This window comes from Streptomyces africanus, assembly GCF_030816955.1.
GTDB lineage: Bacteria > Actinomycetota > Actinomycetes > Streptomycetales > Streptomycetaceae > Streptomyces > Streptomyces africanus.
The window spans coordinates 6418391-6475166 of the sequence record NZ_JAUSYP010000001.1 but is presented as its reverse complement, the minus strand read 5'-3'; the positions used below and the strand labels follow the sequence as shown (position 1 = coordinate 6475166).

Annotated in this window: 50 protein-coding genes and 1 pseudogene (1 of these 51 only partly in view); 19 read left to right on the top strand and 32 right to left on the bottom strand. The window is 71.6% G+C overall.

The genetic code is table 11. The features are described 5' to 3' along the window. Positions 1–43: 43 nt before the first annotated feature. Positions 44–604: a transcriptional regulator NrdR gene (nrdR, locus tag QF034_RS30055; RefSeq protein ID WP_029180822.1), complete on the bottom strand. Its 561-nt coding sequence runs from the start codon at positions 602–604 to the stop codon at positions 44–46. A gap of 620 nt (positions 605–1224) precedes the next feature. Between nrdR and lexA the strand changes: the two genes are divergently transcribed. Next, complete coding sequence (lexA, locus tag QF034_RS30050; RefSeq protein WP_030845416.1) at positions 1225–2004, top strand: transcriptional repressor LexA; 780 nt, start codon at positions 1225–1227, stop codon at positions 2002–2004. A 217-nt stretch (positions 2005–2221) separates the two neighbouring features. Here lexA and QF034_RS30045 read toward each other — a convergent pair whose 3' ends face one another. The 4 genes from QF034_RS30045 to QF034_RS30030 form a co-directional block, all read right to left on the bottom strand. Next, on the bottom strand, positions 2222–4198 hold the full coding sequence (locus QF034_RS30045; protein WP_307177833.1) for an ATP-dependent DNA helicase: 1977 nt from the start codon (positions 4196–4198) through the stop codon (positions 2222–2224). A gap of 425 nt (positions 4199–4623) precedes the next feature. Continuing rightward, on the bottom strand, positions 4624–5487 hold the full coding sequence (locus QF034_RS30040) for a GNAT family N-acetyltransferase (protein WP_307177832.1): 864 nt from the start codon (positions 5485–5487) through the stop codon (positions 4624–4626). 81 nt (positions 5488–5568) lie between these two features. Next, on the bottom strand, positions 5569–7647 hold the full coding sequence (locus QF034_RS30035) for an IucA/IucC family protein (RefSeq protein ID WP_370880865.1): 2079 nt from the start codon (positions 7645–7647) through the stop codon (positions 5569–5571). 75 nt (positions 7648–7722) lie between these two features. Continuing rightward, on the bottom strand, positions 7723–9138 hold the full coding sequence (locus QF034_RS30030; protein WP_307177831.1) for a diaminobutyrate--2-oxoglutarate transaminase family protein: 1416 nt from the start codon (positions 9136–9138) through the stop codon (positions 7723–7725). A gap of 340 nt (positions 9139–9478) precedes the next feature. On the opposite strand from QF034_RS30030, the gene QF034_RS30025 reads away from it, so the two are divergent. After that, positions 9479–10702 carry a trypsin-like serine peptidase gene (locus QF034_RS30025; RefSeq protein WP_307177830.1) on the top strand — a complete coding sequence of 408 codons (1224 nt, stop codon included), beginning with the start codon at positions 9479–9481 and terminating at the stop codon, positions 10700–10702. Positions 10703–10925: 223 nt separating this feature from the next. Next, positions 10926–12128, top strand: coding sequence for a trypsin-like serine peptidase (locus QF034_RS30020; protein WP_307177829.1), 1203 nt, complete (start codon positions 10926–10928; stop codon positions 12126–12128). A gap of 69 nt (positions 12129–12197) precedes the next feature. On the opposite strand, the gene hflX is transcribed toward QF034_RS30020, so the two are convergent. From hflX to miaA, 6 genes are all read right to left on the bottom strand, one after another. Further along, positions 12198–13691 carry a GTPase HflX gene (hflX, locus tag QF034_RS30015; protein WP_307177828.1) on the bottom strand — a complete coding sequence of 498 codons (1494 nt, stop codon included), beginning with the start codon at positions 13689–13691 and terminating at the stop codon, positions 12198–12200. Positions 13692–13846: 155 nt separating this feature from the next. After that, positions 13847–15343 (bottom strand): M1 family metallopeptidase, encoded by a 1497-nt coding sequence (locus QF034_RS30010; protein ID WP_307177827.1) that lies wholly within the window; start codon positions 15341–15343, stop codon positions 13847–13849. Positions 15344–15792: 449 nt separating this feature from the next. Continuing rightward, a complete protein-coding gene (locus QF034_RS30005; protein ID WP_307177826.1) occupies positions 15793–17988 on the bottom strand; it encodes a RelA/SpoT family protein in 2196 nt (731 codons plus the stop codon). Between the two features lie 300 nt (positions 17989–18288). Beyond that, positions 18289–19161, bottom strand: coding sequence for a diaminopimelate epimerase (gene dapF, locus QF034_RS30000; RefSeq protein ID WP_307177825.1), 873 nt, complete (start codon positions 19159–19161; stop codon positions 18289–18291). Between the two features lie 128 nt (positions 19162–19289). Next, the gene (locus QF034_RS29995) at positions 19290–19820 is read right to left on the bottom strand and encodes a hypothetical protein (protein WP_307180007.1); all 531 of its coding nucleotides are present in this window, start codon (positions 19818–19820) and stop codon (positions 19290–19292) included. 108 nt (positions 19821–19928) lie between these two features. Then, on the bottom strand, positions 19929–20867 hold the full coding sequence (gene miaA, locus QF034_RS29990) for a tRNA (adenosine(37)-N6)-dimethylallyltransferase MiaA (protein ID WP_307177824.1): 939 nt from the start codon (positions 20865–20867) through the stop codon (positions 19929–19931). 182 nt (positions 20868–21049) lie between these two features. Between miaA and QF034_RS29985 the strand changes: the two genes are divergently transcribed. Further along, on the top strand, positions 21050–21325 hold the full coding sequence (locus tag QF034_RS29985) for a hypothetical protein (RefSeq protein ID WP_307177823.1): 276 nt from the start codon (positions 21050–21052) through the stop codon (positions 21323–21325). A gap of 26 nt (positions 21326–21351) precedes the next feature. Beyond that, a complete protein-coding gene (locus QF034_RS29980) occupies positions 21352–21699 on the top strand; it encodes an antitoxin (RefSeq protein WP_307177822.1) in 348 nt (115 codons plus the stop codon). Positions 21700–21841: 142 nt separating this feature from the next. Here QF034_RS29980 and QF034_RS29975 read toward each other — a convergent pair whose 3' ends face one another. The 4 genes from QF034_RS29975 to QF034_RS29960 form a co-directional block, all read right to left on the bottom strand. Then, complete coding sequence (locus QF034_RS29975; protein ID WP_307177821.1) at positions 21842–22555, bottom strand: class III extradiol dioxygenase subunit B-like domain-containing protein; 714 nt, start codon at positions 22553–22555, stop codon at positions 21842–21844. 349 nt (positions 22556–22904) lie between these two features. Further along, positions 22905–24428 carry a tRNA (N6-isopentenyl adenosine(37)-C2)-methylthiotransferase MiaB gene (gene miaB, locus QF034_RS29970; protein WP_307177820.1) on the bottom strand — a complete coding sequence of 508 codons (1524 nt, stop codon included), beginning with the start codon at positions 24426–24428 and terminating at the stop codon, positions 22905–22907. A 64-nt stretch (positions 24429–24492) separates the two neighbouring features. Beyond that, entirely contained in the window at positions 24493–25146 is a 654-nt protein-coding gene (locus tag QF034_RS29965; RefSeq protein WP_086563357.1) for a response regulator, read from the bottom strand. Continuing rightward, on the bottom strand, positions 25146–26093 hold the full coding sequence (locus QF034_RS29960; protein ID WP_307177819.1) for a sensor histidine kinase: 948 nt from the start codon (positions 26091–26093) through the stop codon (positions 25146–25148). Before QF034_RS29960 ends, QF034_RS29965 begins: the two co-directional genes overlap by 1 nt. A gap of 251 nt (positions 26094–26344) precedes the next feature. Here QF034_RS29960 and QF034_RS29955 point away from each other — a divergent pair, with 251 nt between their 5' ends. After that, a complete protein-coding gene (locus QF034_RS29955) occupies positions 26345–26830 on the top strand; it encodes a cation:proton antiporter regulatory subunit (RefSeq protein WP_086563361.1) in 486 nt (161 codons plus the stop codon). 4 nt (positions 26831–26834) lie between these two features. Further along, positions 26835–28058, top strand: a complete 1224-nt coding sequence (locus tag QF034_RS29950; protein ID WP_307177818.1) for a cation:proton antiporter — start codon at positions 26835–26837, stop codon at positions 28056–28058. 50 nt (positions 28059–28108) lie between these two features. On the opposite strand, the gene QF034_RS29945 is transcribed toward QF034_RS29950, so the two are convergent. Then, positions 28109–28516 (bottom strand): pyrophosphohydrolase domain-containing protein, encoded by a 408-nt coding sequence (locus QF034_RS29945; protein ID WP_307177817.1) that lies wholly within the window; start codon positions 28514–28516, stop codon positions 28109–28111. Positions 28517–28613: 97 nt separating this feature from the next. Between QF034_RS29945 and QF034_RS29940 the strand changes: the two genes are divergently transcribed. Further along, positions 28614–29615 carry a TAXI family TRAP transporter solute-binding subunit gene (locus QF034_RS29940; protein WP_307177816.1) on the top strand — a complete coding sequence of 334 codons (1002 nt, stop codon included), beginning with the start codon at positions 28614–28616 and terminating at the stop codon, positions 29613–29615. Positions 29616–29648: 33 nt separating this feature from the next. Here the strand turns inward: QF034_RS29940 and QF034_RS29935 are convergent, their stop codons facing one another. Both QF034_RS29935 and QF034_RS29930 read right to left on the bottom strand, forming a co-directional pair. Beyond that, entirely contained in the window at positions 29649–31052 is a 1404-nt protein-coding gene (locus QF034_RS29935; protein WP_307177815.1) for a sensor histidine kinase, read from the bottom strand. Between the two features lie 9 nt (positions 31053–31061). Beyond that, positions 31062–31748 carry a response regulator transcription factor gene (locus QF034_RS29930; RefSeq protein WP_307177814.1) on the bottom strand — a complete coding sequence of 229 codons (687 nt, stop codon included), beginning with the start codon at positions 31746–31748 and terminating at the stop codon, positions 31062–31064. A 288-nt stretch (positions 31749–32036) separates the two neighbouring features. On the opposite strand from QF034_RS29930, the gene QF034_RS29925 reads away from it, so the two are divergent. From QF034_RS29925 to QF034_RS29895, 7 genes are all read left to right on the top strand, one after another. Further along, on the top strand, positions 32037–32813 hold the full coding sequence (locus QF034_RS29925; RefSeq protein ID WP_307177813.1) for an amino acid ABC transporter ATP-binding protein: 777 nt from the start codon (positions 32037–32039) through the stop codon (positions 32811–32813). 80 nt (positions 32814–32893) lie between these two features. Beyond that, positions 32894–33730, top strand: coding sequence for a glutamate ABC transporter substrate-binding protein (locus QF034_RS29920; RefSeq protein ID WP_307177812.1), 837 nt, complete (start codon positions 32894–32896; stop codon positions 33728–33730). A gap of 87 nt (positions 33731–33817) precedes the next feature. Beyond that, positions 33818–34483, top strand: a complete 666-nt coding sequence (locus QF034_RS29915) for an amino acid ABC transporter permease (RefSeq protein ID WP_307177811.1) — start codon at positions 33818–33820, stop codon at positions 34481–34483. Continuing rightward, entirely contained in the window at positions 34480–35373 is an 894-nt protein-coding gene (locus tag QF034_RS29910; protein WP_307177810.1) for an amino acid ABC transporter permease, read from the top strand. The genes QF034_RS29915 and QF034_RS29910 overlap by 4 nt, the downstream gene beginning before the upstream one ends. Positions 35374–35549: 176 nt before the next feature. Beyond that, positions 35550–37157 (top strand): FAD-dependent monooxygenase, encoded by a 1608-nt coding sequence (locus QF034_RS29905; RefSeq protein WP_307177809.1) that lies wholly within the window; start codon positions 35550–35552, stop codon positions 37155–37157. Positions 37158–37438: 281 nt separating this feature from the next. Then, positions 37439–38026, top strand: coding sequence for a cupin domain-containing protein (locus QF034_RS29900; RefSeq protein ID WP_307177808.1), 588 nt, complete (start codon positions 37439–37441; stop codon positions 38024–38026). Positions 38027–38043: 17 nt separating this feature from the next. After that, entirely contained in the window at positions 38044–38478 is a 435-nt protein-coding gene (locus QF034_RS29895; RefSeq protein ID WP_307180006.1) for a rhodanese-like domain-containing protein, read from the top strand. A gap of 49 nt (positions 38479–38527) precedes the next feature. On the opposite strand, the gene recX is transcribed toward QF034_RS29895, so the two are convergent. The 4 genes from recX to QF034_RS29875 all read right to left on the bottom strand — a co-directional run bounded on the left by recX (position 38528) and on the right by QF034_RS29875 (position 42395). Then, positions 38528–39397, bottom strand: a complete 870-nt coding sequence (recX, locus tag QF034_RS29890; protein WP_307177807.1) for a recombination regulator RecX — start codon at positions 39395–39397, stop codon at positions 38528–38530. A 3-nt stretch (positions 39398–39400) separates the two neighbouring features. Next, positions 39401–40525 carry a recombinase RecA gene (recA, locus tag QF034_RS29885; RefSeq protein WP_307177806.1) on the bottom strand — a complete coding sequence of 375 codons (1125 nt, stop codon included), beginning with the start codon at positions 40523–40525 and terminating at the stop codon, positions 39401–39403. A gap of 229 nt (positions 40526–40754) precedes the next feature. Continuing rightward, complete coding sequence (locus tag QF034_RS29880; RefSeq protein WP_307177805.1) at positions 40755–42116, bottom strand: AI-2E family transporter; 1362 nt, start codon at positions 42114–42116, stop codon at positions 40755–40757. Positions 42117–42200: 84 nt separating this feature from the next. Further along, the gene (locus tag QF034_RS29875) at positions 42201–42395 is read right to left on the bottom strand and encodes a DUF3046 domain-containing protein (RefSeq protein WP_307177804.1); all 195 of its coding nucleotides are present in this window, start codon (positions 42393–42395) and stop codon (positions 42201–42203) included. 80 nt (positions 42396–42475) lie between these two features. Between QF034_RS29875 and QF034_RS29870 the strand changes: the two genes are divergently transcribed. After that, positions 42476–43420 carry a hypothetical protein gene (locus tag QF034_RS29870; protein ID WP_307177803.1) on the top strand — a complete coding sequence of 315 codons (945 nt, stop codon included), beginning with the start codon at positions 42476–42478 and terminating at the stop codon, positions 43418–43420. Here the strand turns inward: QF034_RS29870 and QF034_RS29865 are convergent, their stop codons facing one another. From QF034_RS29865 to QF034_RS29855, 3 genes and pseudogenes are all read right to left on the bottom strand, one after another. Further along, positions 43421–43729: an AzlD domain-containing protein gene (locus tag QF034_RS29865; protein ID WP_307177802.1), complete on the bottom strand. Its 309-nt coding sequence runs from the start codon at positions 43727–43729 to the stop codon at positions 43421–43423. After that, positions 43726–44388, bottom strand: coding sequence for an AzlC family ABC transporter permease (locus QF034_RS29860; protein WP_307177801.1), 663 nt, complete (start codon positions 44386–44388; stop codon positions 43726–43728). The genes QF034_RS29865 and QF034_RS29860 overlap by 4 nt, the downstream gene beginning before the upstream one ends. Next, a pseudogene (locus QF034_RS29855) lies at positions 44334–45302 on the bottom strand (AraC family transcriptional regulator); the annotation flags it as partial. The pseudogene QF034_RS29855 and the gene QF034_RS29860, both read right to left, overlap by 55 nt. 92 nt (positions 45303–45394) lie before the next feature. Between QF034_RS29855 and QF034_RS29850 the strand changes: the two are divergent. From QF034_RS29850 to QF034_RS29840, 3 genes are read left to right on the top strand one after another with little or no spacing between them, the layout of a single operon-like run. Then, a complete protein-coding gene (locus QF034_RS29850; protein WP_307177799.1) occupies positions 45395–50347 on the top strand; it encodes an ATP-dependent helicase in 4953 nt (1650 codons plus the stop codon). Between the two features lie 29 nt (positions 50348–50376). Then, the gene (locus QF034_RS29845; RefSeq protein ID WP_307177798.1) at positions 50377–51204 is read left to right on the top strand and encodes an Fpg/Nei family DNA glycosylase; all 828 of its coding nucleotides are present in this window, start codon (positions 50377–50379) and stop codon (positions 51202–51204) included. Positions 51205–51236: 32 nt separating this feature from the next. Next, positions 51237–52001: an SDR family NAD(P)-dependent oxidoreductase gene (locus QF034_RS29840; protein WP_307177797.1), complete on the top strand. Its 765-nt coding sequence runs from the start codon at positions 51237–51239 to the stop codon at positions 51999–52001. Positions 52002–52069: 68 nt separating this feature from the next. On the opposite strand, the gene QF034_RS29835 is transcribed toward QF034_RS29840, so the two are convergent. The 7 genes from QF034_RS29835 to QF034_RS29805 form a co-directional block, all read right to left on the bottom strand. Beyond that, positions 52070–52327: a hypothetical protein gene (locus QF034_RS29835; RefSeq protein ID WP_307177796.1), complete on the bottom strand. Its 258-nt coding sequence runs from the start codon at positions 52325–52327 to the stop codon at positions 52070–52072. 190 nt (positions 52328–52517) lie between these two features. Further along, positions 52518–52988: a Dps family protein gene (locus QF034_RS29830; RefSeq protein WP_243379206.1), complete on the bottom strand. Its 471-nt coding sequence runs from the start codon at positions 52986–52988 to the stop codon at positions 52518–52520. A 223-nt stretch (positions 52989–53211) separates the two neighbouring features. Then, a complete protein-coding gene (locus tag QF034_RS29825; protein ID WP_003993396.1) occupies positions 53212–53592 on the bottom strand; it encodes a helix-turn-helix domain-containing protein in 381 nt (126 codons plus the stop codon). 109 nt (positions 53593–53701) lie between these two features. After that, positions 53702–54247, bottom strand: a complete 546-nt coding sequence (locus QF034_RS29820) for a CinA family protein (RefSeq protein ID WP_307177795.1) — start codon at positions 54245–54247, stop codon at positions 53702–53704. After that, positions 54244–55116 carry a CDP-diacylglycerol--glycerol-3-phosphate 3-phosphatidyltransferase gene (gene pgsA / locus QF034_RS29815; RefSeq protein ID WP_307177794.1) on the bottom strand — a complete coding sequence of 291 codons (873 nt, stop codon included), beginning with the start codon at positions 55114–55116 and terminating at the stop codon, positions 54244–54246. Before pgsA ends, QF034_RS29820 begins: the two co-directional genes overlap by 4 nt. Further along, the gene (rimO, locus tag QF034_RS29810) at positions 55113–56594 is read right to left on the bottom strand and encodes a 30S ribosomal protein S12 methylthiotransferase RimO (protein WP_307177793.1); all 1482 of its coding nucleotides are present in this window, start codon (positions 56592–56594) and stop codon (positions 55113–55115) included. Before rimO ends, pgsA begins: the two co-directional genes overlap by 4 nt. 93 nt (positions 56595–56687) lie before the next feature. Continuing rightward, a protein-coding gene (locus QF034_RS29805) for a helix-turn-helix domain-containing protein (protein ID WP_307177792.1) crosses the window boundary here: on the bottom strand, positions 56688–56776 show its 3' portion. The gene runs 766 nt beyond the window's last position; the window shows 89 of its 855 coding nt (coding positions 767–855); its start codon lies off the right edge, out of view; its stop codon occupies positions 56688–56690.

Genomic DNA, 56776 nt, shown 5'->3' with positions numbered 1-56776 from the left:
GCCCGGCCGGGCCCGGAGCTGCCGTCCGGGTCCGGCCCGCCGGTCAGTCGGCGGCGCCTGCGGGCTCGGGGACGTGTCCCGTCCCTCCGGGCCCGCGGTCGTCTTCCTGGCTCCCCGCCCCCGCGTCCTCGCGGTCTCCGTCGTCCGCGTCGGGGCGTCCCGTCTCTTCCCTGAGCTCCGCGATGGCCGCCTCGAAGTCCTCGAGCGAGTCGAACGCCCGGTAGACGGAGGCGAAGCGCAGATACGCGACGAGATCGAGCTCCTGCAACGGGCCGAGTATGGCCAGTCCCACGTCATGGGTGGTCAGCTCGGCGCTTCCGGTGGCCCGCACCGCCTCCTCGACCCGCTGGCCGAGCTGGGCGAGCGCGTCCTCGGTGACGGGCCGTCCCTGACACGCCTTGCGCACGCCATTGATGATCTTGGTACGGCTGAATGGCTCGGTGACTCCGGACCGCTTGACCACCATGAGCGAGCACGTCTCCACAGTCGTGAAACGACGGGAGCAGTCAGGGCACTGGCGGCGCCTGCGGATGGACGTGCCGTCGTCGGTCGTACGGCTGTCGACGACACGGCTGTCGGGGTGCCTGCAGAAGGGGCAGTGCATGAACTCCAACCCTCCTCACAGCAGACTCATAAGCATCGCTGGGCCTCTTGCGCCCCACGAAGCAGCCCCAAGCATAGGCGATGACCATGAGCGCGAAGACCCGGGGGACCACAACTTGTGGGCTGCTGTTGCAATCCAACCACTAGATGTGGGGATTGGCTCATACACGCACGCCACACGCGCGTGTCGCGCGGGTCTACGCAGGTAACACGCGAGCGGTCCGGCCACGCCGGCCTCGTACGCCCTCAGCGACACCGCCAAGAGGCCCGGCCGACCCCGCCGGCCCCATCCCTGCGCGCACAGCCGTATCGCTGCGGCAGATGCGGGGATACCGTGGGCGCCGCGAGGAGGGGGCGTGACACTCCCGCACAGATGAGGGCTGGTCCCGGGGCAGGAGAGTGCCGGATGGCAGACTGAGGCACCAGCCCCCGAGGCGATCACCCCGGCGGTGAAGAGTACAGCAATGGGCGCTTTTGCCCGCCAGGTGGAGCGGTAGCTAATACACCCGGACACATGATCGCGTCAGCAGATTCGCGATTTTTCACTCGAACGTGTGTTTGGCGCAACCTTTCGAAAGCTACTACCGTTGTGCAGCAGGGAGACCATCGAGAGGGGCCGACGTGACCACCACCGCAGACAGTGCCGCCATCACTGCCCAGGACCGCTCCCAGGGCCGACTGGAGCCGGTGCACGCGATGAACGAAGCCACGAACCCTGAGGGGCACAAGCGCTCCCTGCCGGGACGACCTCCCGGCATCCGGGCGGACAGTTCCGGACTCACCGACCGCCAGCGCCGCGTGATCGAGGTCATCAGGGACTCCGTGCAGCGGCGCGGCTACCCGCCGTCGATGCGCGAGATCGGCCAGGCCGTCGGCCTGTCCAGCACCTCTTCCGTCGCACACCAGCTGATGGCACTGGAGCGCAAGGGCTTCCTGCGCCGCGACCCGCACCGCCCGCGCGCGTACGAGGTGCGCGGTTCCGACCAGGCCGCCTCCGTGCAGCCCACGGACACCGCGGGCAAGCCGGCAGCGTCGTACGTCCCGCTGGTCGGCCGCATCGCCGCCGGTGGGCCGATCCTCGCCGAGGAGTCCGTCGAGGACGTCTTTCCCCTCCCCCGCCAGCTCGTCGGCGACGGTGAGCTGTTCGTCCTGAAGGTCGTCGGCGACTCGATGATCGAGGCCGCCATCTGCGACGGCGACTGGGTCACGGTGCGCCGCCAGCCAGTCGCCGAGAACGGCGACATCGTGGCCGCGATGCTCGACGGTGAAGCCACCGTCAAGCGCTTCAAGCGCGAGGACGGCCACGTCTGGCTCCTCCCGCACAACGCGGCCTACGAGCCGATCCCCGGCGACGACGCGACCATCCTCGGCAAGGTGGTGGCCGTACTGCGCCGCGTCTGAGTCTGCGCACCGCGTCGGGTGGGCCCAGTCGGCCCGCCCTCTGACCGGGCCCCGGGACCCCTGCGCCGGTTCCGGGGCCCTGCGCTGTCCGGGCCCCGGTAGGCGGTGTCCGGGGGCTCCAGTACGCGGTATCGGGGGAGCAGTCCTGGCGGCGGACCCAGTACTCCTGGTGTGGGGGCCGGGCCACGGTTCCGTCGCCGCAGACCGGCCCCGAGGCTCAATCGGCTTCCGCCTGCTTCGCCACCGCGTCGATCGCCGCCAGCGACTTCCGCACCTGGTTACGGTCCGTCGTGTACCAGAAGTCGGGCAGTGACGCCTTGAGATAGCTCCCGTACCGGGCCGTCGCCAGGCGCGGGTCCAGTACGGCGACCACACCGCGGTCGCCCGAGGCTCGTACGAGACGGCCGGCGCCCTGGGCCATGAGAAGCGCGGCATGAGTGGCGGCGACGGCCATGAAGCCGTTGCCACCCGCGTCCTCCACGGCCTTCTGGCGGGCGCTCATCAGAGGGTCGTCCGGGCGCGGGAACGGAATCTTGTCCATGACGACCAGCTGACAGCTGGGTCCGGGGACGTCCACGCCCTGCCACAGCGACAGGGTGCCGAACAGACACGTCTCCGGGTCGGCCGCGAAGTTCTTGATGAGCTCGCCGAGCGTCTCCTCGCCCTGGAGGAGGATCGGGAACTCCGGGATCCGGGAACGCAGTTCCTCGGCGGCCAGTTGGGCTCCCCGCATGGAGGAGAACAGGCCCAGGGTGCGGCCGCCCGCCGCCTGGATGAGCTCCGTGAGCTCGTCGAGCATGTCCCCGCGGTCGCCGTCCCGCGCGGGGCGCGCCAGGTGCTTCGCCACGTACAGGATGCCCTGCTTGCGGTAGTCGAAGGGCGATCCGACGTCGATGCCCTTCCACTGCGGGAGGTCATCGCCTTCGGTGCCTTCGGGGGCGAGCCCGAGGGACGCACCGACGCCGTTGAAGTCGCCGCCCAGCTTCAGGGTCGCGGACGTCAGGACCACGGAGCGATCCGCGAAGAGCTTCTCGCGCAGCAGCCCCGAGACGGACATGGGGGCGACGCGCAGGGAGGCACCGAAGCGGTCATGGCGCTCGTACCAGACCACGTCCCATTCGGAGCCGTTCGTGATCCGCTCCGCCACGTCGTGCACGTTCTCCACGGAGGCCAGCGCCTGCTTGCGGACCGCGTCCTCGTCCTGGACGGACTTGTCGCGGGTCGTGCCGATGGCGGAGATGACGGTGCGGCATGCGTCGCGCAGTGCCATGAGGGCGTAGCCGAGGTCCTCGGGGACCTCCTCCAGGCGGCCCGGCAGCGCGAGCTCCATCAGCCGTTCAAAGCCCTCGGCGGCGGTCTGGAGCTGGTCCGCCGCCTTCTCGTTGACGAGTTTCGCGGCCCGGCGCACCGCGCGGTTGACCTGACCGGGGCTGAGCTCCCCGGTGGCGACTCCGGTGACGCGCGAGACCAGCTCATGGGCCTCGTCGACGATCAGCACCTCGTGCTGCGGGAGGACCGGAGCGCCCTCGATGGCGTCGATCGCGAGCAGTGCGTGGTTGGTGACGATGACCTCGGAGAGCTTGGCGCGCTCGCGGGCCATCTCGGCGAAGCACTCCGCGCCGTACGCGCACTTCGAGGCGCCGAGGCACTCCCTCGACGACACCGACACCTGGGCCCAGGCCCGGTCCGAGATGCCGGGTGTGAGGTCGTCACGGTCGCCCGTCTCTGTCTCGTCGGCCCAGTCGCGTACCCGCAGCAGGTCCTGGCCCAGCTTGCTGGTGGGCGCGGCTGCCTCGAACTGGTCGAAGAGGCCCTCCTCCTCGTCCTGCGGGACACCCTCGTGCAGACGGTGCAGGCACAGGTAGTTCGACCGGCCCTTGAGCATCGCGAACTCAGGGCGGCGGCGCAGCAGGGGGTGCAGCGACTCGACTGTTCTCGGCAGGTCGCGCTCCACCAGCTGGCGCTGGAGGGCCAGGGTGGCCGTCGCGACGACCACACGCTCCCCGTGCGCGAGCGCGGGCACCAGGTATCCCAGCGACTTGCCGGTGCCGGTGCCGGCCTGGACCAGGAGGTGGGAGCCGTCGTCGATCGCCTCTGCGACGGCTTCGGCCATGGCCACCTGACCGGGGCGCTCCGTACCGCCGACGGCAGTGACGGCAGCATGCAGGAGTTCGGGGAGTGAGGGCTTCGTCATAGCGCGACCACCCTACGACCCAGCACTGACAAACGGGCGATCAAGGCAGGGACGGGGGACGGGATCAAGACCTTGGGCTCCTCGGTGCGGGGGCTCGGATGCGCGGACGGGGTGGTCGGATGGGCGGGCCGGGGGCTGGTTCTGCGGGGGACATGACCGGTTCGGCGCGGGTGGGACGTCATGAGCCGTGGCCGGGCGGGGCGAGCTGTGGGCGGGCGTGACGAGCCGTGGCCGAACGGGGCGAGCTGTGGGCTGGACGAGGCGGCGCGGTGGCGCGACCTGTGAGGGGCGGCATGGATCGGGTCCCGGCCGTCCGTTGTGGCCGCACGGACGGGCCGGCGAGCGGCTCGAGAAAATCCGTGGCGGGGGTGGGAACTGCGGCGGCATGCGCCACGTTCAATGAGTGATGACGCGGTGACACAGCGCTACATCAGGTGCCGAAGGGACCGGTCTCGGACCATGAGGGCGGCTCGCTTGTCGGGCAGGTCGACCTCGGCGGAGAACCGGAAACCGGCGGTCAGGAAAGCGGCGATGGAAGGGGTGTTGCGAATGTCGGGTTCCGCGATGACGCGTGCGCAGGAAGGCCGCCGCGCGAGTACGAGATCAGCCACGGCTCGGAGCAGCAGACCGCCGAGACCCCGCCCTCTGTCGGCGACAGGGCCGATCAGGAGGTGGAGACCGGTGTCGTGAGGGCGGGCCGGGTAGTGGCGGGCCAACGGGTCCAGGTCCGCCCGGTAGATCTCCCAATAGCTCATGGGCGTTCCGCCCAGCACGCCGATGCACGGCACGCTGCGTCCGTCGCCGGCCAGCTGGGACAGCACGTGGTCCTCGGTCACGTTCTGGGGACCGGACAGCTCCCAGAACGCCGCGGCGGCGGGGTCGTTCATCCAGCGGCTGATGAGCGGAAGATCGCGTTGGACGCGCACCGGGACGATGTGGAAGACGCCCGCGGGTGTGTCGGTCGGCCCCCAGTCGGCGACGCGGTCGAGGAGATCGTCCGTGCCCTGGTCCGGCCACCCGACTCCGTAGCTGCCGGACGCCTCGTCCGCGATGAGGGCGAGGAGTTCGTCGGGGAGCCGCAGGTCCATGGTGTCTTCGCCGTGGCCGCCCGCACCGGAATCAGCACCCGAATCCGCACCGGAGTCCGCGTCGGCTCCCGTGCTGGAGTCGACCCCGGAACCGGCGTCGGAGCCGGCGTCGAGACGGGTGTGGGAGCCGGCACCGGCGTTGACGTCGGCCGTGGCTGGGACAGCGGCACCGGCATGGGCGGTCGGGTCGGCGGAAGGCACCAAACGCTCCTCTCAGGAAAGGGGTGAGGCGTGTCCTCAGGGATGAAGGAGGTCGGTGCTGTCCAGGGACGGTCGGGGTGATCAGCGGTGCAGGGGGTTGGCGATGGTGACGTAGACGGACTGGGTGTCGACCGGGCCGACGAGTTCGTCGAGGCCGTGGAGCCGGGTCAGCAGGTTGGCCTTGCAGCGCAGCACGGGTGAATCGAGCAGCCGGGCCGGCAACGAGGATCGCAGCCGGGCCGGACCGGCGGCGACGTTCCCGAGGAAACGGCGGAAGGCGGCGAGCAGCAGCCGCTCGTCGGCCAGCCCCTGGGAGCCGAACGCCCCGATGACGCCGAGGACGTTGTTGACCGCCAGGTAGTAGACGAAGCGCTCGTCGGTGACCTCGTCGCAGACGAACGTGTCGCTCCGCTCACCGACGCCGGGCAGCCGGGCGTCGAGGTCCGCGCGTCGGGACTCGCGGAAGTAATAGCCCTGGTTGTCTCGGTAGCGGCCGCCCACGGGCCATCCGTCGGGGTCCAGCAGGAGCAGGGTGTTCTGCTGGTGGGCTTCCAGGGCGATGCCGGCCTCACCGTCCAGCCAGAGGACGGGACGCACGACGTGCTCGAGGTAGCGCAGGAACCACTCGACGGCGACGGCTCCGCGGGGCCAACCGGTCCGGCGGGCGAGCCGCGTGACGACTTCGGCCAGCCGGGATCGAAGGACCGGGCCGTGGATGTCCGGGCGGTCGGGAGCCGTTCCCGGCCGTGCAGGCGAGCACGGGCGCGGCGAGACGAATCCGGCAACGCAGGAGACGTCGTCGGAAGGGCTGAACGGGTTGTGGCGGATCACCACGTCCAGCCCGGTCAAGGGGGCACCGTCGGAACCTCCGGTGCCATCGGTGCCCCCGGATCCAACGGACCCAACGGCTCCACCGGGTCCACCGGGTCCACCGGGTCCACCGACTGCGATCCAGGCCGGGTCGCGAACGATGTCGAAGCACGGGTGAACGGCCCGCCATTGCTGCGCCAGTCCGCTGCGGAGCAGGCGATGGACCTCGACACCGCGGTGGAGTTCCTTACGGAGGTTCTCGCGACGGGAGTTGGTGATGCGCAGGCCCAGCGACAGCTTGAGCATCGCGGGGGCACCGGATCGGTAGACGGTTCGTACGGAGGAGGTGGGGTGCCAGGGAGTGCCATGGGTGCCGAGGTCGCGGAGCAGCCCGCTGTCGAGCAGGGCGGCGGTCTCCGGGCGGTGCCGGACCTCGCGTGCCTGCCAGGGATGGAGGGGCAACAGGGCGTACCCGTCCGGCAGAGGCAGGTCGGTCTCGGCCAGGCGTGCGGTGAGTCGGGCCGCGGCGACAGGGCGGCCGCGTTCGGTCCAGGCGGAGTCGGTGGCGAGGACGGAGGGGGAGACAGCCATCCAGTGCAGGGGGAAGGATCCGCACACCTCGGGCGAGTACAGACGTGCTTCGGCCTCGGACAGACCCTCGCGGCTCTTGGGGGTCGGGTGCAGGGGGTGTCCGAGGACGAGTGACTGTTCTGCGGCCAGGAAGAGGTCAGGGACGTCGACCGGGGGTTCGCGACGGTCGCTGAGGAAGGAGGTGACACGGCGGAGGGAATCGGCGACACCCGCGACGAGTTCGACGCCGTCGACGCCACGGCCTTCAGCACCGTGGCCATGACCATGGTCGTTACTGTGGCCGTCGCCCTGGCCCTGGCCCCGGCCGTCCCTCTGGCCGTGGCCGTCTGCGGACGTTTCCCGGGAAAGCAGAGCGGCGATCGTGACGGCGTCGGCCGGTGGGGCGTGGTCGGGAACGTCAGCCAGGCGCGGGAGACCGAAGCGGTGCCAGCCCGTCGGGGACCAGTAGCGGACGGGGACGGTCAGTGCCGTGCCGCTGGCGGGCAGGGGGATGCGCAGAACCCCGTCGGCGGGGGCGGGCTGGTCGGTCTCGCGCACCCAGCAGCGCAACAGCGTCTCCACGGCTGCTGCGTGGGCGACCCTGTGCGGGTCGGGGTGCCCCAAAGGGTCGGAGGTGCCGGGCGGTGAGGTACCGGGCGGCGGTGGGTGGGCCGGGTTCACCGAGTTCGCAGGGCTCGCCGACACCCTCACCCCCCGGACATCGGCAGGGCCACGCCCCGGCGTCGTGGCCTGGTCGTCGGGCTTGGGGATGGCGTTCAAGACAGGTACCTCGTTGGGTGGTTCCGGGACGGCGGAGTTGAAGGCTCACGGCATGAGCGCTCACGGCATCGAGGCTCAGGGCGTCAACGGTGCAGCTGCCGTGTCCCCGCCGCACCGGGCCGCCGCCCGGACGGCGTCGGCCAGGCGGTCCTGCACGGCGGCCGCCTGTTCGTCGGTGATCGTCAGGGGCGGCAGCAGCCGGACGACGCCGGCGTGCCGGCCGCCGAGTCCGACGATGAGGCCGCGCCGCAGGCACTCCCGCTGGACCGCGGCCGCCAGTTCGGGTGCGGCGGGAAGGGGCTTTCCCGCAGCCCCGACCGTCTGCCCGGCTTCCTCGGTAGCGCCCTCCGGGGCCACAAACTCCACCCCGATCATCAGCCCCCGCCCCCGCACATCCCCCACGCACGGAAAGTCCCCGACCAGCCCTTGGAGTTGACTCAGCATGCGTGCCCCGAGAGTCGCCGCGCGTTCGGCGAGGTGGTTTTCCCGGACGTGGGTGAGAGTCGCCGTGCCCGCGGCCATGGCGAGTTGGTTGCCGGGGAAGGTGCCGGTGGGGGCGCCGGGTTCCGGGACGTCGAGGTCGTCGCGGTGGACCACGACGGCCAGCGGCAGACTGCCTCCGATGGCCTTGGAGAGGACCATCACGTCGGGGGTGACTCCGCTGTGCTCCACGGCCCAGAAGGCGCCGGTCCGCCCGACGCCCGTCTGGATCTCGTCGGCGATCAAGGGGACGGACCGGTCGGCCGTGAGCTGCCGCACGCGCCGCAGCCATGCGTCCGGTGCGGGGATCACTCCGCCCTCGCCCTGGACGGGCTCGACGATCATCCCGGCGGGCAGCGAAGCGCCCGACCCGGGGTCGTCCAGGACGGACTCGGTCCAGCGGGCGGCGAGGTCGGCCCCGCGCTCGCCCCCGACGCCGAAGGGGCAGCGGTAGTCCTGCGGGTAGGGCAGACGGGTGACCCGTACGTCGTGGGCGGCGGACGCGTCGCAAGCCGCGGCCGTCCTTCCATGGGAGGCGCCGGTGAACGTGATGAGGCCGGTCCGGCCGGTCGCCGCGCGCACCAGTGCGCAGGCGGTCTCCACGGCGTCGCTGCCGGCCGGTCCGCAGAACAGCACGCGGGCCCGGTCGGCGAGCCCTGGGGGCAGGGTGCGGAACAGCTCGGTGATGAAGGCGTCCTTGACGGGGGTGGCCAGGTCGAGGGCGTTCAGCGGCGCGCCGGAGTCGAGGACCTTGCGGATGGCTTCCAGGACGACCGGGTGGTTGTGCCCGAGGGCGAGCGCGCCGGCGCCGGAGAGGCAGTCCAGGTAGCGGCGGCCGTCCGCGCCCTCGATGGTCAGTCCCCGGGCCCGCACCGGCACGATCGGCAGGGCGCGGGCGTAGGTGCGGGCCGCGGACTCGCGCGCGGACTGGCGGCGCAGAATCCCTTCGTGCGCGGCGCGCGCCCCCGGTGCCGTGCCGTCGACAGCAACGGGGAGGGCCCTCACCGGCATACGCCCCACAGTGGCCTCCTCGGACGCACATCTCCCATGGGTGGATTCCGCCACGACTTCCCTGACCTCCCACTGGGCACGGGCACAGAGGACCGCACACAGACAGCGGGCCCCCCACCGCTACCAACCCCGGTCCGCTCACCGGGTTACGGGTTGCCTCAAGATCCTTTCCGTGACGGAACTGTTGCGGTTCCGTCGGAACGCCCCCACAGCCACCGCATAGTGTGTGGTGCCGTTCCCGGACGCCGTGAGCTCGGCCTGAACTCCCCATGAGTCGGCGGAAACCAGGGCCTTGGCGCCGGTTCGTCCATGTTCGTTACACAGCAGGGGGAGTCACATCATGCGATCCACACGGCCGTCGTCCATAGCCAGCCGAGGTGGGAGGGCGCGCCGCAGGAACTCCCCCGTGCTGGCCGCGGTGGCCCTCGCCTCGGCGCTCGCGCTGACCGCCACCGCCTGCGAGTCGGGCGACGCCGCGGCGGGCGGTGAGGCCTCCGCGTCGGCCGGCTCCTCCGACGACGGCAAGCTGAAAATCCCGGACGACATCAGGGACCGGCTCCGCGAGCACGGGATCGACATCGACAAGTGGAAGAACGGCGCCTGGAAGAACTGGGACCGGGACGACTGGCTGCGCGAGGCCAACGAGTACATCAACCCGATCATCGAGGGTCTCTGGGACCCGGACCGCATGCGGGACGCGGAGGAGCCCGACCAGGGCGTCGACGACAGCGACCTCTCCGGTGACCAGGGCGTGACCGATCCCACGCCGCAGCCGGTCGAGGCGCAGGCCGTGCCGCCGTCGTACCACGCCAACGCGCCCACGGCCGGGAAGGTGTTCTTCGACTCCCCCAAGGGCTCGGCCGTCTGCTCGGCGACGGTCGTGAAGGACCCGGCCCACCCGGGCAAGTCCAACCTCGTGTGGACGGCGGGCCACTGCGTCCACGCGGGCAAGAAGGGCGGCTGGTACCGCAACATCGCGTTCGTGCCGTCGTACAACGACGACGGCAAGCCGGTCGCGGAACTGGAGAACGCCACCAGGCAGGACGTCGCTCCCTACGGCGTCTGGTGGGGTGACTGGGCGCAGACCTCGGACCAGTGGATCGAGCAGGGCGGCTCGACGGGCGGGGACGGCGCGCCCTACGACTTCGCGGTCATCCATGTGACCCCGGAGAAGGGCAGCGGCGGCAAGTCGCTGGAGGAGACGGTCGGTTCGGCGCTGCCGGTCGACTTCAAGGCTCCCGCCGTACCGAAGGTGAAGAGCGTCACGGCGATCGGCTACCCGGCCGCGCCGCCGTACGACGGGCAGAAGCTGTACCGGTGCCAGGACCAGCCGGGCCGGCTGTCGGTCACCGCGTCGGATCCGACGATGTACCGCATCGGCTGCACGATGACCGGCGGTTCGTCCGGCGGAGGCTGGGTCGCGACGGGCTCGGACGGCAAGCCCGCGCTGGTGTCCAACACCTCCATCGGCCCGGTGACGTCGGGCTGGCTGGCCGGTCCGCGCCTGGGCGAGGTGGCCAAGGGTGTGTACGACTCGGTCAGCGAGAAGTTCGCGGGCCGCTGACGGCCGGCCGATCACCGTCGGCGGTGGGGTGGCACGCCGGGTGCGCCGGCAGCGCACCTGGCGTACCGGCCCCGTCGACTCACGGAAACCTTCACCGCCCCACCCCGGTACACCCTCAACTCCCCGGGCATAGTGGGTTTTCGCGCCGGGGCACCGGCGCCCACACCTATGACATGCACACGCAGCACCACAACTGTTACGCACCAACGGGGGTCATCGCACCATGCGTTCCACACGTACGCCCGCGGCACCGAGGCGCGGGCGGCGCACCCTTCTCGCCGCCACCGGGCTCGTCGCCGCCCTGGCGCTCACCGTGACCGCCTGTGAGGGTTCGGCGGACTCGGCGAGCGACAAGCCCGACGCCACGACCTCGCAGGCCGCGGACGGCGCCGGCAAGGTCAAGGTCCCGGCCGACCTCGCGGGCAAGCTCAAGGAGCACGGGATCGACGTCGACCGGTGGAAGGACGGCGGCTGGAAGGACTGGGACAAGGACAAGTGGCTCAGTGAGGCCAAGGACTTCGTCAACCCGGTGATCGAGGGCCTCTGGAAGCCGGAGCGGATGCAGTCCGCGAAGGAGGCCGACAAGACGGTCACGACGAAGGACGCGTCGGCCGGCCAGGGTGTCAGCGACCCGGATCCGGCGCCGGTCCAGGCGCAGGCCGAGAAGACGCCGTACCACCGGAACGCCGCCCCGGTCGGCAAGGTCTTCTTCGACTCCCCCGAGGGCCCGGCCGTCTGCTCCGGCACGGTGATCAAGGACGTCAACCACCCGGGCAAGTCCAACCTGGTGTGGACGGCGGGCCACTGCGTGCACGCCGGCGGCAACGGCGGCTGGTACCGCAACCTCGTGTTCGTCCCGGCCTACAACGACGTCGGCAAGTCCGAGGCGGAGCTGAGCAACGCGAACCCGACCGAGGTGGCGCCGTACGGCAACTGGTGGGCGGACTGGGCCTCGACCTCGAACCAGTGGATCCAGGGCGGTTCGGAGACGGGCGGTGCCGGAGCGGCGTACGACTACGCCGTGCTGCACGTGAAGCCCGAGCAGGGTGGCAAGTCCCTGGAGGAGACGGTCGGTGCCGCGCTGGGCGTGGACTTCTCCGCGCCGTCCGCGGCCGAGGCCGCCAAGTTGGGCGCCTGGGGCTACCCGGCGGCGCCGCCCTACAACGGGCTGAAGATGTTCAAGTGCGTCGACGTCCCGGGCCGGTTCTCGCTCAGCCCGAGCCTGCCGACGATGTACCGCATCGGCTGCTCCATGACCGGCGGTTCGTCCGGCGGCGGCTGGTTCCGAGTGCTGAACGGCAAGTCCGTGCTGGTCTCCAACACCTCGATCGGCCCGGCCGACAACTCCTGGCTGGCCGGCCCGCAGCTGGGCCGCGACGCCGAGGCGCTCTACCAGAACATGAGCAAGACGTACGGCGGTCGCTGACCGGGGCATGCTGAAGGCCCGCTCCCTGAGGACAGGGAGCGGGCCTTCTCACATCAGGGCCTCGAACCGTCAGAGCGCCGGCGCCGGGACGTACGGCGCGAGCTCCGCCGCCAGTTCCTCGTGCACCCGCACCTTGAGCAGGGTGCCCTCCGGTGTGTGCTCCTTGGAGAGGATCTCGCCCTCGTCGTAGGCACGGGCGACCAGCTTGCCGTGCGTGTACGGCACGAGCGCCTCGATCTCGACCGACGGGCGCGGCAGCTCGTTGTCGATGAGCGCGAGCAGCTGGTCGATGCCCTGGCCGGTGCGGGCCGAGACGGCCAGGGACCGCTTCTCGACACGCAGCAGCCGCTGCAGCGTCAGCGGGTCGGCCGCGTCGGCCTTGTTGATCACGACGATCTCGGGCACGTCCGTGGCACCGACGTCCCTGATCACCTCGCGCACGGCGGCCAGCTGCTCCTCCGGGTTCGGGTGCGAACCGTCCACCACGTGCAGGATCAGGTCGGACTCGCCGACCTCCTCCATCGTGGAGCGGAACGCCTCGACCAGGTGGTGGGGCAGATGGCGGACAAACCCGACCGTGTCGGCCAGCGTGTACAGCCGGCCGCTCGGGGTCTCGGCCCGGCGCACGGTCGGGTCGAGGGTCGCGAACAGGGCGTTCTCGACCAGCACGCCCGCGCCCGTGAGGCGGTTGAGCAGCGAGGACTTGCCGGCGTTGGTGTAGCCCGCGATGGCGACCGAGGGCACCTTGTGGCGCTTGCGCTCCTGGCGCTTGATCTCGCGGCCGGTCTTCATGTCCGCGATCTCCCGGCGCATCTTCGCCATCTTCTCGCGGATCCGCCGCCGGTCCGTCTCGATCTTGGTCTCGCCGGGACCACGGGTGGCGAGGCCGCCGCCCTTGCCGCCGCCCATCTGCCGGGACAGCGACTGGCCCCAGCCGCGCAGCCTCGGCAGCATGTACTGCATCTGCGCGAGCGCGACCTGCGCCTTGCCCTCTCGGGACTTGGCGTGCTGGGCGAAGATGTCCAGGATCAGGGCGGTCCGGTCGATGACCTTGACCTTGACGACGTCCTCGAGGTGGATCAGCTGGCCCGGGCTGAGCTCACCGTCGCAGATGACGGTGTCCGCGCCCGATTCGAGGACGATGTCGCGCAGCTCCTCGGCCTTGCCGGAGCCGATGTAGGTGGCCGCGTCGGGCTTGTCGCGGCGCTGGATCACACCGTCGAGCACCAGCGCACCGGCCGTTTCCGCGAGGGCGGCGAGCTCCGCGAGGGAGTTCTCCGCGTCCTGGGCGGTTCCCGTGGTCCAGACGCCGACGAGCACGACCCGCTCCAGACGGAGCTGGCGGTACTCGACCTCGGTGACGTCCTCGAGCTCGGTGGAGAGGCCCACCACACGGCGCAGGGCCGCGCGGTCGGAGCGGTCGAACTGGTCGCCGTCCCGCTCTCCGTCGATCTCGTGGCTCCAGGCGACGTCCTCTTCCATCAGGGCATCGGCCCGAAGACCCTCGGGGTGGCTGTGCGCGAAGCGCTGGGTGTCCTGGGAAGGGGAAGAAGAGGAGGTCATTGGATCCTTACGTAGCTGGGAAACCGTTTACGGCGACGGAGCGCTGCGAGCTTTCCGTCACCAGGCATAACGCGCGAGCATGCCGGGAGATTCCCGGCGCTCCGTGCCGCGCCGACCTGAAGATAGTCCCACGGCACGGGCGTCGCGTCACCGTGTTATCGAGCGGCCGCCTTCGCGGGCGCGGCCGGCTTCCAGTCCGGGTGCCCCGGCATCGGCGGGGTTTTCTCCCCGTACAGCCAGCCCTGGAAGAAGCCGTCCAGGTCGCGCCCGGAGATCTCGGCGGCGAGCCGGACGAAGTCCTCCGTCGTGACGGTGTCGTCCCGGTACCGGCCGGCCCAGGCGCGTTCCAGGCGTTCGAAGGCCGGGCGGCCGATCTCCTCGCGCAGGGCGTACAGCACGAGCGCGGCGCCGTCGTAGACGTTGGGCCGGAAGATGCTGGTCTTGCTGCCCGGCTCGGGGGCCTTCGGGGCGGCGGGTGGTCCGCCGGCCGCGCGCCAGCGGTCGGAGGCTCCGTACGAGGCCTTCATACGGTCCCGCATCGGCTTGCCGGCCTGCTCCTCGGCGTACAGCGCCTCGTACCAGCTGGCGTGCCCTTCGTTCAGCCACAGGTCGGACCAGGTGCGGGGGCCGACGCTGTTGCCGAACCACTGGTGGGCGAGCTCGTGGACCATGACCGACTCGACGTACCAGGCGGGGTAGACGGACTCGGTGAACAGCTCCCGCTCGAAGAGGGAGAGCGTCTGGGTCTCCAGTTCGAAGCCGGTGGAGACGTCGGCCATGAGCAGGCCGTACGTCTCGAAGGGGTAGCGGCCGACCTTGCTCTCCATCCAGGCGATCTGCCCCGGGGTCTTCTTCAGCCAGGGTTCGAGGGCCTTGCGGCGCTTGGCCGGGACGACGTCCCGTACGGGCAGCCCGTGGGGGCCGGTGCGGTGCAGCACGGTGGAGCGGCCGATGGAGACCTGGGCGAGCTCGGTGGCCATGGGGTGGTGGGTGCGGTACGTCCAGGTGGTCGATCCGCCGGACCTGTCCACCCCGGCCGGCAGCCCGTTGGCGACGGCCGTGTGACCGTCGGGTGCGGTGACCCGGATGGTGAACATCGCCTTGTCGGAGGGGTGGTCGTTGCACGGGAACACCAGGTGCGCGGCGTCGGCCTGGTTGGCCATGGCCAGGCCGTCCGCGGTGCGCACCCAGCCGCCCTCGCGGCCCTCGGCGGGCTCGGGGTCACTGGTGTGCCGCACGGTGATCCGCATCCAGCTGTCGTCCGGCACGGAGTCCTCGGGCGTGATCACCAGGTCCTCGCCGGCGGTGGTGAAGGTGGCGGGCTCGCCGTCGACCTCGACCGAGTGGACGGTGCCGTGGGCGAAGTCCAGGTTGACGCGGTCCAGGTCGGCGGTGGTCCAGGCGTCGATGGTGGTCACGGCCCGAAGCGGTTCGCTGTTGCTGCCGGGATAGGTGAAGGAGAGGTCGTACGACGCGACGTCGTAGCCCGGGTTGCCCAGGTACGGGAAGAGGCGGTCGCCGACGCCGAGGGGGACGGCGGGGGCGCTCGCGGCGACGAGGCAGACGGAGACGGCGGAGGCGAGCAGCGCCGCGGACGTCCGCCGACGAGAGGAACGGGTACGGGGGCGGGTGCGGTGGGGGGTGAGGCGCATGCCTCACGGCTATCAGCGCGCGCGTGCGCGACGCGGACGACGCGCGTCCGCCCCACCCGAACCGGGGACCGCGGCCTGCGCCGGGTGCCGCCCCGCGTCGGGTGGGGACGGGGACCTGCCCCGGGTGGCCGGCGCCGTGGCGGGCTCAGCCGCCCCGCGTCGGGCGGGAACCGGGACCTGCACCGGGTGCCGCCCCGCGTCGGGTGGCCGGCGCCATGGCGGGCTCAGGCGCCCCGTATGCGCGGTCGACGCCCAGACGGGCTGCCGACCCGGACCCGGTGACCCACGCCTGGGCGGGCTGCCGAACGTACCCAGCGGCCGGCGCCCTTGCTGGCTCGGCCGCCCCGTTTTCGGGGGCCGACGCCAAAGCCGGCTGCCGACCCGTACCCGGTGACCCACGCCCAGGTGTGGCCGCCGCCCCGGACCCGGTGGCCGGGGCCCAGGCCGGCTCAGCCGCCCTGCGGCTGTGGTTGGGCCCTGGTGACGTCGTAGACACCGGCCACGTTGCGCATCGCGCGCATGAGGGCGGGCAGGTGGGCCGCGTCCGGGAGCTGCACGGTGTACGTGTGACGGACCTGCTGCTGGGTCGGGGGTTCGACCGTCGCGGAGACGATCTCGGCGCCTTCGAGGGCCATGGCCTCCGTGAGGTCCGCGAGCAGATGGGGACGGACGAACGATTCGGCGACCAGCGTGACCCGGCACTCGGCGGCCTCACCCCAGCGCACGCCGACCTCCGCGCGCCCCGCGTCCTTCATACGCTCCACCGCGGCGCACTCGACACGGTGCACGGTGACCGCTCCCCCGCGTACGGCGAAGCCGGTGATCTCATCGGGCCGTACGGGCGTACAGCAGCCGGCGAGCCGGACGCTCGCGCCGGGCCGGTCGGTCAGGACGTTGCCGGTGGCAGGGCGCAGGGCCACCTGCTCGGGGGCCGGCCCGGCCGGGTCGGACGCGTCGGCGGTCGCGGGCCGGACAGCCGCTGCCCGCTCCTCGGCCTGCCGGTGCTCACGGGCCTCGTTCTGCTGGGCCTCGGCCTGCGCCGGGTGGGCGGCCAGCCACCGCTGGATGGCGATCCGGGCCGCGGGCGTGTGCGCGTGCTCCAGCCACTCCCGGGAGGGCTCGGACGCCGGGTCCTGGCCCATCAGCAGCTGGACGGTGTCGCCGTCCTTCAGCACGGTGCTCAGCGTCGCCAGACGGCCGTTGACGCGGGCGCCGATGCACGCGTGCGCGTCCTCGCCGTACTGCGCGTACGCCGCGTCCACACAGGTCGCCCCCTCGGGCAGGCCGATCGTGCCGCCGTCGGGCCGGAAGACCGTGATCTCGCGGTCCTGGGCGAGGTCCTCGCGCAGGGTCGACCAGAAGTGGTCCGGGTCGGGTGCCGCCTCCTGCCAGTCGAGGAGCCGGGAGAGCCAGCCGGGGCGGGTGGGGTCGGCGCGCTCGCCGTCGGCCGGGTCGTCGGGGGCCGGCGCGTACGGGTTGCCGAGCGCGACGACTCCGGCCTCGGCGACCTTGTGCATCTGGTGCGTGCGGATGAGGACTTCGACGACCTGGCCGTCCTCGCGGGCGACGGCCGTGTGCAGCGACTGGTACAGGTTGAACTTCGGTACGGCGATGAAGTCCTTGAACTCCGAGACGACCGGCGTCAGGCAGGTGTGGAGTTCGCCGAGGACGCCGTAGCAGTCGGCGTCCTCGTTGACCAGCACCAGCAGGCGGCCGAAGTCGGAGCCGCGGAGCCGTCCGCGTTTGCGGGAGACCCGGTGCACGGAGACGAAGTGGCGGGGCCGGATGAGGACTTCGGCCGGGATGTCCGCCTCGCGCAGCACCGTGCGCACCTCGTCGGCGACCTCGGCGAGCGGGTCGTCCGCACGGGCGGCGTTGCGGACGATCAACTCCCTGGTGTGCGCGTACTCCTCGGGGCGCAGGATGGCGAAGACGAGGTCTTCCAGTTCGGTCTTGAGCGCCTGGACGCCGAGCCGCTCTGCGAGCGGGATGAGCACGTCACGTGTCACCTTCGCGATGCGCTCCTGCTTCTCGGGGCGCATGACGCCGAGGGTGCGCATGTTGTGCAGCCGGTCGGCGAGTTTGATCGACATGACCCGGACGTCGTTGCCGGTGGCGACGAGCATCTTGCGGAAGGTCTCGGGCTCGGCGGCGGCGCCGTAGTCGACCTTCTCCAGTTTGGTGACGCCGTCGACGAGGTAGCGGACCTCCTCGCCGAACTGCTCGCCGACCTGGTCGAGCGTCACGTCCGTGTCCTCGACGGTGTCGTGGAGCAGGGACGCGGTCAACGTCGTGGTCTCGGCGCCGAGTTCGGCGAGGATCAGGGTCACGGCGAGCGGGTGCGTGATGTACGGCTCGCCGCTCTTGCGCATCTGGCCGCGGTGCGAGGACTCGGCCAGGACGTAGGCGCGGCGCAGGGGTTCGAGGTCCGCGTCGGGGTGGTGGGCGCGGTGCGCGTCGACGACGTGGCTGATGGCGTCGGGCAGCCGGTCGCGGGCGGCGGGGCCGAGCAGCGCGGCACGGCCGAGGCGGCGCAGGTCGATCCGGGGGCGGGATTTTCTGCGCGGGGCTGTCGGCGTCACCGGTCCTGACACCCCGCCCGGCATCTGGCCTGGGGTCACGGAATTCGTGGCCTCCGCACTCATGGGCACCTCCGGCTGCGTGGACCGGCGGACGGGGTGCCCCAGGGCGGACACGGCTCAGGGGGTGGCTTCGGTCCCCCGTCCGGGCCGGTGCTTGATGCTACCGAGCGCACCACGCGTGGCTGACCGCCTCTCGCCGAGCGTGAAACTGATCACCCATTCGAGGGATGAATGTGAAGTTTGCACCCCGGTAGGTCGTGGCCATGACGGTTTCGTTCCCGCCAAATGGCCGGTTCTTTACGACTGTTTCGGGTCGTGCGGCCGACATCGCGCAGTATTTTCCGGACGGTCGGCCGCGCCCGCTCACGCGCGCGTGGCGGTCGCCAGCCACTCCGCGTCGATCTCGCCTTCGGCCACGATCACCGCAGGCCCCGTCATCTCGATCTCGCCGTCGGGCCGCTCGGTGATCACCAGGGTTCCGCCGGGCACGTCCACGGTGTAGGTCGCCGGGGTGCCGGTGGCCGTCGGGTCGGCGCCGTCGCGGCGGGCGGCGGCCACGACGACAGCGCACGCGCCCGTGCCGCACGAGCGGGTCTCGCCGGCACCGCGCTCGTGCACGCGCAGCGCGACGTGCCCGGGGCCGCGGTCGATCACGAACTCGACGTTCACCCCGTCCGGATACGCGGCGGCCGGACTGAAGGGGGGCGGCGAGAGCAGGTCACCGGCGTGGGACAGGTCGTCCACGAAGGCGACCGCGTGCGGGTTACCCATGTTCACGTTCCGCGCGGGCCAGCTGCGCTCGCCGACGCTCACCGTGACGTCGCCCTCGGGGAGCAGCGCCTTGCCCATGCCCACGGTGACGTCACCGTCCTTGGCGATGTGCACGGTCTTCACGCCCCCGCGCGTGGCGATGGCGAGGTCCCCTTCGGCGGCGTGTCCGGCGCGCTGGAGGTAGCGCGCGAAGACCCGCACGCCGTTGCCGCACATCTCCGCGATCGAGCCGTCGCCGTTGCGGTAGTCCATGAACCACTCCGCCTCGGGCGCCATGGTCTTCGCCTCGGGATGCGCCGCGGATCGCACCACGTGCAGCAGTCCGTCACCGCCGATGCCCGCGCGGCGGTCGCAGAGGACGGCGACGGCGGCCGGGGGCAGGTCGATGACGTTCTCGGGGTCCGGGACGATCACGAAGTCGTTCTCGGTGCCGTGACCCTTGAGGAAGGCGATCCGCGTGCTCATTCCTCGATCGTACGGGGCGCTCCGCGGGGAGGGCCGTGCGGATTCGCCGTGGGTATGCGCGTGCGTCGCGGTGTGCGGGTAGGTCGTGGCTTCTCGCGCAGATCCCCGCGCCCCTTATGGGGCGCGCTTCAGCGGAGTCGTGCTACGCGCCAGACCGCCAGCACGACCACCGCGGCCACCATCACGGCGTACGCGAGGACGACCCGCCAGTCCGGTCTGCGGCCCGAACCCTTGGCCGGCAGGCCCGGCAAGGTGTAGCCCACGCGGCGGGCGGCCATCATGCCCCAGCCGGCCGCGCAGGAGCAGATCAGCAGCCCGAGCATGGCGATCACGGCCCCGCTGTCGCCGAAGTCGAAGGCGAGCGGGAACGCGAACATCAGGGAGCCGAGCGTGGCCAGGCTCACGATGGGCGCGAGCTGCCAGATGCGCAGCCTGCGCTGCGGGCGCAGCTCGACCTCGACCTCGCCCGCGAACATCTCCTCGGGCTCGGGGCCGTCGTCCGTCACACCCTGCGTCTCGTCGGGCCCGTCGGAGCTGAGACGGTCCGCCTCCTGCTCCGGTCCGTCCCCGTGCTCCGTCTCGTCCCGGCGCTCGGGTTCATCCCGGTCGGCGGTGATGTGATCGGTGCCTTGTGCGGTGTCGCGAGGGCCGGCCTCCATCGCCACGCGCCCTCCCAACTAGGACTCAACTCGGTCGATCGAAGCTCGATGATGGCACGCCGCCGCAGGTCCGGATGACGGCCTGGGCGTCCCGATGCCATGACGTGATCAGGCTGTAACCGGTCGTTCGACCAAAGACAGCGCGAGCTGCGGAAGTTCCGTGAGATCGGCCGCAGCCCCACTCAACCAGTGCACCCGGGGATCGCGCCTGAACCATGAATCCTGACGGCGCGCGAAGCGCTTGGTGGCACGCACGGTCTCGGCCCGCGCGTCCTCCAGGGTGCACTCCCCGGCGAGCGCCGCGAGCACCTGCTGGTAGCCGAGCGCGCGCGAGGCGGTACGCCCCTCGCGCAACCCTTGCGCCTCCAGTGCGCGCACCTCGTCCACGAGGCCGGCCTCCCACATCCGGTCGACCCGGCGCGCGATGCGCTCGTCCAGCTCGGGCCGGGCCACGTCGACGCCGATCTGGATCGTGTCGTACACGGAGTCGTGGCCGGGGAGGTTGGCGGTGAAGGGCCTGCCGGTGATCTCGATCACCTCCAGGGCCCGGACGACCCGGCGGCCGTTGCTCGGCAGGATCGCCCGCGCGGCCTGGGGGTCGGCGGCGGCCAGCCGGGCGTGCAGCGCGCCCGAGCCGCGCAGCGTGAGTTCCTCCTCCAGGCGGGCGCGGACCTCGGGGTCGGTCCCGGGGAACTCCAGGTTGTCGACGGCCCCGCGCACATACAGCCCGGAGCCGCCCACCAGGATCGGCCAGCGGCCCCCGGCGAGCAGGGCCTCGATCCGCTCGCGGGCCAGTCGCTGGTACTCGGCGACGGACGCCGTGACCGTCACGTCCCAGATGTCCAGCAGGTGGTGGGGTACGCCACCGCGCTCTTCGGGCGTCAGCTTGGCGGTGCCGATGTCCATCCCTCGGTAGAGCTGCATGGAGTCGGCGTTGACGACCTCACCACCGAGACGCTGGGCCAGGAAAACGCCCAGATCGGACTTTCCGGCCGCAGTTGGTCCGACGACGGCGATGACGCGGGGGGTGGGGGGTGCACTGCTCACCGACCCAGTCTCGCAAACCTCGAACCCTGCTCTCGAACGAGTTACGTGACGCGACGGCCTCAGGTTCGTTGCCCGTTGCGAGGTTCCTGCCGCCGGATCGCAGAGGCGGTGGCCCGGGTCGCGCAAACGGACGCACCGGGCGACGCGGGATTTCGCCCGCACGAGTAACGTATGGAGTGGATATGGGCGTTTTTGCACGACTTCTCCGGCGGTCCAAGACCACGGAGGAGGCGGCGCCTGCCGCCGGGGCTCAGGCCGACCAGGCGACGGCCGGGACCGACGCAGAGGAAACCGCAGGAGCAGAGGCGGCGGCGAAGGGGGCTGACGGGGCAGCGGAAGCGGCCGAGCCGGTGGCTGAGGCGGCCGAGGTCAACGAGAACGAAGGCGTCGACATCCCCAAGCAGCAGTCCACCGACAAGGCGGCCGACAACGAGGCCGGCGAGGGCGCCCGCACGTGACCGCCCCGCGCGAGGGAAGGTGAACCATGGGTCTCCTGCACAACGTGAAGGCCAAACTGGGCCCGGCCAAGGGCAAGGTCTCGGACCTCGCACAGCGGCACGAGGACAAGATCCAGCACGGCCTCGACAAGGCCGCCCAGGTCGTCGACAAGAGGACCAAGGGCAAGTACAGCGACAGGATCCAGTCGGGCACGGGCAAGGCCAAGGGCGCCATGGACCGACTCGCGCACAAGGGCGACAGCGGGCCGGACGGGGGCGGCACGACGCCGCCACCGGGCCCGGCCGGCACCATGCCGTCGGACACGGGCCGTACGGCACCGCCGCGGGACGCCGGAGGCACCCCGCCGCCGGACGCACCACCGCCCACCTCCTGAGCGCACATCGACGCACCAGGTTCTGATCACAATCGGCACACCGAAGGACACATCGGCGGACGGCCGCGGAGCACGAGGGCTCCCGGCCGTCCGCCGTTTCCCGTGTTCTGTGTTCCGCTGCGGTGGCCGCCCGGCCGCCGGGCTAGGACCAGGTGGCCACGAGGTATCCCACCCCGTACGGCGCGTCCTCGTACAGCAGTGATCCGCCGAGGTCCGCGCCCTCGGCCGCGCCCGCCAGGACCTGCCAGGTGGCCCGGCCGGAGACCTTCAGTTCGCGCGCCAGCCCTGTGTCCAGGGCCGTGAGCGCGGCCACGTCCGCCGTGCCGAGTGCGCGCGCGGCCTCCGCGTCGAAGGGCGCCGCCCGTTCGTCCAGGTACCCCGGGGCCTTGAGCGTCCGGCACGCGCTGGCGTCACCCATCACCAACAGCGCGACCCGCTCGGCCCGTGAGGCGAGGTCCCGTCCGATCCGGCCGCACCGCTCGGGCTCGAGCCGGTCCCCCACGCCGAGTCCCTCGACCGGGGCGTCGGACCACCCGGTCCGCCCCAGCAGCCATGCGGCCACCGCCAGCGAGTACGGCAGCCGTTGGTCCGCGGGCGCGCCGTCGTCCCGTCCCAGCCGTACGTCGAGATCGACGCCGAAGCCCCGGAACGAGCCGCGCGTGCCCTCCGGGTAGCTCTCGGGCCCGGCACTCTCCACCGGCCCGACGACCACGAGCCGGCCGGGCCGGGCGGCGGCGAGCACGCCCAACGCGTCCGTACAGGCGGCCCGTGCGGCGTCCAACTCCGGAGCGGCGCCCGCTGCGACGTCGGGCACCAGTAGGGGCGGGCAGGGGCAGACAGCGGCGGCGACAAGCATGATCGGCAGCGTAACCCAGCAGAACACATGCCCTGCCCGGCCCCGGCCGGAGCCCCAACCCAGCTTGAGCCGGCCTCGGCCGGACCCCACCCGAGCGTGCCCCGGCCGCAGCGGGGCCGGTCGCAGTCGGGTCCGGACGCAGTAGCGCCCAGTCGCCGTCGGGTCCGGCCACAACCGGGTCCGGCCACAGTCGGGTCCAGCCACAGTCGGGTCCAGCACCCAGCCAGGCCCGGCCGGAGCCAGGCTCACTCTCAGTCGGGTCCGGCCGCTGCGGGCCCAGCTCCAGCCAGGTCCAGCCGCAGCCGAGCCCAGCCCCAACCAGGTCCAGCCCCAGTGGGCCCGGCCCGGCTCAGTCGCAGCCGCAGCCGCTCGTCGCCGCCGGGAGCGGCTCGGGTACGCCGATCTTCGGCAGGCCCAGGAGCACGCCGGCCGGCTGGGCCGGCTTGCCCGCCTTCTCGGCGTTGCGCTTCTCCCAGGCGTCGCCCGCGCGCGTGCGGCGCACGTCCAGCACGGCGCCCTCGGCGAGGAGGTGGTGCGGGGCGGCGTAGGTGATCTCGACCGTGACCACGTCGCCGGGGCGGACCTCCTGGTCCGGCTTGGTGAAGTGGACGAGCCGGTTGTCGGGGGCCCGGCCGGACAGGCGGTGGGTGCTGTCGTCCTTGCGGCCCTCGCCCTCGGCGACCATCAGCTCCAGCGTGCGGCCGACCTGCTTCTTGTTCTCCTCCCAGGAGATCTCCTCCTGGAGGGCGACCAGACGCTCGTAGCGCTCCTGGACGACCTTCTTGGGGATCTGGCCGTCCATCTCGGCGGCCGGGGTGCCCGGGCGCTTGGAGTACTGGAAGGTGAAGGCCTGGGCGAAACGGGCCTCGCGCACCACGTGCAGCGTCTGCTCGAAGTCCTCGTCGGTCTCGCCGGGGAAGCCCACGATGATGTCGGTGCTGATCGCCGCGTGCGGGATGGCGGCGCGGACCTTCTCGATGATCCCCAGGTAGCGCTCCTGGCGGTAGGAGCGGCGCATGGCCTTCAGGACCGTGTCCGAACCGGACTGGAGCGGCATGTGCAGCTGGGGCATCACGTTCGGCGTCTCGGCCATGGCGGCGATGACGTCGTCGGTGAAGTCGCGCGGGTGCGGGGAGGTGAAGCGGACGCGCTCCAGGCCCTCGATCTTCCCGCAGGCGCGCAGCAACTTGCTGAAGGCCTCGCGGTCGCCGATGTCGGAGCCGTACGCGTTCACGTTCTGCCCGAGCAGTGTGATCTCGGAGACGCCCTCGGCGACCAGGGCCTCGATCTCGGCGAGGATGTCGCCGGGGCGGCGGTCCTTCTCCTTGCCGCGCAGGGCCGGGACGATGCAGAAGGTGCAGGTGTTGTTGCAGCCGACGGAGATGGAGACCCAGGCCGCGTACGCGCTCTCGCGGCGCGTCGGCAGTGTGGACGGGAACGCCTCCAGCGACTCGGCGATCTCCACCTGCGCCTCCTCCTGCACGCGCGCGCGTTCCAGCAGGACCGGCAGCTTGCCGATGTTGTGCGTGCCGAAGACGACGTCCACCCAGGGCGCCTTCTTCACGATGGTGTCGCGGTCCTTCTGCGCGAGGCAGCCGCCGACCGCGATCTGCATGCCCGGGCGGGCGGCCTTCTTCGGCGCGAGGTGGCCGAGGTTGCCGTACAGCTTGTTGTCGGCGTTCTCCCGCACGGCGCAGGTGTTGAAGACGACGACGTCGGCAGCGTCGGCGCCCTCGGGGGCGCGGACGTAGCCCGCGTCCTCCAGCAGACCGGCCAATCGCTCGGAGTCGTGGACGTTCATCTGGCACCCGTAGGTGCGTACCTCATATGTGCGCGTGCCGCCCACTGACTGGCTCCGGTCGATGCTGCTCATGGGACAAGGGTAGGCGGTCGGCAGAAGTGGCTCGGTCGCCTGTGGACAACCCCGGGGCCCGGGCTCACGCCTCTATGAGACCCGCGCGGATCGCGTACCTGGTCAGTTCCAGACGATCGCGCATGCCGAGCTTCTGGAGGAGGTTGGCGCGGTGGCGTTCGACCGTCTTGGCGCTGATGAAGAGGAGTTCGCCGATCTCTTTCGAGGTGTGGCCCTCGGCGACCAGCTTGAGGATCTCCTCCTCGCGTTCGGTGATGGCCCGTTCCGGCAGACCGTCGCCCCGGTGCAGCCGCTCCAGGTAGGAGCGGACGAGGGCCCGCTCGGCGCCCGGGTAGATGAACGGCTCGTCGCGCACGGCCGCCCGGCAGGCCTCGACCAGGTCGCGGTCGGCGACGGACTTCAGGACGTAGCCGCTGGCTCCGGCCCTGAGCGCCTCGAAGAAGTACTCCTCGTTGTCGTACATCGTCAGGATCAGGATGTGCAGGCCGGGCAGCCGGCGGGAGAGTTCGCGGGCCGCCTGGAGGCCGGTCATGCGGGGCATGGCGACGTCCAGGACGGCCAGGTCGACGGCGGTTTCCCGGGCTTTGGCGACGGCCTCGGCCCCGTCCCCGGCCTCGGCGACGACCGTCAGGTCGGGCTCGCCGTCCAGGATGAGGCGCACGCCCCGGCGCACGAGGGTGTGGTCGTCGGCGAGCAGGACACGGATCGGGGTGGGCATCAGCGCGCTCCTTCCGCCACCGGCAGGAGCAGCCGCACGTCGGTGCCCCCGCCCGGGGCCGGTTCGAGGGTGAGGGCGGCGCCGATCAGGAGGGCGCGTTCGCGCATGCCGGTGATCCCGGCGCCCTCGGGGGCGTCGCCGAGGCCGGTGCCGTTGTCGCGTACGAGGAGTTCGACACCGCCGGGGACCGGCCGGAGGCGGAGTTCGGCACGGTCGGCGTCGGCGTGCCGGGCGGTGTTGGTCAGGCCTTCCTGGGCCACTCGGTAGACGACCAGTTCCGATTCCGGGGTCAGAGCGGGGAGGTCGCCGGTGACGTGGTGGCGCACGGTCAGCCCATGGGTCGTGAACTCGGCGGCGAGCGAACGCAGGGCGCTGGCCAGGCCGAGTTCCTCCAGGACACCGGGGCGCAGCCGACGGGCGATACGCCGGATCTCGTCCAGGCCGGCCCGGGTCGCCTCCTGTGCCTGGCCGACCTCTTCGCGCAGGTCCTCGGGTGCCCGGTCCGCGACGCGCTTGAGCTGGAGAAGGACGGCGGTCAGGGTCTGCCCGACCTCGTCGTGGAGCTCCCGGGCGATCCGGTGCCGTTCGCTTTCCTGCGCGGACAGCGCCCGGGCGGCGCCCGCGGCCCGCTCGGCCTCCAGCCGGTCGAGCATCGCGTTGTACGTCGTGATCAGCCCGGCCGTCTCCGCGGGGCCGGCGACCACCGGGCGGGAGCCCGGACGCAGCAGGTCCACGGTGGCCATGGCCCGGTCCAGCCGTTGCAGGGGCCCGAGACCGAAGCGCAGCACGAGCGCGTTGCCGGCGAGCAGCAGCGCCAGGCCGCCGAGCAGGACGAGCGCCTCGCCCGCCAGGACAGGGGTCGACACGGTGACCGGGCCGAGCAGCAACCCGGTGGCCACGACCAGGCCCGCCGCGTTGAGCGAGAAGATCCGCCAGAACAACGACACGTTCCTGGATCCGCTCCCTCCGGCTCTCGCACATGGCCCGGCTTTCGCGTCCGACCCGGCTTCCGCATATGCCCTGGCCTTCGACTTCGGCACCGCCCCCTCCACCCTCTCCGGCGACCGGCCGCTGCGTATATCCGTCACGACACCCATGTCGTCACCGTACGGCTGGATGACAGCATGCGGAGTTGACCCGTCCGTTGATCGACACCGTGCACAGACCGACAAGAGCCAGACGAACAAGGGGAAGAAACGTGTCAGCTCCGCGCCTGAGGGCGACGCCGCTGCCGGGCATCGGGGTCCAGTACGACCTGGAGACCCGGGAACACCGCCATCTGTCGGTGGTGGCGCACCGCGACGGCACGCGCACGGTGAACGTGTACCGGACCGACGATCCGGACTCCTGCGCGCAGTCGCTGCGGCTGACGGGTTCTGAGGCGGGGTCGCTGATCGACGCGCTGAAGCCGTCCCACCACAGCCCGAGTCTGCTGTACACCACGGACCTGGGGCTGGTCGCCGAGCGCATCGAGGTGGCCGCGACCTCGCGCTGGAACGGGCGTGTTCTGGGCGACACGCGGATGCGTACGGAGACGGGCGCGTCGGTCGTGGCGGTGCTGCGGCGAGCCGAGGCCATCCCTTCGCCCGCGCCGGACTTCCGGCTGGCGGGCGGTGACACGCTGATCGTCGTCGGCACCCGCGAGGGCGTCGACGCCGCCGCGACGATACTCGGTCGGGAGTGAGCCGGTGCACTCCGCGGTTCTGCTGATCGAGTTCGGTTCCATCATCCTCGGCCTCGGCCTGCTCGGCCGGTTCGCCGCCCGTTTCCGGCTCTCGCCGATACCGCTGTACCTGCTGGCCGGCCTGGCCTTCGGCGAGGGCGGTCTGCTGCCGCTGGGCGCGAGCGAGGAGTTCATCGCCACCGGCGCCGAGATCGGCGTCATCCTGCTGCTGCTGATGCTGGGCCTGGAGTACACGGCGAGCGATCTGGTCTCCAACCTCAAGACCCACTACCCGTCCGGTCTGGTCGACTGCGCGTTCAACGCGCTGCCGGGGGCGGCGGTGGCGCTGCTGCTCGGCTGGGGGCCGGTGGCCGCCGTCGTCCTGGCCGGTGTCACCTGGATCTCGTCGTCCGGCGTGATCGCGAAGGTGCTCGGCGATCTGGGGCGGGTCGGCAACCGGGAGACGCCCGTGATCCTCAGCGTGCTCGTGCTGGAGGATCTCGCGATGGCGGTGTATCTGCCCATCGTCACGGCGCTGGTGGCGGGAGCCGGGCTGCTGGCCGGCAGCCTGACCCTGGCGATCGCGCTGGGCGCGGCGGGCCTCGTCCTGTTCCTGGCCCTGCGCTACGGCAGGGTGATCTCCCGCTTCGTCTCCAGCGACGACCCGGAGAAGCTGCTGCTCGTCGTGCTGGGTCTGACGATCCTGGTCGCGGGTGTGGCACAGCAGCTGCAGGTGTCGGCCGCGGTGGGGGCCTTCCTGGTGGGCATCGCGCTGTCGGGAGAGGTGGCGGAGGGTGCGCACACGCTCCTCAGCCCCCTGCGTGACCTGTTCGCGGCGGTGTTCTTCGTCTTCTTCGGCCTGCACACCGACCCGTCCAGCATCCCGCCCGTTCTGCTGCCCGCCCTGGGCCTGGCCGTCGTCACCGCCCTGACGAAGATCACCACCGGCTACTGGGCGGCGCGGCGGGCCGGGATCTCCGTCAAGGGCCGCTGGCGGGCGGGCGGTGCGCTGGTGGCCCGTGGCGAGTTCTCCATCGTCATCGCCGGTCTGGCCGTCTCTGCGGGCATCGAACCGTCCCTCGGTCCCCTGGCCACGGCCTACGTGCTCATCCTGGTCGTCCTGGGCCCGCTCACCGCGCGCTACACGGAGCCCCTGGCGACCTGGTGGACCCGACGCCGCGAGCCCCGCCGGGACGCGGCGCAGACGACGCACCGGACCAAGGAGGCGGACGCGCAGGTGGCCGACTGAGGGGCGGCGCCGAAGGGGGCAGTGGAGCCGCCGCAGGCCCGGGCGGCGGCTCAGGCCCCCGCGGCCGGTTCCCACCCCTGCCTCCGCAGCACCCCCGGCACATCCGGTGCCTCGTAGTGCTCCCCCTTGAGCACCTTGCCGTCCTCGCGGCGGGAGACGGAGCCGTCGGGGCCGATCTTGGTCATGTTGGAACGGTGGATCTCGGCCAGTACCGCGTCGAGGTCGATGCCGTGGACGAGGGCGGTGCCGTACGCCACGTAGACGACGTCGGCGAGTTCGTGGGCGAGCCGGTCGAGCGGGCCCGTCACCGACACCTCGGCGACCTCCGCGGCCTCCTCCGCGAGGAGTTCACCGCGGTGGGCGGCGAGTTCCGGGGACACCTCCGTCGGGGTACTGCGGGCGTCCAGGCCGAAGGCGAGGTGGAATTCACGGACCAGGTCGGCGGGCGAGGAGCTCATGGGACCGACTGTAGTGGCCGCCACTGACACTCCCCTCGCCCCATCGTGTGAGCCCGCCCCTGGTCAGCGGGGCACCACGGCTGGCAGGATCTCGCGCATGCCCAAGACGTTCCCCCCTCTCGGCAGGCGCCGGGCCCTTCAGGGCGGCGGCGCCGCCCTCGTGGTCCTCGGGCTGCTGCTGTGGTGGCTGCGCCCCTGGGCCGAGGAGCCTCCGGGCGGGACGATCAGGTTCAGCACGGGCACGCGTGCGGGGGTGTACTACGAGTACGGCGACCTCCTGCGCAAAGCGATCGACAAGGACATGCCCGATCTGAAGGTGCGGTTGCTGACCAGCGCCGGTTCTCAGGAGAACGTCGCGGACGTCGCGACGGGCCAGGCGGACTTCGCGATCGCAGCGGCCGACGCGGTCGCCACGTACAAGCTCGACCACGGCACGGGCGCCGACCGCCTGCGCGGGGTCGCGCGCCTGTACGACGACTACGCCCAGCTCGTCGTACCGCCGGACTCGGACATCCGCTCCGTCGCGGACCTACGGGGCAAGCGCGTGGCCATCGGGCTGCCGGACTCCGGCGTGCGGCTGATCGCGAACGGCGTGCTCAAAGCGGCCGGGATCGACCCGGAGAAGGACATCAAGCCGTCGTCGGACGGCATCGACACCGGACCCAAACGGCTGGGACACGGCCTCGACGCGTTCTTCTGGTCGGGCGGACTGCCCACGGACGGGCTCAGCCGGCTGGCCAAGAAGTCGGCGTCGGCCTTCCGCTTCGTACCGATCGACGCCGGCCTCGTGGCCAAGCTGCACGACCAGGGCGGCGCCACGCGCTACTACCGCGCCACCAAGATGCCGGAATCGGCCTACCCCACCATCCAGCGCGGCGACCCGGTCCCCACCCTGGCGGTGTCCAACCTGCTGGTCACGCGCAACGACATGGACCCCCGGCTCACCGAGTGGCTGACCCGTACGGTGCTCGACAGCCGGGACGGCATCGGCGCGACGGTCCACTCCGCCCAGCTGGTCGACGTCCGCACGGCGATCTACACCGACCCGCTCAAGCTGCACGACGGGGCCCGGCGCTACTACTGGTCCGTCAAGCCATAGCCCTCTTCGACCTCGCCTCGGGCTCCGGCTCCGCTACGCCGGTCCGACCCTCGGCACCGTCACCGTCACCTTCAGCCCGTGCGGCTCGTGATGGTCGTACGCGATCGAACCGCCGCCCGCCGCGAGCAGCGCCCGCGCGATGGACAGTCCAAGGCCCGAGCCCTTGATGTTCTGGTGGCGGCTGCTGCGCCAGAAGCGGTCGCCGACGCGGGCCAGTTCCTCATCCGTGAGGCCCGGCCCCTCGTCGGTGACGACCACGGTGGAGGTGTCGCCGTCACGCGCGACGGTCACCTCGACCGTCCGGCCCTCGGGCGTGAACTTCACCGCGTTGTCGATGATCCCGTCCAGCGCGCTGGACAGCGCCACCGGGTCGGCCCACGCGGTCGTCGGCGGGCAGTCGCTCACCAGGTGTACGCCCTTGGCCTCGGCGGTCGGGGACCAGGCCGCGACCCGTTCGGCGGCGAGCTCGCCGATGTCGGTGATCTTCAGATCGGCGTCGGTGTGCTCGGCCAGCGCCAGGTCGAGCAGATCGTCCAGGACCTGCGCGAGGCGCTTGCCCTCGGACTGGACCGAGGCGATCTCCTCGTTGCCCTCGGGCAGCTCGAAGGAGAGCAGCTCGATGCGCAGCAGCAGCGCCGCGAGGGGGTTGCGCAGCTGGTGCGAGGCATCGGCGACGAAGGCGCGCTGCTGCTCCAGCACGTCCTCCACGTTGTCCGCCATCTCGTTGAACGACCGGGCCAGGCGCCTGAGTTCCGGCGGACCTCCGGCGGCGGCGACCCGGGACTTCAGCCGCCCCGTGGCGATGTCGTGGGTGGTGGCGTCCAGCACCCGTACGGGCTTGAGCACCCAGCCGGTCAGCCGCAGGGCGGCACCGACGGCCAGCAGCATCGCGGCGAACTCGCCCGCGCCGATGACCAGCCAGCCGTGCAGTGTGCGCGAGCGCAGCTGCCCGGTGGGCGAGTCGGTGACGACGACCGCGACGACGTCACCGTCCCGGATGACCGGCGAGGCGACCACCAGGTTGCGGCGCTGCCAGGGCCACACCTGCCGCGGGTCGTGGCTGCGGCGGCTGAGCAGCGCCTCGTCGAACGCGTCGCGTACCTCACCCTCCTTGGGCAGGGACCACCCGGCGGGCGCGTGGGCCATGGCACTGCCGCTGCGGTAGAAGACACCGGCCCGGATGCCGTAGACGGTGTAGTAGCTGTCGAGTTCGCGGCTGAGCGTGGCCAGGCGCTCGTTCTCGAACGCGCTGGCGGTTCCGGTGGGCGAGTCGGTCACGAACTGGGCGAGAGCGGCAAAGCGTGCCGTGTCGTCGATGCGGTCGACGACGACCTTCTGCTGCTGGGCGCCGGCCAGGCTGACGGCGAGCGGGACGCCGAGCGCGAGCAGCACGGCCGCCATCAGGACGATCAGCAGCGGGAGCAGACGAGTGCGCACCCGGCCCCGCTATCCGGCAGGCGCGACGAGCCGGTAGCCGACTCCGCGTACGGTCTCGATGAGCGCCGGCATCCGCAGCTTGGCGCGCAGGGACGCCACATGCACCTCCAGGGTGCGCCCGGTCCCCTCCCAGCTGGTCTGCCACACCTCGCTGATGATCTGCTCCCGGCGGAAGACCACCCCGGGCCGCTGCGCGAGCAGGGCGAGGAGGTCGAACTCCTTGCGGGTCAGCTGGATCACGGTTCCCTCCACGCTGACCCGGCGGGTGGGCAGCTCGATGTGCACCGGGCCGAGGCGCAGTTCCGTCTCGATACCGCTGGAGGTGTCCTCGTGCGAGGTGCGCCGGCTGACCGCGTGGATGCGGGCGAGCAGTTCCCCGGTGTCGTACGGCTTCACCACGTAGTCGTCGGCGCCGAGATTGAGGCCGTGGATGCGGGAGCGCACGTCGGAGCGGGCGGTGACCATGATCACCGGCGTGCTGGTGCGCTTGCGGATCTTGCCGCAGACCTCGTATCCGTCCTGGTCGGGCAGGCCGAGGTCGAGCAGGACGACACCGAAGCCGTCGACCTCGGGAACCAGCGCCTGAAGGGCCTCCTCGCCGCTGCGCGCGTGCGTGACGTCGAACCCGTGCCGCGCCAGGACCGCGGACAGAGCAGCGGCGACGTGGTTGTCGTCCTCGACGAGCAGCAGTCTCACCCGAGCCCCCTTCGGTTCACTGGCCGTACGATCTGTCTGTGTACAAAAACGCGTGCACGCGCGCGTGCACCTTGTGCAGTCACGCTGATGGATGAGGACGGCGTCAAGAGGGTTCCGGTTGCGGAGAGCTTCCGTTACCCGGCCGATATGAGCGCTGCTCATAAGTGCTACGACACGTGTCCGATTGCTATCGGATCGTGATGCTCAGATTCCCCTCAGATGTAATGACGCAGGTCGTAGAGGGTTACTACTGTCCTCCGAAACCGAGGAGGACGGAGCCTGAGAGCGATGACCGAAGTATCGGTGGCCAAGGAAGATGTGGCCGCGACCGGAGAACTGGTCGTCCTGAAGAGCGTCAACAAGCACTTCGGCGCGTTGCACGTACTCCAGGACATCGACCTGACGATCGCCCGCGGTGAAGTCGTCGTGGTCATCGGGCCCTCCGGGTCCGGCAAGTCCACACTGTGCCGCACCATCAACCGCCTGGAGACGACCGACTCCGGCTCGATCACGATCGACGGCAAGCCGCTGCCGGCCGAGGGCAGGGAGCTGGCTCGGCTGCGGGCCGACGTCGGGATGGTCTTCCAGTCCTTCAATCTCTTCGCGCACAAGACCGTGCTCGAGAACGTGATGCTCGGCCAGATCAAGGTCCGCAAGAAGGACAAGAGCGCGGCCGAGGAGCGGGCCCGCGCCCTGCTCGACCGGGTCGGCGTCGCCGCGCAGGCCGAGAAGTACCCGGCACAGCTCTCCGGCGGCCAGCAACAGCGCGTCGCGATCGCGCGGGCGCTGGCCATGGAGCCGAAGGTCATGCTCTTCGACGAGCCGACCTCCGCGCTCGACCCCGAGATGATCAACGAGGTGCTGGAGGTCATGCAGCAGCTCGCCCGGGACGGCATGACCATGATCGTCGTCACCCATGAGATGGGTTTCGCACGATCGGCCGCAAACCGCGTGGTGTTCATGGCGGACGGCCGAATCGTCGAGGAGGCTGCGCCCGACCAGTTCTTCAGCAACCCGCGCAGCGACCGTGCCAAGGACTTCCTGTCGAAGATCCTGCATCACTGACGGCGCGGTTCGCGCCCGACGCGACCTGCGTCACCGCCCTTGACGGCCCGCATCTCTTCTCAAGTCAAAGGATGTTCACCATGAAGCTCCGCAAGGTCACCGCCGCCTCGGCCACCGTCTTCGCCCTCGCCCTGACCGCCACCGCGTGCGGCGGCGACAACAACGGCGGCGGCTCCAGCTCCGGCGGCGGTAAGACGATCACCGTCGGCATCAAGTACGACCAGCCCGGCCTCGGCCAGAAGACGCCGCAGGGCTACGCCGGTTTCGACGTCGACGTCGCCACCTACGTCGCGAAGAAGCTCGGTTACAAGGCGGACCAGATCGAGTGGAAGGAAGCGAAGAGCGGCGACCGCGAGACCATGCTGCAGCGCGGTGACGTCGACTTCATCGCCGCCACCTACTCGATCACCCCGGAGCGCCAGGAGAAGGTCGACTTCGCCGGCCCGTACCTGCTGGCCCACCAGGACGTGCTCGTCCGCTCCGACGACAACTCGATCAAGTCGCCGGCGGACCTCAACAACAAGAAGCTGTGCTCGGTGGCCGGTTCGACCTCGGCGCAGAACGTCAAGGAGAAGCTGGCCCCCAAGGCCGACCTGCAGACGTACCCGACGTACTCGGCCTGCCTGGGCGGTCTGCAGAACAAGGCGATCGACGCGCTGACCACCGATGACTCGATCCTCGCCGGTTACGCCGCCCAGTCCCAGTTCAAGGGCAAGTTCAAGCTCGGCGGCTTCAAGATGACCAACGAGAACTACGGCATCGGCGTCAAGAAGGGCAGCGACCTCAAGAACAAGATCAACAAGGCTCTTGAGGACATGGTCGCCGACGGTTCCTGGCAGAAGGCCGTGGACAAGAACCTCGGCCCGGCCAACTACAAGAACGAGCCCGCGCCGAAGATCGGCGACATCAAGAGCTGACGCAACAGCTGAGGCAACGCCTGACGGGTGCGCCGCCCTCCGGGGCGGTGCACCGGGGCATCCCTATACGCGGAAGCGCGGGAAATCGTGTTCGACTTTCTGAGTGACTACGACATCCTGGGAGCCTTCTGGACGACGGTGCAGCTCGCCCTGCTCTCAGCCGTCGGCTCCCTGATCTGGGGCACCCTGCTGGCCGCCATGCGCGTCGGCCCGGTGCCGCTGATGCGCGGCTTCGGGACCGCCTACGTGAACCTCGTGCGGAACATCCCGCTGACCGTGATCATCCTGTTCACTTCGCTGGGCCTCTACCAGGCCCTGGGCATCAACCTCGGCGCCGACAGGTCGGACACGGCCAACTTCCGGCTCGCCGTACTCGGTCTCATCGTCTACACCTCCGCCTTCGTGTGTGAGGCGCTGCGTTCCGGCATCAACACGGTGCCGGTCGGGCAGGCGGAGGCGGCGCGCGCCATCGGCCTGAGCTTCTCGCAGGTGCTGCGACTGGTCGTGCTTCCCCAGGCGTTCCGCTCGGCCGTCGGCCCGCTGACGAACGTCCTGATCGCGTTGACGAAGAACACCACGGTGGCCGCGGCGATCGGTGTGGCGGAAGCGGCGTTGTTGATGAAGGAGATGATCGAGAACGAGGCGCAGCTGCTGCTGATCTCGGCGATCTTCGCCTTCGGTTTCGTGTGCCTGACGCTGCCGACCGGTCTGATCCTCGGCTGGGTGGGCAAGAAGGTGGCGGTGAAGCGATGAGTGCCCTTCTCTACGACGCGCAGGGGCCCCGCGCCAAGCGGCGCAACGTCCTGTTCACGGTGGTCTTCCTGGTCGCCCTGGCGGCCGTGCTGTGGTGGGTGTACAGCACCCTCAAGGACAACGGTCAGCTCGAGTGGGTGCTGTGGAAGCCCTTCACCACATCCGAGCCCTGGTCGACGTACATCTGGCCGGGCCTGCAGAACACGCTCAAGGCCGCAGCGCTCGCCATGATCATCGCGCTGCCGCTCGGCGCTGTCTTCGGCATCGCCCGGCTGTCGGAGCACGCCTGGATCCGGGTGCCGGCCGCCCTCGTGGTCGAGTTCTTCCGGGCCATCCCCGTGCTGATCCTGATGATCTTCGGCCTTGCCCTGTTCGCCCAGTACACGAACGTCTCGTCCGACGACCGTCCGCTGTACGCCGTCGTCACGGGTCTGGTGCTGTACAACGCCTCGGTCCTCGCCGAGATCGTTCGCGCGGGCATCCTCTCCCTGCCGAAGGGCCAGTCCGAGGCGGCCATGGCGATCGGCCTGCGCAAGAACCAGGAGATGCGGCTCATCCTGCTGCCGCAGGCGGTCACCGCGATGCTGCCGGCCATCGTCAGCCAGATGGTCGTGATCGTGAAGGACACCGCCCTCGGCGGCGCGGTCCTCACCTTCCCCGAACTGCTCTCCTCGGCGAACACGATGAGCGGCTACTACGGTGCGAACACGATCGCCAGCTTCACGGTCGTGGCCGTCATCTTCATCGCGCTCAACTTCGCCCTGACCTCTTTCGCGAGCTGGCTGGAGCGGCGGCTGCGGCGGGCCAAGAAATCGACGGGCGCGGTCGTGGGCGCAGACAATGCCGAGATCGCCGGAACGGCCGGGACCGGCGCCGGAGGCACCGTCTGACACCCGGTCACCTCACGTGACACACTCAGGGGCAGTGGCATGATCGCCACTGCCCCTGGTCACTTGACGCAAGCACCCGCAATGGGTTGCATACGTTCTGTGATCGTGCACCCTGCTCCAACTTCCTGTTCACCTATGTCTCTCAGGACAACACCACGGGCAGGGGGCGCCGCGCCGTGGACCCGGTGATCATCGTCGGAGCGGGGCCCGTCGGGCTCACGCTCGCCCTGGCGCTGGCGCGTCAGGAGGTGCCGTGCGTCGTCCTCGACGAGGGGCCGGGCAAGGACGAACCGCGTGCGGCGCGCACCGTCGTCCTGCGCGAGGACACCGCCGCCCTCGTGGAACGGCTGACCGGTGTGCCCCTGTCCCGGGCCGGGGCCCACTGGGCCGGATGGCGGTCGATGCGGCGCAAGCAGGTGATGCGTGAGATCGTTTTCGACGGCACCGAGCCCGCTCCCCTGCACATCGCCCAGCACGTCCTGACCGGCGCCCTGCGCGCGGCCCTTTCCGGCGAACGGCTCGTCAAGGTCGCGGTGGAGAGCCGACTCGACGGCATCGAACAGGAGTCCTCGGGCGTCACGGCCCACACCCGCGGCCCCAAGGGCACCTGGTGGCGCGGCAGTTACCTGGTCGGCTGCGACGGCCCCCGCTCGACCGTGCGCAAACTCCAGGACATCCGCTTTCCGGGCCGTACGGCGGTGGAGCGTCACGCTGTTGCCGCGCTGCGTACGGAACTGCCCTGGCACGACGAGGCGTTGCTGCACCGCATGCCGCCGTGGCGCATGTCGGGCCCCTCGGCCGGCGAGGTCACCGCGCGCCCTCTGCCGGACGGCGTCTGGCGTCTGGACTGGCTCCTGCCGCCCGGCAAGGACCTGGTCACCCCCGAACTGCTGCTGACCCGCATCCGGGAGACCCTGGCCGGCTGGGCGGGCGGCACGACCCCGCCGTACGAACTGCTGGACACCGGTGTCCACACGGTCCACCACCGCCTGGCCCGACGCTGGCGCGCCGACCGCGTCTTCCTCGCCGGGGACGCGGCCCACCTGCTCGGCGCGCTGGGCACGCACGGTCTCGACGAGGGCCTCAGGGACGCCGACAACCTCGCCTGGAAGCTGGCCGTGGCCTGGCACCACGGGCCGCACGACGCGCTCCTCGACAGCTACCAGACCGAGCGCCGGGCGGTCGTCGCCGCCCGGTTGCGCGCCGCCGACCAGGCACTGCCGCTGCTGCGCGGCGGCGGAGGTCTGCGCTCCTACGTCCCCGGCTCGTCCCGGGGCCACGACGCGCTCCTCACGGACGGTCACTTGGGGCACGGCCAGCTCGGCGCGCCGGGGGCGTACGCCGACTCGCCCCTCGCGCCCCCACGCCTCGAGGGGGAGACGCCCGTCGACACACCGCCCGGAGCACCGGTCACCGACGTGCGGGTCACCGCGGAGGACGGCACCTTCGTACCGCTGCGGGACCGGCTCGGCCGCGGCGCACTGCTCGTGGTGCTCATCGCGCCCGGCACGGGTGTGTGGGAGCGCAAGCACTGGGTCAGCGCCGGCATCATGCCCCGCCTCGCGGCCGCGGTCACGGCACTGCCGCACCCCGCCGAACTGCTCGTCGCCGAGAGCTATCCGGGTGCTGCCGCGCACACGGTGCTCCTGGTGCGCCCCGACGGCCATCTCGTCACCGCACTGAGCGGAGTGCGCCCGGACGACCTGTACGCGGCGGCGGAGGCCGCGGTGGGCGGACCGGCGAAGGCGCAGGCCGAGGCCAGTGCGTCGGTCGGTTCTCGCTGACGTCGACACCGAGGGAGATGTGTTCGCTGTCACCGTGCGTCCGCATGGTGACAGCGAGTTGACCGGTCCGGGCCGTCGTGGTGTACTCCGGTGCGTGACCGACACCTGCGTGCGCCTGTGGCGGAGGGTCCATATGGACCTCCTCCGCTATGTGGGCTGCGTGTGTCGCCCGTCCTGCTGACTTCGCCTCCCCCTTCCTCCGGGCGCACGCCGCGCTCTGTTCTGCCGCGGCCGACGCGCCTGATTCGCGAACCCTCATCAGGACCTTCAGGACGGCACCCGTGTCTGTATCCCCTTCCGCATCCCCTGCTGTCTCCTCTCCCGGATCCACCCCCGGCTCGGCTTCCGGCTCCTCATCTGTCTCCTCCGCCGTTTCGGCGCCCACCCAGGCCGACCTCTTCGACTTCGTGCGGCGTACGGCCGCCGACACCGAGCTGATCGCCTCCCTGCCGCTCGACCCGGAAGGCCGCACCTGGGTGCGGCTGGACGGGCCCGGCGGCAGCGAGGCCTGGCTGATCGGCTGGCCGCCCGGCACGGGCACCGGCTGGCACGACCATGCCGACTCCGTCGGCGCTTTCCTGACCGCGTCGGGCGAGCTCACGGAGAACTCGCTCGCCGCGCGGCTGCCCACCGACGGCTGGAAGACCCTGGAACTCACCGACGATGTCGACCGCGAACGCCGGCTGCCCTCCGGTGAGGGCCGCGCCTTCGGCCGCCACCACGTCCACGAGGTGCTCAACGAGTCTCCCGACCGGCACGCGATCTCCGTCCACGCCTACTACCCGCCCCTGCCGCAGATCCGCCGCTTCAGCCGCAGCGGGTCGATCCTGCGGCTCGAGCAGGTGGAACGACCGGAGGACTGGCAGTGAGCGCGACGCACGACCAGGTGAGCGACGGGCACGGCAGCAGTGGGGACACAGGCGGCAGTGGGGGCGTCCAGCGTCCCGTCGGCATCGACGAGTTGCTGGAGCGCGTACGGGCGGGCTACGAGCGGATCGAACCGCAGGAGGCGTACGAGGCCGCCTTGGCCGGTGACGCGCTGCTGGTGGACATCCGCTACGCGGCCCTGCGCGAACGGGACGGCCTGATCCCTGGTGCCCTCGTCGTCGAGCGCAACGAGTTGGAGTGGCGCCTCGACCCGCAGGGCAGCCACCGTCTCCCCGAGGCCACGAGCCACGCCCTGCGCGTCGTCGTGATCTGCAACGAGGGGTACGCCTCCAGCCTGGCGGTCCAGTCCCTGCACCAGTTGGGGCTGCACCGGGCCACCGATCTGGTCGGCGGGTTCCAGGCCTGGCGGGCGACGGGGCTTCCCGTGGTGTGACCCTGGGGCTCAGCGTTGGGCGCGGCCCCACGGGGGTCTCGCCCTTGCCTCAGACCCCCTCGTCCCCGAGGAACTCCGTGTCCTCGCCCTCCTCCTCCAGTGCCTGCCGGACCACGCGCAGGGCCATGCCCTCGGAGTAACCCTTGCGGGCGAGCATGCCCGCGAGGCGGCGCAGACGCTTGTCCCGGTCGAGCCCCCGGGTGGAGCGGAGCTTGCGCGCGACGAGTTCCCGCGCGGTCGCCTCCTCCTGCTCGGAGTCGAGCTGGGAGACGGCCTCGTCGATCAGCGTGGAGTCGACGCCCTTGGTCCGCAGCTCCCGGGCGAGCGCGCGCCGGGCCAGCCCTCGGCCGTGGTGCCGGGACTCCACCCAGGCGTCCGCGAAGGCGCTGTCGTTGATGAGGCCGACCTCTTCGAACCGCGACAGCACCTCCTCGGCGGCGTCCTCCGGGATCTGCCGCTTGCGCAGGGCGTCGGCGAGTTGCTTGCGGGTTCGCGGGGTCCCGGTGAGCAGGCGCAGGCAGATCGCCCGAGCCTGCTCGACCGGGTCCCCCGGAGGCTCCCCCTGCTCGGCCCTCGACGAGGAAAGGGAACCTCCGTCCTCGGCATTCGCCGCGTCGAAGCCGCGCCGGCGGCGCCCACGTCCACGCCCACCGGGCGACCCACTGCCGCGCGAGCCGTCCCTGGGGGAGCCGCCTTCGCGTGCGCCTCCGGTCGACGAGTCGCTGCCGAAAGAGCCTCTGCCGAATGAGCCGCCGTACGGAGAGGCCTCCCCGTACGGCCTGTCATCCCCGTACAGCCGGTCGTCCCCGTGCCCGTCCTCCCCGTCCACGGCCGAGCCCGTCTCCCTTCCGGTGCCCCTCCCCCGTGGGGCACCGGACGCGGCGTACTCGTACTCCGCCCAGTCGGTTCGTCGTGTCACGGGTCAGCTCTTGGCTGCCGCGGCCTTGGACTTGGCGGTCTTGGCCGCTGCCGGGGCGGGGACCGCAGGCGCGTCGGCCGGTGCCAGGGAGACCGCCGCGTCCGTGCCCGGCTCGGCGGCCGGCTCCTCGGGACGCACGCCGACGCCCAGCTTCTCCTTGATCTTCTTCTCGATCTCGTTGGCCAGGTCGGGGTTGTCCTTCAGGAAGTTGCGCGCGTTCTCCTTGCCCTGGCCGAGCTGGTCGCCCTCGTACGTGTACCAGGCGCCGGCCTTGCGGACGAAGCCGTGCTCCACGCCCATGTCGATCAGACCGCCCTCGCGGCTGATGCCGTGACCGTAGAGGATGTCGAACTCGGCCTGCTTGAAGGGCGGCGCGACCTTGTTCTTGACGACCTTGCAGCGGGTGCGGTTGCCGACCGCGTCCGTACCGTCCTTCAGGGTTTCGATGCGGCGGATGTCGATGCGCACCGAGGCGTAGAACTTCAGCGCCCGACCACCGGTCGTGGTCTCCGGGGAGCCGAACATCACGCCGATCTTCTCGCGGAGCTGGTTGATGAAGATCGCGGTGGTCTTGGACTGGTTGAGCGCGCTGGTGATCTTCCGCAGGGCCTGGCTCATCAGGCGGGCCTGCAGACCCACGTGGCTGTCGCCCATCTCGCCCTCGATCTCCGCGCGCGGGACGAGCGCCGCGACGGAGTCGATGACGATGAGGTCGAGGGCGCCGGAGCGGACCAGCATGTCCACGATCTCCAGGGCCTGCTCGCCGTTGTCCGGCTGGGAGAGGATGAGGTTGTCGATGTCGACACCGAGCTTCTTCGCGTACTCGGGGTCGAGTGCGTGCTCCGCGTCGACGAAGGCGACCTGGCCACCGGCCTTCTGCGCGTTCGCCACCGCGTGCAGGGTCAGGGTGGTCTTACCGGAGGACTCCGGTCCGTAGATCTCCACGACACGGCCGCGGGGCAGGCCGCCCACGCCGAGGGCCACGTCGAGGGCGGTGGATCCGGTCGGGATGACCTCGATGGGCTCCTTGGTCCGGTCGCCCATGCGCATGACCGCGCCCTTGCCGAATTGCCGTTCAATCTGTGCGAGAGCGGCATCCAGGGCCTTCTCGCGGTCGGTTCCTGCCATGGGTTCCACCCGATTTGCTTGAGTCGATCGCTTCACGTCAAAGACGCTAACGCCTGCCACTGACAATGCGCCCCGACGCACGTCCGGCCTGTGGATAACTCGGGCACTTCTCCACCCAAAGTACGTCGAACTGCCCGTCGTTGAGCTTCGCCGGAGACTCCATAAGAATGGATGTTCGATTTTCGTGTCAAGCGCACCACGCGGCACGTCCGTGACAGGGCGCGGCGACTCAGGCCGGGCTCTCCCCGGAGCCCCCGCCCCCGGACGGTCCGTCCCCGGAGCCCCCGCCCCCGGACCGTCCGCCCTCGGACCGTCCGCCCTCGGACTGCCCGCCCTCGGACTGCCCGGCCTCGGGCCGCTCCGTCCCGGCCCGCCGTGCCCACAGCCGCCTCGCGCGCGTGACGAGGCCCGGCCCCTCCCCGCGTCGGCGGTGTCCGTGCACCCGGGGGTCGTCCGTGACGGCGTACCGCCTCACATACGCCCCCAGGAACGCCTGGAGCGTGGCGATGGCGGGGATGGCGATCAGCGCGCCGACCGCGCCCAGGAGCGCGGTGCCCGCGATGACCGAGCCGAAGGCGACCGCGGGGTGGATGTCGACGGTCTTGGACGTCAGCTTCGGCTGGAGCACGTAGTTCTCGAACTGCTGGTAGATCACCACGAAGATCAGCACCCACAGCGCGTACCAGGGGTTGACCGTGAACGCGATCAGCATGGGCAGCGCGCCCGCGAGATACGTGCCGATGGTGGGGATGAACTGCGACACCAGGCCCACCCACACGGCGAGCACGGGCGCGTAGGGCACGTCCAGGGCCTGCAGGAGGACGAAGTGCGCCATCCCGGAGATCAGTGCCATCAAGCCGCGCGAGTAGATGTAGCCGCCGGTCTTGTTCACGGCGATCTCCCAGGCGCGCAGCACCTCGGCCTGCCGGGCGGGCGGCAGGAGTGAGCAGATCGTGCGGCGCAGTCGCGGGCCGTCCGCGGCGAAGTAGAACGAGAACAGCGCGATCGTCAGCAACTGGAAGAGACCTCCGATGACCTGGGCGGACACGTCCAGGACACCCGTGGCGCTGTTCTGCACGTAGGTGCGCAGCCAGTCGGAGCGCAGCAGGCCCTCCTGGATGTCCACACGCTTCAGGTCGGTCTTGAAGTGCGTGTTGACCCAGTTGATGACGGAGTCGAGGTAACCCGGGAAGCCCTCGATCATCTTGATGATCTGGTCCGCGAGGATGGAGCCGAGCAGCGTGACGAAGCCCGCCGCCCCGATCATCACGCCGATGAAGACGATGAACGTGGCCAGTCCCCTGCGCATGCCGCGCGAGGCCATCCAGCTCACCGCCGGTTCGATGGCGAGCGCCAGGAAGAACGCGATGAGGATGTTGATCAGCAGCCCGGTGAGCTGGTGGAAGGCCCAGCTGCCCAGCTGGAACACGGCGACGAGGGCGAGTGCGAGCACCAGGGCGCGCGGCAGCCAGCGCGGCATGCGGCCGTTCGGCCCGGTGTCCCCGGCCGGAGGCGGGGGCGACGCGGGCGGTGTCGTACCGAACGGGGAGGACTGCTGGGCTGCCTGCCCTGTCTCGTCAGTGGGTGCCACGCACCAAGTCTCGCCCACGCCACCGACAGCCGTCTGCCCGCGTGCGATCTTCGTGGGCCGTCAGTCAGCGGTCTCCACGAAGGGTCAACGCTTCTCCCTCGGCACGTCCATCACCGCGCACACCACCTGCCAGACGGCCTTGGCGTCCCAGCCGGCGTCGAGCGCCTCGTGGACGGTGCGCCCGCCGAGCTCCGCCATCACATGGTCGCGCGCGAAGGTGTCGGCGTATCCCGGACCGAAGTGCTCCGCCATCCGCTGCCAGAAGACCGTCAACCGCATGACTCCAGTATCCCGCCCCTGCGGGTGGGCCTGGGCCGGGACCGCCTGCCGACGCCGTATTGCGCCCTACGGTCTGACCCATGGCCGAAACAGGAGCTCCCTCACTCCCCCAGTCGCCCGCGCCGCACACCCCCGTGGCGCGTGCGGAACGCTTCGTCTGGCTCACCGCGCGCGTGCTCGAGCAGCGCCTCTTCGCCCACCACTTCCGGGGCGGCTCCGCCGACCCGGTGGAGACCGCCCTGGACGCCTACCGCAACGAGGACGGCGGGTACGGTCACGCGCTGGAGCCCGACCTGCGCGGCCCGGTCAGCCAGCCGCTGCACACCGCCCACGCCCTGCGCGTCCTGGACGCCGTGGGACGCTGCGCCGGCCAGCGGGTGGAACGCATGTGCCGCTATCTGACGTCCGTCTCCACGGCGGACGGCGCCCTCCCGGCGATCCACCCCAGCCAGCGCGGCTACCCGACGGCGCCCTTCGTGCCGGTCGTGGAGGACCCGCCCAGCGACCTCCTGGCCACCGGGCCGGTGGTGGGGCTGCTGCACCGCAACGAGGTGTGGCACGCCTGGCTGTTCCGGGCCACGGACTTCTGCTGGCAGGCGGTCGAGTCGCTGGAGAAGTCCCATCCCTACGAGATCGAGGCCGCCGTGGCCTTCCTCGACTCCGCCCCGGACCGCCCGCGCGCGGAGGCGGCCGCCGAACGTCTGGGCCGCCTGGTCCGCGAACACCGTCTGGCGGCTCTGGATCCCGAGAACCTGGAGGTGTACCCGGTCTCTCCCGGTTACGCCCCGGGCGAGCACCACTTCCCGTACGACTACGCGAGGACACCGAGCTCCCTCGCGCGCGCGTGGTTCACGGACGACGAGATGGCCCGCTCGCTGGACCACCTCGCGGCCCAGCAACAGGAGGACGGCGGCTGGCCCGTCCGGTGGCGCCGCTGGGCCCCGGTCCCCGCCCTGGAGGCCCGCCCGGTGGTGACGATCGAGGCCCTGCGCACCCTCAGCGCCTACGGCCGCGGCATCGGCTGATCAGCCCCCTATGGCCCGCACTCCCGCGGTCACCACCACGGCCGCCGCGACGACGAGCAGGAACGGCGCCCGCAGCATCAGCGCCACAGCGGCGGCTGCGAGCCCGGCGGCCCGCGCGTCCAGGACCAGCACCTGCCCGTCGGCGAAGGTCTGCTGGGCCGTGAGGGCCGCCAGCAGCGCGACGGGCAGCAGCGCGGCGAGCCGCTTCACGCCGGGCCGCTCAAGCGCCCCGGCGGGCACCAGCAGCCCGGCCAGCTTGACGGCGTAGCACCCGAGGACGGTCACACCGATCGCGATCCAGACGTTCACCGCTGGTCCCCCTGTCCCCTGCGCCGGCCGTCCGCCCAGAGCACGAGCGGCGCCGCCAGCGCGGCCAGCAGAACCGGCACACCGGCGGGCAGCACGGGCAGCAGTCCGAGCCCCAGCAGCACGGCGAGCCCGGCGACGGCCCGCTCGGTGCCGGTCTTCAGCATCGGCGCGAGCAGCGCCAGGAACACCGCGGGTCCCGCCGCGTCCAGCCCCCAGGCGCCGGTGTCCCCGATGGCCTCGGCGCCCAGGGCGCCGAGCAGCGTGGTGAGGTTCCACAGGACGTACAGGCTCAGCCCCGTCACCAGGAACCCGATCCGCGCACTGCGCCGCGTGGGCTGTGCGAGCGCGACGGCGGCCGTCTCGTCGATCACCCACTGGGCGGCGAACGGCCGCACCGCGCGCGGGAGGGCCAGCACCTGCGACAGACGCAGGCCGTAGAAGGCGTTCCGCACCCCCAGGAAGAAGGCTCCGGCCGCCGCCGTGAACGGGCCGCCACCGGCCGCGAGGGCGCCCACCAGGGCGAACTGGGACGCGCCGGTGAACACCAGCAGACTGAGCGCGCACGTCTGCATCAGCGTGAGCCCACTGCCGGCCGACGTCACCCCGAAGGCGAACCCGGAGAGCCCGACGGCCACCCCGACACCCAGGGCGTCCCGCATGACGGCACGGTCCGCCTTCCCACCGGTCTCTGCATCTTTGAGAACTGTCCGATCTGCCACGCCCCGCACGCTACGAGGAGCCGCTACCGCAGGTCTTGTACGTTCTTGCGCTCCCGCTGATAGGCCCCGGGAGGCACACCGACGATCCGGCTGAAGTGCCGGTTGAGATGCGGCTGATCGGTGAATCCCACGGCCACGGCGACCTCCGAGGGCGCCCTTCCGAGGTCCAGCATCCGCCGCGCCCGCCGTACCCGCGCATCCGTGAGCCACGCGTGCGGCGGCATCCCGTAGGCGTCCCGGAAGGCCCGCAGCAAGGCGAACGGACTGGTCCCGAGATCGGCCGCCAACCGCTCCAGGCTCGGCGGCCGTGCCATCCGCTCCTCCAGCACCGCACGCGCGCGTGCCGCGATCCGGGCCCCCGCCGTCCGCACCTCCCGCCGCGGCATGGGCCCGCCGTTGAGCCGCAGCAACCTGGTCACGGCGACCCGCAGCAGCGTGTCCGCGGCCAGCGCGTTGCCCTCGTCGGCGGCCCGTAGCACCTGATGCACCAGCCCGACGGCGTACGGGTCGTCCACCACCGGGCTGACGAATCCCGGCGTCCCCCGCAGCGCCGTGGTCTCGGCCGCGATCTCCGCCACCACGTCGACGGGCGGATACACGGCCCCGTACCGCCACCCCTCCGGCACACCGGCCCGCCCGGTGTGCGGAGTATCCGGATTCACCAGCGCGAGAGACCCGGCCCCCGCGTACTGATCGCCCCCGCCGTGGTGAAAGACCTCCACCCCGTCGGCGATGGCGGCGATCACGAAGTTCTCGTGCGTGTGCCGCACGAACGTCTTCCGCACGTACCGGGCCCGCAGCAGGTCCACCCCGGGCAGCTCGGCGTACTGCCAGTGCCGCGCGCGCTCGCTCATACGGCCATTGTCCGATCCCCCGGCCCACCCCGAAACGGCAGGCGGAACCGCGGCGGCGTCCCGTTGTCAGTGCCGGGGTGCACGATGGACGCATGCCCAGCAAAGCACCCGGACCCCTGGACGGCTTCTCCCCCGCGACCCGCGCCTGGTTCTCGGGCGCCTTCTCGGCGCCCACCACGGCCCAGTCCGGTGCGTGGCAGGCCATCCACGAGGGTTCGGACGTGCTCGTCGTAGCCCCCACGGGCTCCGGCAAGACCCTGGCCGCCTTCCTCGCCGCCCTGGACCAGCTCGCGTCGACTCCTCCTCCCGCCGACCCGAGGAAGCGCTGCCGGGTCCTGTACATCTCGCCGCTGAAGGCCCTGGCCGTGGACGTCGAGCGCAACCTCCGCAGCCCCCTGACCGGCATCCGCCAGGAATCCGTACGGATGGGCCTGCCCGAGCCCGAGGTCAAGGTGGGCATCCGCTCGGGCGACACCCCCGCCGCCGAGCGCCGCGCCCTGTCCACCCGCCCGCCGGACATCCTGATCACCACCCCCGAGTCGCTGTTCCTGATGCTGACCTCGGCCACGCGCGACGCACTGACCGGCGTGGAGACGGTGATCCTGGACGAGGTGCACGCGGTCGCGGGCACCAAGCGCGGCGCCCACCTCGCGCTCTCCCTGGAGCGGCTGGACGAGCTCCTCCCGAAGCCCGCCCGCCGCATCGGACTCTCCGCGACGGTCCGCCCCGTCGACGAGGTGGCCCGTTTCCTCTCGCCCCGCCGCAAGGTGGAGATCGTCCAGCCGGAGTCGGGCAAGGAGTTCGACCTCTCCGTGGTCGTCCCGGTCGAGGACCTGGGCGAGCTGGGCGGCTCCCCGGTGGCCGACGGCTCGGAGGGCGCCGAGCGCCCGTCGATCTGGCCGCATGTGGAGGAGCGGATCACCGACCTCGTCCAGTCTCACCGCTCCACGATCGTCTTCGCGAACTCCCGCCGCCTCGCGGAGCGCCTGTGCAACCGCCTGAACGAGATCGCGTACGAACGGGCCACGGGCGAGACCCTCGACGAGCACCACTCCCCCGCCGAGCTCATGGGCGGTTCGGGAGCCGCCCAGGGCGCACCCCACGTCATCGCCCGCGCCCACCACGGCTCGGTGTCCAAGGAGCAGCGTGCCCTGGTCGAGGAGGACCTCAAGGCGGGCCGCCTCCCGGCGGTCGTGGCCACGTCCAGTCTCGAACTGGGCATCGACATGGGCGCGGTCGACCTGGTGGTCCAGGTCGAATCACCCCCCTCGGTGGCCTCCGGCCTGCAACGCGTCGGCCGGGCGGGCCACCAGGTGGGCGCGGTCTCCACCGGCGTGGTCTTCCCGAAGTACCGCGGCGACCTGGTCCAGGCGGCGGTGGTCACCGAGCGCATGCGGACCGGTGCCATCGAGTCCCTCAGGGTCCCCGCCAACCCGTTGGACGTCCTGGCCCAGCAGATCGTCGCCATGACGGCCATGGACACCTGGCAGTTCGACGACCTCCTCGCCGCCGTCCGACGGGCCGCCCCCTTCGCCTCCCTCCCGGAGTCGGCCTTCACGGCGGTCCTCGACATGCTGGCCGGCCGCTACCCGTCCGACGCCTTCGCCGAGCTGCGCCCGCGGGTGGTGTGGGACCGCGTCACCGGCGAGATCACGGGCCGCCCCGGCGCGCAGCGCCTCGCCGTCACGTCCGGGGGCACGATCCCCGACCGCGGCCTCTTCGGTGTCTTCCTCGCCGGCACCGACCCCAAGAAGGGCGGCGGCCGGGTCGGCGAGCTCGACGAGGAGATGGTCTACGAGTCCCGCGTCGGCGACGTCTTCACGCTCGGCACGAGTTCCTGGCGCATCGAGGACATCACCCGCGACCGCGTCCTGGTCTCCCCGGCCCCGGGCGTGCCGGGCCGGCTGCCCTTCTGGAAGGGCGACCAGCTGGGCCGCCCGCTCGAGCTGGGCCGGGCGGTGGGCGCGTTCCTGCGCGAGGTCGGCTCACTGCCCAAGGACGACGCCCGGCTGCGCCTCCTCGCCGCCGGCCTGGACGCCTGGGCGGCGGACAACGTGCTGTCCTACCTGGACGAGCAGCGCGAGGCCTGCGGCCACGTCCCGGACGACCGGACGATCGTCGTGGAGCGCTTCCGCGACGAGCTCGGCGACTGGCGCGTGGTCGTGCACTCGCCCTTCGGGGCCCAGGTGCACGCCCCCTGGGCCCTCGCGCTCGGCGCGAAGCTCTCCGAGCGCTACGGCATGGACGCGCAGGTCATGCACGCCGACGACGGCATCGTGCTGCGCCTGCCTGACGCCGACCTGATGGGCCTGGACCTGCTGGACCAGGAGCCGGTGAAGATGGGCCGGGAGTACGACGCCGAGCAGGCCCCCGTGGGCGCCGCCGACGTCGTCTTCGACAAGGGCGAGGTCGACCAGGTCGTCACCGACCAGGTGGGCAGCTCGGCGCTGTTCGCGGCCCGTTTCCGCGAGTGCGCCGCCCGCGCGCTGCTGCTCCCGCGCCGCAACCCGGGCAAGCGCACGCCGCTGTGGCAGCAACGCCAGCGCGCCTCCCAGCTGCTCCAGGTGGCGAGCGAGTTCGGCTCGTTCCCGATCGTCCTGGAGGCGGTCCGCGAGTGCCTGCAGGACGTCTTCGACGTCCCGGGGCTCGTCGAGCTGATGGGCGACCTGGAGTCCCGCAAGGTGCGCCTCGTCGAGGTCACCACCCCCGAGCCGTCCCCCTTCGCCCGCTCCCTCCTCTTCGGCTACGTCGCCCAGTTCCTGTACGAGGGCGATTCCCCGCTCGCCGAGCGCCGTGCCGCCGCCCTGTCGCTGGACTCGCGGCTGCTGGCCGAGCTGCTGGGCCAGGCGGAGCTGCGCGAGCTGCTCGACGCGGAGGTGCTGACGGAGCTGGAGCGGGAGCTTCAGTGGCTCACCGAGGACCGCCGCGTCAAGGATGCCGAAGGCGTCGCGGACCTCCTCCGCCTTCTCGGCCCGCTCACGGACGCGGAACTGGCCGAGCGGGGCGCCGAACCGCGGTGGGCTCAGGACCTGGCCGGCGCCCGCCGCGCCATCCGGGTCCGGATCGCGGGCAGTGACCACTGGGCGGCGATCGAGGACGCGGGCCGGCTGCGCGACGCACTGGGCACCGCCCTGCCGGTCGGTGTCCCGGAGGCCTTCACGGAGCCCGTCAAGGACCCGCTCGGCGACCTCCTCGCGCGTTACGCCCGCACCCACGGCCCGTTCACGTCGACCACGGCGGCGGCCCGCTTCGGCCTGGGCGTGGCCGTCACCGAGGGCGCCCTCCAGCGGCTGGCCGCGGCGGGCCGGGTCGTCCAGGGCGAGTTCCACCCGGCCGGGATCGGCCAGGAGTGGTGCGACGCGGCCGTGCTGCGTCGGCTGCGCCGCCGCTCCCTGGCCGCCCTGCGCCATGAGCTGGAGCCGGTGCCGCCGGCCGCGCTCGCCCAGTTCCTTCCCCAGTGGCAGCACATCGGCAAGGGGCATTCCCTGCGCGGCATCGACGGCCTGGTGCGCGCCATCGAGCAGGTGCAGGGCGCGTCCGTGCCCGCCTCCGCGCTGGAGAAGCTGGTGTTGCCCTCCCGGGTCGTGAACTACAACCCGGCCATGCTGGACGAGCTCACCGCCGCAGGAGAGGTCGTCTGGGCCGGGGCGGGCTCCCTCCCCGGCAAGGACGGCTGGGTCTCCCTCTACCTGGCGGACGCGGCGCCCCTGCTCCTGCCGCCCCCACACCCCCTGGAGCTGACCGCCCTGCACCAGTCCGTCCTGGACACCCTCTCCGGCGGCTACGGCCTGTTCTTCCGCCAGATCGCCGACCAGGTCCGGGCCACCACCCACCCCGACGCCACCGATCCCCAGCTGGCCGACGCGCTCTGGGATCTGGCCTGGTCCGGACGTCTGACCAACGACACGCTCGCGCCCATGCGCTCCCTGCTCGGCTCGGGCCGCACCGCCGGCTCCACGGCCCACCGCGCCAAGCGTGCGGTCCCGCGCGGCCGCTACGGCTCCCAGACGGCTGCGGCCCGCCCGGCTTCCCGGTCCGGCCCGCCGACCGTCGCCGGCCGCTGGTCCCTGCTCCCGGCCCACGAGCCGGACCCGACGGTGCGGGCCCACGCCCTCGCCCGCACGCTCCTCGACCGGCACGGCGTGGTGACCAGGGGCGCGGTCTCGGCGGAGGGCGTCGAGGGCGGCTTCTCGGCGACGTACCGCGTCCTGTCCGCCTTCGAGGAGAGCGGCCAGGCCCGCCGCGGCTACGTCGTGGAGGGCCTCGGCGCCGCGCAGTTCGCGATGGACGGTGCCGTGGACCGCCTGCGCGCGGTGGCCAACGCCCGCGACCGCGGCGAGGACCTGCCCGGCCCGCCTCCGGGCCCCGACCTCGATCCGTTCCCCGCCCATGACTTCGCCGCTCATGACTTCGCCGCCCATGACTTCGCCGGACAAGACGACTCGTTCCCGCCCAGCGACCACCCGGGCGACCCCGGCGCCGACGGTTTCCCCGGCCTCGGCCCCGCCTACGTCACCCCGGCCCCCCAGCCGTCCAGGGACGAGTACGTCTCGCCGCGGGACTACCCCCCGCAGGCCCCCCCGCCCTGGCAGAACGGCGGACGCGCGCCGTACGCCCCCGGCTCCCCGGGCCGCCGCAGCCGCCCGGACTCCGCCTCCCGGGCCGTCGTCCTCGCCGCCGCCGACCCGGCGAACGCGTACGGTGCCGCGCTGCCCTGGCCCGAGCCCCCGACCGGCGCCGGGCACAAGCCGGGCCGCAAGGCGGGCTCCCTGGTGGTGCTCGTCGACGGCGAACTGACGCTCTACATGGAGCGCGGCGGCAAGACCCTGCTCGCCTGGGCCGCGGACCCGGACGGCGCCCCCACCGACGACCCCCGTCTGCGCACCGCGGCGGAGGCCCTCGCCGCAGCCGCCCGCGCCGGCTCCCTCGGCACGGTCACGGTGGAGCGCGTCAACGGCGCCCAGGCCCTGACCTCCCCCATCGGCACCCTTCTGGAAGGAGCGGGCTTCATCGCGACCCCCCGTGGCCTCCGCCTGCGCGCCTGATCGTCCCGGCGACGTGCCACCCTTGACCCATGCCCGAAGGTGACACGGTCTGGCAGACCGCGAGCCGGCTGCACCACGCCCTCGCGGGCAAGGTGCTGACCCGCAGCGACCTCCGGGTGCCCCGGCTCGCCACGGCCGACCTCACAGGTCGTACGGTCCTGGACGTCACCCCGCGCGGCAAGCACCTCCTGACCCGCGTCGAGGGCGGCCTGACTCTGCACTCGCATCTGCGGATGGACGGCTCCTGGAAGGTGTACGCGAACGGCAGGCGCTGGAGCGGCGGCCCCGGCCACCAGATCCGCGCGATCCTGGGCAACGCCGACAGCACGGCCGTCGGCTACCGCCTCCCCGTAGTGGAGCTCCTGCGCACCACCGACGAGCACCGCGTGGTCGGGCACCTCGGCCCCGACCTCCTGGGCCCGGACTGGGACCCCGACCGGGCCCTCGCCCATCTCCTCCAGGACCCCGCCCGCCCCCTCGGCGAGGCCCTGCTCGACCAGCGCAACCTCGCCGGTATCGGCAATGTCTACAAGAGCGAGCTCTGCTTCCTGCTCGGCGTCACCCCCTGGCTGCCCGTCGGCGACCTGCCCGCCGAGCGCGCCGCCCAACTGCCCGCGCTCGCCAAGAGGCTGCTGGAGACCAACCGCGACCGCCCGATCCGCACGACGACGGGCCGCCGCGGCCAGGACCTCTTCGTCTACGGCCGGGCCCCTCGCCCCTGCCTGCGCTGCCACACCTCCGTCCGTGTCGCCGACCAGGGCGACGGCTCCCGCGAACGCCCCACGTACTGGTGCCCCACCTGCCAGCCGGGCCCCGCCCCGGCCCCTTCCCCGACCCGGCGCCGCCGCACCAATTGACGACCCGTCAGAAACGCTCGTACGGTCCCTGTATGCCCGTCACGGCGTACGACCTCACCGGCCGCACCGCGTTCGTCACCGGAGCCGCGAGCGGCATCGGCCGCGCCTCGGCGCTCCTGCTCGGGGAGGCGGGCGCCACCGTGCACTGCGCGGACCGGGACCCCGAGGGACTGCACGAGACGGCGACCCTGATCAAGGACGGTGGCGGCACCGCCCACACCCACGTCCTCGACGTCACCGACCGCGCCCGGCTGAGGCAGGCCATCACCTCCTGCGAACGCCTGGACGTCCTGGCCGCGATCGCCGGGATCATGCACAGCAGCCCGGTCCTGGAGACCCGGGACGAGGACCTCGACCGAGTGCTCGACGTCAACTTCAAGGGAGTGCTCTACGCCTGCCAGGAGGCAGCCCGCCTGATGATCGCCCGGGGTACCGGGGGCAGCATCGTCACCATGGCCTCGGGTGCCGTCGACACCGGCGCCCCCGGCCTGCTCTGCTACGGCGCGGCCAAAGCGGCGGTGGTCCAGCTGACCCGGACCCTCGCGACCGAGGTGGGCCGGCACGGTATCCGCGTCAACGCGGTCGCGCCGGGCTGGATCCGTACCCCCATGACCGACCGCCACGACAGCGAGGCCCAGGCGAAGACGGAGGCCGTCATGGCCCGTATGTCACCCCTGGGCCGGGTCGGCGCGCCCGAGGACATCGCCCACGCGGTCCTGCACCTGGCATCCGACGCCTCGTCCTTCACGACGGGCCAGATCATCCGCCCGAACGGCGGTGTGGCGATGCTCTGGTAAGACACACCTGGCACCCCGCCCACCCCGGAAAAGACCCCACACCCCCGAAGTAGTACCCCACCCCGGCATCACCCCCTCCGCGACACCACACCCCGGCCCCCCACTCCCAGCACCCTCCGCCACCGCCCGGTACCCAGGACCCCACCAGCCCGCCCCTTCGGCACGCAATGCACCGGCAGCACGCTCAGCCCCCATCCCCCGGCCGCGACCGTCGCCTCCAGCACCCCGGCCCCGGGCGCGACCACCAGCCGCAGCACCGCCCACCACCACAGCGCCCCCAGCCCCAGCACAGCGCCGCGCGCCCCCCAGCGCCCTATCCCCGCCATGACCGCCACCTCCAGCCCGACGCTAGGCGGCCCCTCGGGCCGGCGGGCAGGGCGCACCAACGGCACACGGGCGCACCGCGCGCCCCACTGCGCCGAGCTGCGAGACCGTGAGCCGCGAGACCGCGAGCCGCGAAGCCCCGAGCGGCGAGCCCTCCGGCCGGCCCGTCGCCCGCTGCCGCGCCCGCTGCGGTCACCCGTTCTCGGCCTGGAACATCCAGTGATGCTTCTCCAGGTCCGCTGTGATCCCGATGAAGATGTCCTGGCTCACCGGATCCGGCTCACCGGTCGCCTCGACCCGCTCCCGCATCCGCGCGATCACCGCGCCCAGCGCCTCGACGAGCGCCCCCACGGCGGTCGTGTCGTCGACCCACCCCTCGGGGGTCACGCCGATCCCGCTTCCGACGGCGACCGTCGCGGCACGCCCGTCGGGGGAGATCCCGAGCGCCGCGGCGCGCTCCGCCACGGTGTCGGAGTACTTCCGCGCGGTGTCGACGACCTCGTCGAGCTGGAGATGCACGGAACGGAAGCGGGGCCCCACCACGTTCCAGTGGATCTGCTTCGCCACGAGGGCGAGGTCCACCAGGTCGACGAGGGCGCCCTGCAACGCCTCGGACACGGTCTTCAGGCTCGCGTCGGACAGCGGGCTCTTCACGACGTACATCCGCACCTCCGTTGGCTTCCCCCCGCCGTTCCCCTCAACGATGACCGCCGCACGCCCTACCGGCAAACGCAAACAAATCGGGCACAACCCTGCCCGGCAGCCGGCGGGCAAGCGAAAACCCCGACCGACACCCCTCCGGATCTCCCGGAGAACCCCGGCCGGGGCCTCACCAGTCTCGGCGCCTGGTCAGCGCCGCTCGTTCATGCCACGCACGCGCGAAACGTCACGCGGCGACGACGTCCACCGCCTCGGCGGGCGCCTTGATGGTCACCCGTTCCGGTGGCACACCGGTCACCGAAACGGAACCCAGCATCGGGCGAACCGGCGTGGGCACAGGTTCGCTGGGGGTGGCCGCAGCGGACTGGGCCAGCTCCGCCAGGGCGAGCTCGTCGCTCACTTCTCGCATGAGCTCGGACATCCGTACGTCCAGCGCGTCGCAGATGGCGGAGAGCAGTTCGGAGGAAGCCTCCTTCTGCCCCCGCTCCACCTCGGAGAGATAGCCGAGTGAGACTCGGGCGGACGAGGAGACTTCGCGCAGAGTACGGCCCTGGCGCTGGCGCTGCCGACGCAGCACGTCACCCAGCAGGCGACGGAGCAGAATCATCGGTGGCTCCCTCCTCGGACCGCGTAGCCGCATCCATTACGCCCCACCGTACCGCCTTGCGCCGCGGCCGTGCGGGGAGCGATGTCGTGTTCACTCAGGGCTGCAAACATCAAAACCCCCCGTTCCGTTCCGTATCCTGTGCCCGCTCATTCCCAGTCTGTTCGCCCGCAAGCTCCTTCAGGAGCAGTGCGAGTACGCTCCGTACACTCTCTCTACGAATTTCCTCGCGGTCGCCGTTCAACCGCAGAGCCTCCACTTTTCCGCCGCCGGCAGAACCGGAATCGGCCCTCCGGGGTCCGTCCACGGCGACGAAGACCGTCCCGACGGCCTGTCCGTCCTGTGGCTCCGGCCCCGCCACACCGGTGGTCGCGATGCCCCAGTCCGTGCCGAGCGCCTTGCGCACTCCGGCCGCCATCTGGGCCGCGACCTGCGGATCCACCGCTCCTCGCACTGCCAGCAGGGCGGCGTCGACACTCAGCAGTTCCTGCTTCAGGTCGGTGGCGTACGCCGTCACCGAGCCCCGGAAGACCTTGGACGCCCCGGGGACGGATGTGATCTCCGCCGCAACGAGACCACCGGTCAGCGACTCCGCGACGGCGAGCGTCTCGCCCTTCACCGTGAGTAGTCGCACCACGTCGGTGGCCGTGGAACTCACGCTTCCTTCTCCTCCAACGCGGCCTTGCGCTCGGCGATTCCCTGCCTGCGCAGCACAATGGCCTGTTTCACATAGTCGAGCCCGGTCACCACGGTCAGCACGACCGCCGCAGCCATCACCCAAAACCTCAGGGTGGCCAGCCATCCCGTCAGCGCCAGCACATACATGCCCACGGCCACGCCCTGGGTGAGCGTCTTGAGCTTGCCTCCGCGGCTGGCGGGGATGACGCCGTACCGGATGACCAGAAAACGCAGCAGCGTGATGCCGAGTTCCCGGCCGAGGATGACGCCGGTCACCCACCACGGCAGATCACCGAGCGCGGACAGACAGATCAGCGCCGCCCCCATGATCGCCTTGTCGGCGATGGGGTCGGCGATCTTCCCGAAGTCCGTGACCAGGTTGTACCTGCGCGCCAGGTGACCGTCGAAGAGGTCGGTGATCATGGCGATGGCGAAGGCCGCCCAGGCGAATGCCCGCCACGCCGGGTCGTACCCGCCGTCCGCGAGCATCAGCGCCACGAAGGCCGGTACGAGGATCAGCCGGAGCATGGTCAGGAGGTTGGCGACGTTCCAGACGCTGGCCTGGTTGACGGCCGCGGCCGCCAGTTTCCCGCCCCGCGCCGGCTTCCCGTCGTCCTGCGCGTCGACGACGGCGCTCTCGGAGCCGTCACCGGCAGCGGCCCCAGAGCCATCCGCACCGGCCGCCGCACCCTGCCCTGCCCCTGGCGCCGCACCGGACGCCCCGCCCTCGGCCGACCGCGCGGCCGCCCGGCCCGCGGAAGCCCCGGGAACCTTCCCCGGAGCCGCACCGGCTGCGGCCCTCCTCGCGCCGGAGGGACCGCCCGCCGCGGATGCCGGAACACCGGTCATCTGCCCGCCTCCTCACTCCACGCCGGCGACGCGAACGAGCCCTGAAGCGGCTCGGCCACCAGGTCGACGCCCTCCGTACCGACCACCTTCGCCTCGACCATACGGCCGCTGCTCAGACCCGCGCCGCTCGTGAGCAGCACCTGGCCGTCCGTCTCGGGTGCCTGGTGCGCCGCGCGGCCGTACACGCCCTCCGCGTCGTCGACGGACTCGACGAGCACGTGCACCGTCTGGCCGACGCGCTCCTCGGCGCGCTGCGAGACGAGTTCCTCGGCCAGTCGCGAGACACGGGCCAGCCGCTCGGCGACGACGTCCTCGTCGAGCTTGTTGTCGTAGGTCGCCGCCTCGGTGCCCTCCTCGTCGGAGTAGCCGAAGACACCGATGGCGTCCAGCCGCGCACCGTTCAGGAACCGCTCCAGCTCGGCGAGGTCGGCCTCGCTCTCGCCGGGGAAGCCGACGATGAAGTTGGAGCGCACACCGGCCTCGGGTGCCTTGCTGCGGATCGTGTCGAGCAGTTCCAGGAACCGGTCGGTGTCGCCGAAGCGGCGCATCGCGCGCAGCACGCCGGGCGCGGAGTGCTGGAAGGACAGGTCGAAGTAGGGCGCGACCTTGGGGGTGGAGGTCAGCACGTCGATCAGGCCCGGCCGCATCTCCGCGGGCTGCAGGTAGCTCACCCGGACCCGCTCGATGCCGTCCACCTCGGCGAGCTCGGGCAGCAGCGACTCCAGCAGGCGGATGTCGCCGAGGTCCTTGCCGTAGGAGGTGTTGTTCTCGGAGACCAGCATGATCTCCTTCACGCCCTGCTCGGCCAGCCAGCGCGTCTCGTTCAGCACGTCGCTCGGACGGCGGGAGATGAAGGAGCCGCGGAAGGACGGGATGGCGCAGAAGGAGCAGCGCCGGTCGCAGCCGGAGGCGAGCTTCACGGAGGCGACCGGGGAGCCGTCCAGACGGCGGCGCAGGGGCGCGCGCGGGCCGGAGGCCGGAGCGAGGCCCTCCGGGAGGTCGGCGGGGGCGTGGCCGGGCAGTGCGACCGCGGTGGCCGACTCCTGGCGCTCGGCCGGGCTGATCGGCAGCAGCTTGCGCCGGTCGCGCGGAGTGTGCGAGGCGTGGATGCCGCCGTTGAGGATGGTCTGCAGCCGGTCCGAGATGTCCGTGTAGTCGTCGAACCCGAGCACACCGTCGGCCTCGGGAAGGGCCTCGGCGAGCTCCTTGCCGTACCGCTCGGCCATGCAGCCGACCGCCACGACGGCCTGGGTTCTGCCGTGTCCCTTGAGGTCGTTGGCTTCCAGGAGGGCGTCGACGGAGTCCTTCTTGGCGGCCTCGACGAAGCCACAGGTGTTCACGACGGCGACGTCCGCGTCCTCGGCGTCCTCCACGAGCTGCCAGCCGTCCGCCTCCAAACGGCCTGCGAGCTCCTCCGAGTCCACCTCGTTACGGGCGCAGCCAAGGGTGACGAGTGCGACGGTACGGCGTTCAGGCATGGGCTCAAGAGTACTTCGTCCCGCTGACACCCCACGTCGACGGGGTTGGCCGTTTCCAGGCCAACCCCGTAGCGACTGCACCCACCGGGCCGGTTATCCGGCCTCGGGGTCACCCTTCGTGTACGTCAGGCGCTCCACGGCGCCCGGCTGGAAGTCGTCCTTGATCTTCTTGCCGTTGACGA

What these genes read in the sequence shown, in the direction of transcription:
- hflX (WP_307177828.1), bottom strand. Translation starts at nt 13,691, where the DNA reads ATGACCTCCTCTTCTTCCCCTTCCCAGGACACCCAGCGCTTCGCGCAC.
- QF034_RS29965 (WP_086563357.1), bottom strand. Translation starts at nt 25,146, where the DNA reads ATGCCCACCCCGATCCGTGTCCTGCTCGCCGACGACCACACCCTCGTG.
- QF034_RS29850 (WP_307177799.1), top strand. Translation starts at nt 45,395, where the DNA reads ATGCCCAGCAAAGCACCCGGACCCCTGGACGGCTTCTCCCCCGCGACC.
- QF034_RS29830 (WP_243379206.1), bottom strand. Translation starts at nt 52,988, where the DNA reads ATGTACGTCGTGAAGAGCCCGCTGTCCGACGCGAGCCTGAAGACCGTG.
- QF034_RS29825 (WP_003993396.1), bottom strand. Translation starts at nt 53,592, where the DNA reads ATGATTCTGCTCCGTCGCCTGCTGGGTGACGTGCTGCGTCGGCAGCGC.
- miaB (WP_307177820.1), bottom strand. Translation starts at nt 24,428, where the DNA reads ATGAGCAGCATCGACCGGAGCCAGTCAGTGGGCGGCACGCGCACATAT.
- QF034_RS29845 (WP_307177798.1), top strand. Translation starts at nt 50,377, where the DNA reads ATGCCCGAAGGTGACACGGTCTGGCAGACCGCGAGCCGGCTGCACCAC.
- QF034_RS29945 (WP_307177817.1), bottom strand. Translation starts at nt 28,516, where the DNA reads ATGAGCTCCTCGCCCGCCGACCTGGTCCGTGAATTCCACCTCGCCTTC.
- nrdR (WP_029180822.1), bottom strand. Translation starts at nt 604, where the DNA reads ATGCACTGCCCCTTCTGCAGGCACCCCGACAGCCGTGTCGTCGACAGC.
- pgsA (WP_307177794.1), bottom strand. Translation starts at nt 55,116, where the DNA reads ATGACCGGTGTTCCGGCATCCGCGGCGGGCGGTCCCTCCGGCGCGAGG.
- QF034_RS29925 (WP_307177813.1), top strand. Translation starts at nt 32,037, where the DNA reads ATGACCGAAGTATCGGTGGCCAAGGAAGATGTGGCCGCGACCGGAGAA.
- QF034_RS29835 (WP_307177796.1), bottom strand. Translation starts at nt 52,327, where the DNA reads ATGGCGGGGATAGGGCGCTGGGGGGCGCGCGGCGCTGTGCTGGGGCTG.
- QF034_RS30025 (WP_307177830.1), top strand. Translation starts at nt 9,479, where the DNA reads ATGCGATCCACACGGCCGTCGTCCATAGCCAGCCGAGGTGGGAGGGCG.
- rimO (WP_307177793.1), bottom strand. Translation starts at nt 56,594, where the DNA reads ATGCCTGAACGCCGTACCGTCGCACTCGTCACCCTTGGCTGCGCCCGT.
- QF034_RS29920 (WP_307177812.1), top strand. Translation starts at nt 32,894, where the DNA reads ATGAAGCTCCGCAAGGTCACCGCCGCCTCGGCCACCGTCTTCGCCCTC.
- QF034_RS30030 (WP_307177831.1), bottom strand. Translation starts at nt 9,138, where the DNA reads ATGCCGGTGAGGGCCCTCCCCGTTGCTGTCGACGGCACGGCACCGGGG.
- QF034_RS30045 (WP_307177833.1), bottom strand. Translation starts at nt 4,198, where the DNA reads ATGACGAAGCCCTCACTCCCCGAACTCCTGCATGCTGCCGTCACTGCC.
- QF034_RS29980 (WP_307177822.1), top strand. Translation starts at nt 21,352, where the DNA reads ATGGGTCTCCTGCACAACGTGAAGGCCAAACTGGGCCCGGCCAAGGGC.
- QF034_RS29910 (WP_307177810.1), top strand. Translation starts at nt 34,480, where the DNA reads ATGAGTGCCCTTCTCTACGACGCGCAGGGGCCCCGCGCCAAGCGGCGC.
- QF034_RS29975 (WP_307177821.1), bottom strand. Translation starts at nt 22,555, where the DNA reads ATGCTTGTCGCCGCCGCTGTCTGCCCCTGCCCGCCCCTACTGGTGCCC.
- QF034_RS29995 (WP_307180007.1), bottom strand. Translation starts at nt 19,820, where the DNA reads ATGGAGGCCGGCCCTCGCGACACCGCACAAGGCACCGATCACATCACC.
- QF034_RS29985 (WP_307177823.1), top strand. Translation starts at nt 21,050, where the DNA reads ATGGGCGTTTTTGCACGACTTCTCCGGCGGTCCAAGACCACGGAGGAG.
- dapF (WP_307177825.1), bottom strand. Translation starts at nt 19,161, where the DNA reads ATGAGCACGCGGATCGCCTTCCTCAAGGGTCACGGCACCGAGAACGAC.
- QF034_RS29860 (WP_307177801.1), bottom strand. Translation starts at nt 44,388, where the DNA reads ATGCGGGACGCCCTGGGTGTCGGGGTGGCCGTCGGGCTCTCCGGGTTC.
- QF034_RS30005 (WP_307177826.1), bottom strand. Translation starts at nt 17,988, where the DNA reads ATGAGTGCGGAGGCCACGAATTCCGTGACCCCAGGCCAGATGCCGGGC.
- recA (WP_307177806.1), bottom strand. Translation starts at nt 40,525, where the DNA reads ATGGCAGGAACCGACCGCGAGAAGGCCCTGGATGCCGCTCTCGCACAG.
- QF034_RS29940 (WP_307177816.1), top strand. Translation starts at nt 28,614, where the DNA reads ATGCCCAAGACGTTCCCCCCTCTCGGCAGGCGCCGGGCCCTTCAGGGC.
- QF034_RS29840 (WP_307177797.1), top strand. Translation starts at nt 51,237, where the DNA reads ATGCCCGTCACGGCGTACGACCTCACCGGCCGCACCGCGTTCGTCACC.
- QF034_RS29875 (WP_307177804.1), bottom strand. Translation starts at nt 42,395, where the DNA reads ATGCGGTTGACGGTCTTCTGGCAGCGGATGGCGGAGCACTTCGGTCCG.
- QF034_RS29870 (WP_307177803.1), top strand. Translation starts at nt 42,476, where the DNA reads ATGGCCGAAACAGGAGCTCCCTCACTCCCCCAGTCGCCCGCGCCGCAC.
- QF034_RS30020 (WP_307177829.1), top strand. Translation starts at nt 10,926, where the DNA reads ATGCGTTCCACACGTACGCCCGCGGCACCGAGGCGCGGGCGGCGCACC.
- QF034_RS30010 (WP_307177827.1), bottom strand. Translation starts at nt 15,343, where the DNA reads ATGCGCCTCACCCCCCACCGCACCCGCCCCCGTACCCGTTCCTCTCGT.